Annotated in this window: 37 protein-coding genes; 30 read left to right on the top strand and 7 right to left on the bottom strand. The window is 68.7% G+C overall.

Annotation, left to right across the window (positions count from 1 at the left end; translation table 11 throughout):
• Nucleotides 1-425: DNA-formamidopyrimidine glycosylase family protein (locus RWO82_RS06190; protein ID WP_314424784.1), on the bottom strand; the 425-nt coding region annotated here is incomplete at its 3' end.
• A 61-nt stretch (nt 426-486) separates the two neighbouring features.
• On the opposite strand from RWO82_RS06190, the gene RWO82_RS06185 reads away from it, so the two are divergent.
• Complete coding sequence (locus RWO82_RS06185; protein WP_314424781.1) at nt 487-1,419, top strand: hypothetical protein; 933 nt, start codon at nt 487-489, stop codon at nt 1,417-1,419.
• A 483-nt stretch (nt 1,420-1,902) separates the two neighbouring features.
• Nucleotides 1,903-3,147 carry a condensation domain-containing protein gene (locus RWO82_RS06180; protein WP_314424778.1) on the top strand — a complete coding sequence of 415 codons (1,245 nt, stop codon included), beginning with the start codon at nt 1,903-1,905 and terminating at the stop codon, nt 3,145-3,147.
• On the opposite strand, the gene RWO82_RS06175 is transcribed toward RWO82_RS06180, so the two are convergent.
• Nucleotides 3,132-4,097, bottom strand: a complete 966-nt coding sequence (locus RWO82_RS06175) for a GDP-mannose 4,6-dehydratase (RefSeq protein ID WP_314424776.1) — start codon at nt 4,095-4,097, stop codon at nt 3,132-3,134. The two genes, RWO82_RS06180 and RWO82_RS06175, sit on opposite strands and share 16 nt — an antisense overlap.
• 292 nt (nt 4,098-4,389) lie before the next feature.
• Between RWO82_RS06175 and RWO82_RS06170 the strand changes: the two genes are divergently transcribed.
• From RWO82_RS06170 to mfd, 16 genes are all read left to right on the top strand, one after another.
• Nucleotides 4,390-5,874 (top strand): hypothetical protein, encoded by a 1,485-nt coding sequence (locus RWO82_RS06170; protein ID WP_314424773.1) that lies wholly within the window; start codon nt 4,390-4,392, stop codon nt 5,872-5,874.
• Nucleotides 5,871-6,608, top strand: coding sequence for a hypothetical protein (locus tag RWO82_RS06165; RefSeq protein WP_314424770.1), 738 nt, complete (start codon nt 5,871-5,873; stop codon nt 6,606-6,608). Before RWO82_RS06170 ends, RWO82_RS06165 begins: the two co-directional genes overlap by 4 nt.
• The gene (locus tag RWO82_RS06160; protein ID WP_314424767.1) at nt 6,601-7,692 is read left to right on the top strand and encodes a glycosyltransferase family A protein; all 1,092 of its coding nucleotides are present in this window, start codon (nt 6,601-6,603) and stop codon (nt 7,690-7,692) included. Before RWO82_RS06165 ends, RWO82_RS06160 begins: the two co-directional genes overlap by 8 nt.
• Nucleotides 7,689-8,411 (top strand): sugar phosphate nucleotidyltransferase, encoded by a 723-nt coding sequence (locus RWO82_RS06155; RefSeq protein ID WP_314424764.1) that lies wholly within the window; start codon nt 7,689-7,691, stop codon nt 8,409-8,411. The genes RWO82_RS06160 and RWO82_RS06155 overlap by 4 nt, the downstream gene beginning before the upstream one ends.
• A complete protein-coding gene (locus RWO82_RS06150; RefSeq protein ID WP_314424761.1) occupies nt 8,401-9,279 on the top strand; it encodes an NAD-dependent epimerase/dehydratase family protein in 879 nt (292 codons plus the stop codon). The genes RWO82_RS06155 and RWO82_RS06150 overlap by 11 nt, the downstream gene beginning before the upstream one ends.
• A 9-nt stretch (nt 9,280-9,288) precedes the next feature.
• On the top strand, nt 9,289-10,854 hold the full coding sequence (gene metG / locus RWO82_RS06145; protein ID WP_314424758.1) for a methionine--tRNA ligase: 1,566 nt from the start codon (nt 9,289-9,291) through the stop codon (nt 10,852-10,854).
• Nucleotides 10,851-11,096, top strand: coding sequence for an acyl carrier protein (locus tag RWO82_RS06140; protein WP_314424755.1), 246 nt, complete (start codon nt 10,851-10,853; stop codon nt 11,094-11,096). Before metG ends, RWO82_RS06140 begins: the two co-directional genes overlap by 4 nt.
• Nucleotides 11,097-11,106: 10 nt before the next feature.
• Entirely contained in the window at nt 11,107-12,369 is a 1,263-nt protein-coding gene (locus RWO82_RS06135; RefSeq protein WP_314424754.1) for an AMP-binding protein, read from the top strand.
• The gene (locus RWO82_RS06130) at nt 12,366-13,391 is read left to right on the top strand and encodes a serine hydrolase domain-containing protein (protein WP_314424751.1); all 1,026 of its coding nucleotides are present in this window, start codon (nt 12,366-12,368) and stop codon (nt 13,389-13,391) included. Before RWO82_RS06135 ends, RWO82_RS06130 begins: the two co-directional genes overlap by 4 nt.
• Complete coding sequence (locus tag RWO82_RS06125) at nt 13,388-14,851, top strand: AMP-binding protein (protein ID WP_314424749.1); 1,464 nt, start codon at nt 13,388-13,390, stop codon at nt 14,849-14,851. Before RWO82_RS06130 ends, RWO82_RS06125 begins: the two co-directional genes overlap by 4 nt.
• Nucleotides 14,838-15,749: a transglutaminase domain-containing protein gene (locus RWO82_RS06120; protein WP_314424746.1), complete on the top strand. Its 912-nt coding sequence runs from the start codon at nt 14,838-14,840 to the stop codon at nt 15,747-15,749. The genes RWO82_RS06125 and RWO82_RS06120 overlap by 14 nt, the downstream gene beginning before the upstream one ends.
• Nucleotides 15,746-16,300 carry a histidine phosphatase family protein gene (locus RWO82_RS06115; RefSeq protein ID WP_314424742.1) on the top strand — a complete coding sequence of 185 codons (555 nt, stop codon included), beginning with the start codon at nt 15,746-15,748 and terminating at the stop codon, nt 16,298-16,300. Before RWO82_RS06120 ends, RWO82_RS06115 begins: the two co-directional genes overlap by 4 nt.
• Nucleotides 16,297-17,571 carry a hypothetical protein gene (locus tag RWO82_RS06110; protein ID WP_314424740.1) on the top strand — a complete coding sequence of 425 codons (1,275 nt, stop codon included), beginning with the start codon at nt 16,297-16,299 and terminating at the stop codon, nt 17,569-17,571. Before RWO82_RS06115 ends, RWO82_RS06110 begins: the two co-directional genes overlap by 4 nt.
• A gap of 61 nt (nt 17,572-17,632) precedes the next feature.
• The gene (locus RWO82_RS06105) at nt 17,633-17,893 is read left to right on the top strand and encodes a phosphopantetheine-binding protein (protein WP_314424738.1); all 261 of its coding nucleotides are present in this window, start codon (nt 17,633-17,635) and stop codon (nt 17,891-17,893) included.
• A 31-nt stretch (nt 17,894-17,924) separates the two neighbouring features.
• Nucleotides 17,925-20,231: a peptidase domain-containing ABC transporter gene (locus tag RWO82_RS06100; protein ID WP_314424736.1), complete on the top strand. Its 2,307-nt coding sequence runs from the start codon at nt 17,925-17,927 to the stop codon at nt 20,229-20,231.
• A gap of 48 nt (nt 20,232-20,279) precedes the next feature.
• Entirely contained in the window at nt 20,280-23,843 is a 3,564-nt protein-coding gene (gene mfd / locus RWO82_RS06095; RefSeq protein ID WP_314424733.1) for a transcription-repair coupling factor, read from the top strand.
• 14 nt (nt 23,844-23,857) lie between these two features.
• On the opposite strand, the gene RWO82_RS06090 is transcribed toward mfd, so the two are convergent.
• Nucleotides 23,858-24,739, bottom strand: a complete 882-nt coding sequence (locus RWO82_RS06090; RefSeq protein WP_314424730.1) for an SDR family oxidoreductase — start codon at nt 24,737-24,739, stop codon at nt 23,858-23,860.
• A gap of 175 nt (nt 24,740-24,914) precedes the next feature.
• Between RWO82_RS06090 and RWO82_RS06085 the strand changes: the two genes are divergently transcribed.
• The 4 genes from RWO82_RS06085 to RWO82_RS06070 all read left to right on the top strand — a co-directional run bounded on the left by RWO82_RS06085 (nt 24,915) and on the right by RWO82_RS06070 (nt 30,259).
• Nucleotides 24,915-25,076: a hypothetical protein gene (locus RWO82_RS06085; RefSeq protein ID WP_314424727.1), complete on the top strand. Its 162-nt coding sequence runs from the start codon at nt 24,915-24,917 to the stop codon at nt 25,074-25,076.
• Between the two features lie 41 nt (nt 25,077-25,117).
• The gene (locus tag RWO82_RS06080) at nt 25,118-25,741 is read left to right on the top strand and encodes a gamma carbonic anhydrase family protein (RefSeq protein ID WP_314424724.1); all 624 of its coding nucleotides are present in this window, start codon (nt 25,118-25,120) and stop codon (nt 25,739-25,741) included.
• Complete coding sequence (locus RWO82_RS06075) at nt 25,738-28,677, top strand: aminotransferase (RefSeq protein WP_314424721.1); 2,940 nt, start codon at nt 25,738-25,740, stop codon at nt 28,675-28,677. The genes RWO82_RS06080 and RWO82_RS06075 overlap by 4 nt, the downstream gene beginning before the upstream one ends.
• A gap of 154 nt (nt 28,678-28,831) precedes the next feature.
• On the top strand, nt 28,832-30,259 hold the full coding sequence (locus RWO82_RS06070) for an APC family permease (RefSeq protein WP_314424719.1): 1,428 nt from the start codon (nt 28,832-28,834) through the stop codon (nt 30,257-30,259).
• An 89-nt stretch (nt 30,260-30,348) separates the two neighbouring features.
• On the opposite strand, the gene gdhA is transcribed toward RWO82_RS06070, so the two are convergent.
• Nucleotides 30,349-31,719 (bottom strand): NADP-specific glutamate dehydrogenase, encoded by a 1,371-nt coding sequence (gdhA, locus tag RWO82_RS06065; RefSeq protein WP_314424716.1) that lies wholly within the window; start codon nt 31,717-31,719, stop codon nt 30,349-30,351.
• Between the two features lie 145 nt (nt 31,720-31,864).
• Nucleotides 31,865-34,573 (bottom strand): phosphoenolpyruvate carboxylase, encoded by a 2,709-nt coding sequence (locus tag RWO82_RS06060; protein WP_314424713.1) that lies wholly within the window; start codon nt 34,571-34,573, stop codon nt 31,865-31,867.
• 86 nt (nt 34,574-34,659) lie between these two features.
• Between RWO82_RS06060 and nhaA the strand changes: the two genes are divergently transcribed.
• The 4 genes from nhaA (at nt 34,660) to RWO82_RS06040 (ending at nt 38,660) form a co-directional block, all read left to right on the top strand.
• Nucleotides 34,660-35,826, top strand: a complete 1,167-nt coding sequence (gene nhaA, locus RWO82_RS06055; protein WP_314424711.1) for a Na+/H+ antiporter NhaA — start codon at nt 34,660-34,662, stop codon at nt 35,824-35,826.
• A gap of 41 nt (nt 35,827-35,867) precedes the next feature.
• The gene (locus RWO82_RS06050) at nt 35,868-36,479 is read left to right on the top strand and encodes a MazG family protein (RefSeq protein ID WP_314424791.1); all 612 of its coding nucleotides are present in this window, start codon (nt 35,868-35,870) and stop codon (nt 36,477-36,479) included.
• A 65-nt stretch (nt 36,480-36,544) separates the two neighbouring features.
• Nucleotides 36,545-37,795, top strand: a complete 1,251-nt coding sequence (locus tag RWO82_RS06045) for an ATP phosphoribosyltransferase regulatory subunit (protein WP_314424788.1) — start codon at nt 36,545-36,547, stop codon at nt 37,793-37,795.
• Between the two features lie 61 nt (nt 37,796-37,856).
• The gene (locus tag RWO82_RS06040; protein WP_314424709.1) at nt 37,857-38,660 is read left to right on the top strand and encodes an SGNH/GDSL hydrolase family protein; all 804 of its coding nucleotides are present in this window, start codon (nt 37,857-37,859) and stop codon (nt 38,658-38,660) included.
• 16 nt (nt 38,661-38,676) lie between these two features.
• Here RWO82_RS06040 and RWO82_RS06035 read toward each other — a convergent pair whose 3' ends face one another.
• Both RWO82_RS06035 and RWO82_RS06030 read right to left on the bottom strand, forming a co-directional pair.
• Nucleotides 38,677-39,903 carry an APC family permease gene (locus tag RWO82_RS06035; RefSeq protein ID WP_314424706.1) on the bottom strand — a complete coding sequence of 409 codons (1,227 nt, stop codon included), beginning with the start codon at nt 39,901-39,903 and terminating at the stop codon, nt 38,677-38,679.
• 48 nt (nt 39,904-39,951) lie between these two features.
• Entirely contained in the window at nt 39,952-40,422 is a 471-nt protein-coding gene (locus RWO82_RS06030) for a DUF4442 domain-containing protein (RefSeq protein WP_314424703.1), read from the bottom strand.
• A 99-nt stretch (nt 40,423-40,521) separates the two neighbouring features.
• Between RWO82_RS06030 and RWO82_RS06025 the strand changes: the two genes are divergently transcribed.
• From RWO82_RS06025 to RWO82_RS06010, 4 genes are read left to right on the top strand one after another with little or no spacing between them, the layout of a single operon-like run.
• Nucleotides 40,522-40,872, top strand: coding sequence for a GntR family transcriptional regulator (locus RWO82_RS06025; protein ID WP_314424700.1), 351 nt, complete (start codon nt 40,522-40,524; stop codon nt 40,870-40,872).
• Entirely contained in the window at nt 40,869-41,885 is a 1,017-nt protein-coding gene (locus RWO82_RS06020; RefSeq protein WP_314424698.1) for a hypothetical protein, read from the top strand. The genes RWO82_RS06025 and RWO82_RS06020 overlap by 4 nt, the downstream gene beginning before the upstream one ends.
• 50 nt (nt 41,886-41,935) lie before the next feature.
• Nucleotides 41,936-42,886, top strand: a complete 951-nt coding sequence (locus RWO82_RS06015) for a CPBP family intramembrane glutamic endopeptidase (protein WP_314424695.1) — start codon at nt 41,936-41,938, stop codon at nt 42,884-42,886.
• Nucleotides 42,887-42,917: 31 nt separating this feature from the next.
• Nucleotides 42,918-43,577: an O-methyltransferase gene (locus tag RWO82_RS06010; RefSeq protein WP_314424692.1), complete on the top strand. Its 660-nt coding sequence runs from the start codon at nt 42,918-42,920 to the stop codon at nt 43,575-43,577.
• Nucleotides 43,578-43,758 lie beyond the last annotated feature (181 nt).

Below are 43,758 nucleotides of genomic sequence, written 5' to 3'. Positions count from 1 at the left end.
AGCGGATCGGGTCCCAGCCTCGCGATGCCGGGCACGTCGTCGGGATCCCGCACGACGTACACGGCGAGCGACTTCTTCGTGCCGGCCTCGGTGAGGTCGAATCCGCTCTCGTCGTCGAGCGCCACACGCAGCGCGATCGGCGACTTGCCCGGTTTGAGAGGAGTCGTCGGCAGAGCCTCGTACCAGCGCAGCCACCCGGCTTTCGCGAGGTGGAACACGAGGTGCAGCTCCTCACCGCAGGCGATGTCGATGAACTTGCCTCGTCGCGAGACGGCCGTGATCTCGGCCCCGTGCACCGCGGTGTTCGGCGGATCGTAGGTCTTCAGCGCAGCGATCGCGCCGACGCTCGTCCGCACGACGGTGCGTCCGACAGCTCTTTCGGCGAGGAAGGTCGCGAGTCCCTGCACCTCGGGCATCTCCGGCATGCGCTTCATCCTGCCATCGGCCGCGGACCATGGGAAAGGGGGCGAGTCTAGGCTGAGGCTCGTGGAAGCCAGCGCCGTAGACGTCACCGGGTGGGAGGAGCGGGCTCACGACCCTGCGCTCGAAGGGCGGCGCTCGAAGCGGTGGCTGCACAACCCTGAGGAGCCGCCGCGAACCCGGGCATGGCTGTTCAAGGAACTGCGGGTGATCGAGGACGGACACGCCCACGACGAATGGACCGAGCCGATCATCGCCGCACTCGGTCAGGCGTTGGGGGTGCCTTGCGCAGAAGTGCGGTGGGCGCAGTGGAACGGAGTCCGGGGATCGATCTCGAGGAGCGTCGTCTCACAACCCGGATGGGAGATGATCTCCGGCATCGCGTGGATGGACCGCCGTCTCGGACGATCCGTGCTCGACGCTGCCCCCGACCGACGCACGGCGTCTGATCTCTACACCATCGAGGCGATCCGACACACGCTCGCGGACGTCTGCCCGCCCGTGCCTGCAGGGGCGGGCGGCGCTGGCCTTGCGGCCTTCGACGTCTTCGTCGGCTATCTCATCCTCGATGCCCTGAGCTCGTGCCCGGATCGTCACGGAGAGAACTGGGCGGTTCTTGTCGATTCGCACGGTGAGCGCGCGCGGCTGGCTGCAGCCTTCGACTTCGAGGGCCGTCTGGGCACCGAATTGAGTGGGGAGGACCGGGATCGCCTGCTCTCCGTCTCTGGCGCGTTGGACGAGTACCGGAGTTCGCACCGCCCCTGGTTCTTCTCATGGGGTGATGCGGAGGTGCCGACGCTCATCCAGAAGGCGAGGCGCGCCTGGGGCTTGTGCGGCTCGGCGTCGAGGATGCACTGGCAGTCCGCTCTTGCAGGCGTTCGCGACGAGCACGTGCGCGACCTCATCGACCCGGCGCCGGGGGTGGAGCGAGACGAGCGTCGACTGGTGACAGAGATCGTGCTGGCGAACCTCCGAGACCTGTGTGTCGCACTCCGGTGATGACGACCGGGGTGACCGGGACGCCGCCGCAGTAGGCGGCGATATGGCCGACGGGCCTTGAATCGCTACTGACGATGCTGCAACATGGGCGGAACAGACATGCCGGAGGGAGGGGAAACCGATGAGCGAATTCACAAAGGTCGACATCGTGGAGATCGCAGATGCCGAGCTCGACGACGTCGTGGGAGGCATCAGCAAGTGCCTGTGACACCGATGGGTGCGCGCGAAGCACCGCGGAAGCGGCGATATCGCGCGTCAGCCTTGAATCGATGCCGATGATGCGGCAACATAGCCCGAACAGACATGCCGGAAGGGAGAAACCTGATGAGTGAATTCACAAAGGTCAACGTCGTAGAGATCGCAGATGCGGAACTCGACGATGTCGTCGGAGGCGTCCACAGCTGCCTTCCCGCGTAAGGGATGGAAGTGAGCCTCTCCCCTCAGGGGGAGAGGCTCATTTTTCTGCAACGGCGAGGGAGTGACATGGGTAGCGAGGATTGGTTCTCCGTCACGCCCGGGCAAGCGGACGTTCTGCGAGTCCCTGCGGCGGGCGGGCAGACCACGTGGGTCGAGATCGACGGGCCACTGGAGGCAGCACGCGTCACCGAGGTCGTCCGCGGGGTGGTGCAGCGGTACGACTGTCTGCGGGCTGTCTTCCGTGAGTCTGGACTCGGTGGGTTCGAACAGCGCGTCGCGGATGCCTCGGAGACGACGCCCGACATCCGGCTCCTCGACGTCGGCGAGGTGGAGGACGACCTCTTCGACCGGTTCGCGACGAAGATGGCGCAGAGCACCGCGATCTCCTGGGATCTGCAGGAGTCCCCGCCTTTCCGGGTGCATCTCATCCGTCGCGACCCTCTCCATCACGTTCTGCTGGTCGCGTTCCACCCCGCGGTGGTCGATGCGCAGAGCGGCTCCACGATCCTTCGGACGCTGCTCTCGGGGGTCGGCGCCGACGGTGTGCTCGCCGAGGACACGCTCGCCCCCGGCCTCTATCGAGCGGAGGTGGAGGCCACCGCTCCCACCACGCGAGCCCGCGACGCCGACGCGCGGTACTGGGAATCGGTGATCCCGCACCTGATGGCTCGCGATGATGTGCCCACCGTGCAGACAGCGGACCTCGACGCCGCGCAGGGAGTGCTCCCGGGCATCGATGACCGCGAGCTCGCCCGGAGGTGGTCGCAGCAGGGGGTGAGTGCCGCATCGTGGTTCGCCGCTGAGTACCGGTCTTTCCTCACGGAGGAGATGGGAATGAGTGTGCCGGCGTTGATGTCGCATACCCAGTACCGCTCGGGGAGGAACCGCGAGGCGTGCGGGATGTTCGCCGCTGCCCGACCTGTCGTCCTGCATGCGGAAACGGAGCCTGCCGCGATTCATCGTGCGCTGCAGCGGACACAACTGCACCAGCGCATCGGAGGCGCGCATCTCGCCGGGCTTCTCGATGACCCGGCGCGCCTCGAGGTGCTTCCTCAGTTCAACTTCATCCCGCGTCGCGCCGCGACGGGTGCCGAGTCATGGAACGTGGACGGCAGCCCGGTGACTCTGCGGTTCCGCAGGCCCGCCCTGCGTGTGCGGCACGCGACGAATGCGCGCCTGCGCGTGTTGGAAGAGGATGAGGGGTGGGCCGTAGAGGTGCAGATCTCGCCGAGGTGGGGCGGTCGGGACACCGCGGTGTCCATACTCGACCGGCTGCGGCGAAAGCTGACTGCGGGTCAGATGCCCGGGTGAGGAAGTCGCTCCTCGCTCCGCCACCAGGCGAGGGTCCGCGACAGTCCGTCGACGAAGTCGATCTCGGGGGTCCATCCCGTCGACGCCCGGAGTCTGCGGGAATCCCCTTCCAGGACGTCCACGTCCGACGCGCGGAGCAGATCCTCTCGCACTGAGATCGAGACCGCCTCACCGATGATCTCCGACACGCATTGCACGATCTCGGCGACGGACACCGAGGAGCCAGTGGAGATGTTGAAGACATCGGCCCGGAACCCCGAGTCCGATTCCAGGAGAAGGGCAAGAGCGCGGGCGACGTCTGTGACGTAGTTCAGGTCGCGCCGAGACCCCAGCGCGCCGAGCGTCAGGGTGCGCGCTCCCGCCGCGATCTGCTGCAGGATGGTGCCCACGACGGCGCGCGTCGACTGGCGCGGGCCGAAGGTGTTGAACCCGCGGGCGATGACGATGTCGGTGTCGCGGCTGAGAGACAGGCTCTCGGCCACCTTCTCGGCACCGATCTTCGACGCCGCGTACGGCGACTGCGCGTGGAGGCGGTGCGACTCGTCCATCGGCCTCGTGACGGCGCTGCCGTACACCTCGCTCGTCGACATGACGAGCACTCGTCGCGCGCCGCCCGCACGGGCGGCATCGATGACATTGAGCGTGCCCGTCGTGTTCGTGTCGACGAAGGAGCGAGTGGCTTCGAACGAGTACGGCACAGAGATGAGGGCCGCGAGATGCGCGACCGCGTCGACGCCGGACATCGCCGGGAGGATCGTCGCCTGGTCACGGATGTCGCCGAGGACAGGTCGGATTCCCGCTCGGATGTCGGGGTCCAGATCGTCCAACCAGCCGAGTGATCCACTGGATGTGTACTGCACGAATCCCACGACGTCGTGTCCGCGACGGACGAGCGTATCGGCGAGGTGGGAGCCGATGAAACCTTCACTTCCGGTGACGAGGATGCGCACGGGGCCATGATATCTTCGTTCGCATTGTGCGCCCATTGCAGGAAGCGCACGTGTCGAGGGGGGCCGTATGGAGCACGTCGAACACCCGAAGTCGAACGCCGATGAGATTCCGCAATTCGCGAGAAGCTTCGGAGCAGACGCGCTCGACGAGCTTTTCCCGACCGACGGCCGAGCGCTTCGGCTCGCGCGGATGATCGAGGCCGGACAGTCCGCCTTTGAGCCTGTCGGCGCTCGTTTCGGAAGGCCGCAGGAGAGGGATCCGCAGGACGAGTTGCATCGGTGGGGGTCACTTATGCCGCACGCACCTGCGGGCGACGCGCACGACGTCGTCAGCGGGATCGCGAGCGCCTTCCTCAGCGGGGCGGTGAATTGGCGCGACTCATCCCTCCACTACAACCTCGGCGCGCCGCCCACCACGGTGTCTACGGCGCTGTACGCGCTGGGTCTCGATGCCAACGTGTACCTCATCAACGACGGATTGGCCGGGCGCGCGATCCTGGCGGAGGCGGCGGTCTCCCGCATCCTCAGCGAGCTGGCCGGCGTAGCCGCGAACGAGGCGCGCGGGCTGTTCGTCTTCGGCGGCACCGGGACCATCGCCTACAGCATCCGCTGCGGTCTCGCGAAGTCCACACCCGACCTCGCTCAGGACGGCATCGACAAGCGATCGTTCGTCGCGATCACCGAAGAGGCGCACTTCTCTCATGCGCGCAGCTCCCGCTGGCTCGGCCTGGGTGACTCGCAGATCCTGGTCCTTCCGGCGAACGAAGACCGAACGACCGACGTCGACGGTGCCATCGCCCTGATCGACGAGCGTGTGGCTCAGGGTGGCCGGCTCGCGACGCTGCTCGTCAATGGAGGTACGACCTACGACCACGGTGTCGATGACGTTCCACGTTTCCGCGGATACCTCGAGGAGCTGGCAGCGCGCGAGGGATGGGACTACCGCCCGCACCTGCACGTGGACAGCGTGATCGGTTGGGAGTGGCTGTTCTTCCGCGGCCACGACTTCGATTCGACGTCAGCCTTCGACTCGCGCACCCGAGTCCTGCTGCGCGAGCAGGCAGAGCTCGTCGAGTCGGCGCTCGGCAATGCGGATTCGTGGGGGGTGGACTTCCACAAGGGGGCGGGATGCTGCCCGATCGATTGCAGCATGGTGATGTTCAACGACGGTCGCGACCTCGGATACCTGAACGGCCACGGGCGACTCGATGAGATGCATCAGCTCGCGAGCGAGCTGAGCGTCGCATCGCCAGCCGATCACACGCTCGAGACGTCCCGCGCCGGGGCGAAGGCGCTCGCGGCGCTCGGCACGCTTCACAGTTTGGGACGAGACGGATATCAGGCCGTCCTGGGCGGTCTCGTCGAGGCCGCCCAGCGCTTCCGCGCGGTGGTTGCCGAGTATCCCGACATGCAGATCGAGAACACATACTCGCGCGGGTATCAGTCCATGGTGCGGATCTTCCCACCGGAGCTCTCGCAGTCCTCGTTCCGGGAGACGGAGCGGAAGGGGACGGGAGACGAGCAGCGCGCGTTCACGGAGGCGGTCAATGCGTATCACCGGGCGTTCGTCGAGTGGGACGAACGGGTCAGGATGTCCCGCCAGGGACCCGGACCCTATTACTCGTTCAGCGGCAGATTCCGCGTCGTGGAGTCGGGGGCGGGACTCACAGGGCTGAAGTTCTATCCGACCTCGCCCCGACTGTCGAACGCCGAGGCTGAGGACGCAGCGAGAGTGCTGGCCGATCTGAAGGCGGAGTTCGACGCGGTGGACCGATGATCAGCCCAGAGCGCTGGCAGTGGCTCGAACAGGTGGTGGAGCGGATCGGACTCACCGATGCGTTCCTCTTCGGAGGCGCAGCATTCGATTGGACCGCGGGCGACGCGGAGGCATCCGATGACGTCGATCTCCAGGGCGAGGGTGGCGCCGAAGCCGAGGCCGCATTCCTCGCTGCGGTCGAGCGCGACGGGGGAGCGACCTTGCTGTCGGGGCCTCGCGACTATCGGATCTTCCATGACGAGCCCGTGCGGTTGTTCGAGGTCTCCGTGGACGGTGTGATGTTGGACGTCAACCTCATGGACACCACGGTGCGCCCCGGCCACTTCTCGATCGAGACAGTGCGCTGGAGCATCCCGAGCCGCCACCTGGAGGACCCGCACAACGCATTGGTCGAGGGGCACCGCCCGCACCTGGTCACCGCGCCGGGGTCGGACAACCCAGTCCGGATGCTCTCCCGACTCATCCGTCTCGCGCGCAAGTACTCGGTCACGCTCACGTCGGCACCCCTGCGTGACACTGCGCTGGAGCTCCGCCGTCGCGCCGAGGAGTGGGCACCTGCGGACGACTTCCACGGAAAAGATGCCTGGGCGTCGTACGACCGGCTGATCGCGAGGGTCACGCAGGACGCCGACCGGAATTCCGGGCTCCTCGACGAGCTGCGCGCACTGGAGCTCGTCGACCTGGGGCGACGCTCGTCGGTGGTCGAAGCACGAGACACGGGGCATCATGGCTGACCGCGTCGTTGCGATCGTCCCGACCTACAACGAGGACGAGTACATCGCCGCCACCTTGCGGTCCCTCGCTTCGCAGCATCCGCGACCAGTCGTGGTGGTCGTCGACCGCCCGGGGACCGACGGCACGCGGGAGACGGTCCGGCGCGTGAGCGCGGAGGAGGCGATGGAGACCGTGGTCATCGAGGACACGGTGCACACGATGTCGGGCGCGCGGCGTCTGGCCGTCGAGTTCGCACGGCGAAATCTCTCTCCCGACTACTTCCTCAGCATGGACGCCGACACCGTCCTTCCTGCGGGATGGCTCGGCGAGGCGCTGAGCGCCGCGAAGGCGGGCCCGTATGGTCTCGTCGCGGGGGAGGGGTACTTCGAATCCGCGTTCTGGCGAAGCGTTCCGCACCTCGCGGCCCAGTACGCGCGTCACGTGGGACGCGTCTTCTTCCCACAAGACATCTACGACGAGCACCGCGCGGATCCGCCGATGTTCGAAAGTGTCTTCCGACGTTTCGGCAGGCCCCCGTCGGACTGTGCCATGCTCGTCAGCTCATCGGCTCTCGCTGTGACGGGCGATATTCCAGAGGACCGCGACGAGAACGGCGAGGTCGAGCAGGGAGTCGGATGGCCGCTCATGGTGCGGCTGCTCGACGCCGGGCAAGCGATCACGTCGATCGCGAGCCCGATGTACGAGACGAGCGCCCGTCGCCTGCTCGGCGATGCGGTTGCGCTCCTCGACAGTTCCACGTACGCCGGAGTGTCGACCGAGAGCTACCGGCACGACTCCGATGGACTCCGCCGAGCACTCGACGATCATGCTGATCGCCTCGACTTCGGGCAGCTGCAGGAGTACGTCGTTCGCAACTACGTCATCCTCGCCTGCCTGCTGCGTCCCCGTCTCGTGTCCGTCAACGCCGACCTCTTCGGTGAGGAACTCGCCGGGGAGCTGCGTGCGGCCGTGCTCGACGAAGGTGCGTCGGAAGATGCGGCGAGGAATCGGGCGCCCCTCGAGGTCTTCGCGACGGCGCGCCGTCTGACGCCCCTGTTCTTCGACCGGATCGTGGCAGCGTTCGAGAGGGAGAGGGCGTGGTGACGGGGCCGTCTGCGGTGATTCTGGCGGGAGGTCGAGGCACTCGCCTGAGGCCGCTGACCACACTCATCCCCAAACCACTCGTACCGATCGGATCGCGGCACTCGATCCTCGACATCGCGATCGCACAATTGGCGGCCGCCGGTTTCTCGCACATCTGGATCGCCGTCGGTCACCTCAGCCACCTCATCCGAGCGACGATCGGCGACGGCTGCCGGTGGGGTGTCGATATCACCTATATAGAGGAGAACGAGCCGCTCGGTACCGCGGGACCATTGACAGGGATCGACGATCTGCCCGAGCACTTCCTCGTGATGAACGGCGACGTGCTGTGCGACGTGGATCCGGCGGAACTGGTTCGCGAGCATGCAGCCTCCCGCGCCTCGCTCACGGTCACCGCGGTCGAGCGCGAGGTGCGGCACGACTACGGTGTGCTGTCTCTGGACGACGGTGCCGTGCGCGCTTTCGACGAGAAGCCGGTGGAGCACTTCTACGTGTCTGCGGGGATCTACGTCGTGGACCGCGCCCTCATCCGCAGGTACCCCAGGAATGAAGCAGTCGGCTTCGACTCGCTGATCCGCGACCGGATCGACGCGAGCGATCCTCCCGCCGTCCACGTCCACCGAGGCATCTGGTTCGACGTCGGACGCCCGGGCGACTACGACGAGGTGAACGCCGACGCCGAGGGACTCATCGCGAAGCTGCTGCGTCGTGTCCCCTGACGCTCCGATCCTCATCCTCGGCGCCGGCGGCTTCATCGGGCGTCACGTGGTCTGTGCCGCGCGCGGCGGCGGGTGGTCGGGCTCGGTCATGGAGGGCCCCCGGTGGCGGGATCACCCGACATCGACGGTCTTCGCGGACGCACTGGCGCGGCACCTCGATCGCGCGGAACCCACGGTTCTGGTCAACGCCGTCGGGGGCACGACCGGCGACCTGGAGGCGTTGAACGTCGCTCCTCTCGACGCGATTCTCGACGTCTGGACGCGGCGGGGGGGTGTCGACAGCCTCGTACAGCTCGGCTCTGCGGCGGAGTACGGCGTCAATGCGCGGCCGATGCGGGAGAGCGACGTCGCGGCGCCCGTCACTCCGTACGGACGCGTCAAGCTCCGCGCGACTGCGCATGCGCGTGAGCTGGGGGCTCGATCGGTCGTGCTCCGTCCGTTCAGCGTCGTGGGCGCGGGGATGTCGGCCGGCACGGTGATCGGTCGGGTCGGTTGTGAGCTCGCGCTGGGCGCACGTGAGGTCTGGACGGGCAGGTTGAGCGCGGTTCGAGACTTCGTGGCGGCGGAGGACGTCGCCGAAGCGATCTTGAGGGCCGCTCGATCCGTGGGCAGCGACGGCAGGGCCTGCGGTGAGATCATCAACGTCGGTACGGGTCGAGGGGCGACGGTACGTGAGATGGTCGATCTTGTCGTCGCGGGTGCGGTGCCCCCGGTCATCGTCCACGAGGCGACCGGCGCCGACCCCGTCACCCGGGCCGTCGCGGAGCCGGTCAAGGCCGAAGATATCCTAGGCTGGACTTCTCGGATCGGACCCGCCGCGATGGCCGCGTCCGTCGTCGAACACCGCATCGCCTCGGCCGAGGCATAGGAGACACTTGTGACATCGAATTACATCACCACGCCCATCTTCTATGTCAACGATGTCCCGCATATCGGACACGCCTATTCCGAGACTGCCGCGGATGTCCTGGCTCGCTGGAGCCGTCAGCGGGGCATTCCCACCCGACTCGTCGCGGGCACCGACGAGCATGGAGAGAAGATCCTCCGTTCCGCCGTCGCGAACGGCGTCACACCGAAGGAATGGGTCGACCGTCTCGTCGAGAACGACTGGAAGCCGCTGCTCCGTACGCTCGACATCAGCGCGGACGACTTTATCCGCACGACCGACGAGCGCCACAAGGAAGCAGTGCGCGCGTTCCTCGTGCAGCTGCACGACGACGGGCATATATACGAGAGCGAGTACAAGGGTCACTACTGCATCGGTTGCGAGGAGTACAAGCTGCCCGGGGAGTACGAGGTCGTCGACGGCGTCGCCCTCTGCCTGATCCACGGACGACCGCTCGAGTACCTGACTGAGACGAACTACTTCTTTCGCATGAGCGCGTTCGCAGATCAACTGCTCGAGCGATACACCTCCGATCCCCGCACACTGCAGCCCGATTCGGTGCGGCACGAGATACTGGCTTTCCTCTCGTCGGGCGTTCGCGATATTTCGATCACCCGATCCAGTTTCGACTGGGGAGTCGAGGTCCCGTGGGACCCCGCGCACGTCGTGTATGTCTGGTTCGACGCGCTGATCAATTACATCTCGAACATCGGGTGGAACGCGGATCCCGCGGAGTTCGAGCAGTGGTGGCCGGCGACGCACATCGTCGGGAAGGACATCGCCCGGCTGCACTCCGTGCTGTGGCCGTCGATGCTCCTCGCCGCGGGTCTGCCGCTGCCGAAGACGATCTTCGGCCACGGATGGCTCCTCGTCAACGGTGAGAAGATGTCCAAGACCAAGAAGACCGGCATCGTCGCTCAGGACATCATCGAGCTCTTCGGAACCGACGCCTTCCGCTACTACTTCATGCGAACGATCCGGTTCGGTCAGGACGGATCGTTCAGCTGGGAGGACATCGCAGCTCGATACAACTCGGACCTCGCCAACGGCATAGGCAATCTGGCCTCCCGGATCATCAGCATGATCGAGAAGTACCGGGGCGGCACCGTCCAGGTCGGCTCCACTGCGTCGGCCTCGGCGCAGTCGTGGATCGACAGGATCGAGAGCGCGCTCGACGCGGCCGATGCCGCCATCGACAAATTTCAGATCTCCGAGGCTGTGGCAGCCGCCTGGACTCTCGTCGACGGTTTGAACCAGTACATCTCCGAGGTGAAGCCGTGGACGATCGCCGCGGACCCCGAGCGCGGTGACGAACTGGATGCCGTCCTGCGTGAGCTCCTGTGGGTGCTCGCGACGATCGCACTTCTTCTGTACCCCGTCATGCCTTCCTCGATGGAGGCACTCTGGAGCAGGCTCGGCCTCGCGGAGAGATTCGGCGCGGTCGCGGGCGTCGTTCCTCGCGAGTTCGTCGGCTCAGCAGATCTGGGCGCGGTACGGGTCACGGCGGGGGTGCCCCTGTTCCCGCGCGTCGAGCTTCCCGAGAGGGACGATCGATGAGCGCTCAGCTGCCGACACGTCCCGTCATCCTCGGGTGGTTCGAGGAGGCGGTCGAGCGTCCACTCCGCGAGGACCAGGACTACTTCGATCAGGGCGGAGACTCCTTGAGCACTATCGAGATCATCGATCGTGTGGAGAAGGAGTGCGGCGTGGCCGTGCCTGCCTCCGTGTTCTTCGACAGCTCCCGTGTCAGTGATCTCCTAGACGAGTTCCTCCGAAGGCTCGCGCCGACCGGGGAGTGACGGGAAGCGGATGGGGGGCGGCGAGGCGCGGACGGACCGAGAGCGGTCCCTGCTGAGCATCCGTGATGTCGGCGGAGATCGCGATGTCAACGCTTCCGCCGCATCCCTCGATGCCGGTGAACGAGTGATTCCGGGGAGTTCCCGCGCCGAGACGCTGCGGTGGATCGTCGAGCACGGACGCGCGCGCGGGGGCATCGTCGTCGTTGACCCCGACCTGCCCAGACTCGCAGATCCCGAACCCGATTCCGACGCCCTGCCCCCCGCAGCGGCCCCGGACCTCGTCTGGCTGAGGAGCGGCGGGACGACAGGACGCCCTCGATGGTCCCCGGTCGACGTCGGCGCCCGCGCAGCGCACATCTTCGCGTGGAATCTCCGGGAGACGGGGTGGGCTGCGGGGATGACGCAGCTGTCCGTGCTCCCGCTGCACCATGCGGCCGGCCTGACGACCGCAGTCGCCGGACTCGAGGCGGGCAACGATCTGCTGTTCCTGCCGCGCTTCTCACCGGCGTCGTTTGTGCACACGGTGACGCGCGAAAAGGTGCAGTGGGCGTGTGTGACACCGGCCCACATGGCGCTCGTTCGTCGCGACGGGCTGCTCGATGAGCTCTCCGCGAGCCCGCTCAGCATCCTGCACACCGGCGGGCCGTGCCCGCACGACCTCAAGCGCGCCTGGATCGAGGCGCTCGGCGGCGACCGCGTCTCGGAGATGTACTCGTCGACCGAGCAATCGGGGATGACCGTCGCCACGGGCGCGGAGTGGATCGAGAGGCCGGGCACCGTCGGGCGAGGACGAATGACCCGAGTCCGGATCCTCCGCCCATCCGGAGAGGAGGCGGAGGTCGGTGAGGTCGGTGACGTGGTGCTATCTCCGATGTCACGCCGAGAGCCGTCGGATGCACGGGGATGGGGGGACCGCGGGTATGTGGATGCCGACGGGTTCCTGTATCTGACCGGCCGAAGCTCTGAGTCCGTGAACATCGGAGGCGAGCTCGTCGACCTGCAGGAGGTCCTCGCGGTCGTGCGGAGCGTGCCAGGCGTCGATGAGGCGGCCGTGCGGCCGATGGCCGATGATGTGCTCGGGTGGGTCCTCGGAGTCGTGGCGCTCGCCGAGGGCTCGGTGGACAGGACAGCCGTGAAGCGGGCCATCCGCGAATCTCTCCCCGCGGCCGCGAAGCCGCGACGCGTCGTCTTCGTCGAGGAGTGGCCGGCGGACTCGCGCGGCAAGACGCCTGCCTCGCTGCTGGACGCGATACTGAAGGGAGAACCGAGATGACGCTAATCGGCCTGGAGCACACGCAGAGCCTGCTCGAAGACATGCGAGCGCGCGGGCAGCTCGTGTGCGCCACGGTGGGCGCGCGGCATGCGGGCGGAGATGCGTTCACCGTGACCGTCGGCGCGGGGGATCCGCATCCACGGTGGCGCCTGTACTGCGCATCGAAGCCGATGCTCGCCCACACCGCACTCACCCTTCTGGCTGAGGGGGGAATATCGGTCGGGAGTGATGTCGGCGAGCTCATCGGCGTCAGCGCGTTGGCAGGCCTCTCCATCGACGGTGTGCTCTCGCACACCGGCGGACTGCGCAGCACTGCGGGAGAGGACTTTCATCCGACTGACTACCGTTCGCTGGTCGAGCTGCCCCGTGAACGGGTGATGGACGATACGCTCACGGGCACCCTGTTCTACAGTCACACGCTGGCCTGGAGCGTGCTTGCGCTCGTGGTCGAGAAGCTCAGCGGGGCCGACTTCGCAGAGGCCGTCGCCGGAACGACCCTGGACCCGTTCGCACTGACCGACACGTCGTACCACCTGGACCCGGAGCGCACGAACTCATATTCGGCGGTCGTCGACGGTGCGGCGGTGTCCCTGAGAGACAAACGGCATCCAAGCTACGGATCACCGAACCCGTCGTGGGGCGGCGCGAGCACCATCGAAGACATGCTGCAGTTCTACACCGTGCTACGAGAGCGCCAGGTGCGCGGGGACCCGGTGGTGAACCGGATGGCAGAGGAGCGCTGGTTCCCGGGCTCGGAGGGTCGTCCGCCGCGCTCATTCGGACGGGGACTCTTCGTGGACATGCAGCGTGAGGGCGCGAGCTCGCGCTGCTCGGAGCGGAACTTCGGCCACGGCGCCAGCGCGCTCTTCGGGCGCCGCGACCATCTCGTCAATCTGTTCTGGTACGACGTCGACGCCGAGACGGCGTTCGGGATGATCCTCGACGGCGCTGTCGCGAGGGGAGACGCGCGCTTCCCGTCGATCGCGAAAGCCCTGTACGCCGACCTCGAGGGGGCGCGATGACGACGGACGTCGCTATGGGGCGGCACGCGACGGCCGGCTGGCTCGACGACCGCGCGCGTGATTGCGCCGACCGGCCGGCGGTCGAGATTCTCGGCGCGCCCTCGCTCAGCTGGGCGGAACTGCGCGAGGCGGTGATCCGCCTCGCCGACGTCCTCCGCGGTCGCGGGCTCCGTCCGGGGGATCGCGTGTCGATGCGGATGCGCAGGTCGACGGACTCGGTGATCGGGCTCCTGGCGATATGGAGGCGAGGCGGCGTTCCGCTGCTCCTCGACGACGGCTCCCCGCCGGACTGGATCGCCCGTCGCGAGCGCGCTGCCGGGGTCCGCTGGGTGTTCTCGGCGGACTCGGGCGGGCTGCGCCGCGCAGACGCTCGTACGCTAGGGAATTCCGCCCACCATGGCGCGCCGCAGGACGACCGATCGTCCCTCAGCCACATCCTCTGCACGTCGGGAACTCAGGCCGAACCGCTCGCGATCGGGACCAGCTGTCAACAGCTTGACGAGCAGATGCTCGCCTACGTCGAGCGCTTCGCCCCTGATCCCGGTGATCGGATCGCGCTCTTCAGCGGGCTCGCCCACGACCCCGTCATCCGCGACCTCGGGGCGGCCCTGCTCTCCGGAGCGACGATCGTCGTTCCGCCCGAGGATGTCTTCTCCGTGCCCCGCCGCGCGGGCCGTTTCCTCGGCGAACGTCGTATCAGCCTTCTGCACTGCACCCCGGGGACCCTCAGCCTCGCCGATCCTCTACGCCTGGCCGACACGTGGCGCGACTTGCGTCTCGTTCTCTGCGGAGGCAGTGCGTTGCCCGCAGGGCTGGCTGCTGCTGTGCTCCCTGCGCCCGCGGTCGAGCTGGTGAACGTGTACGGGGTGAGCGAAGTGCCACAGATCGCCAGCGCGCACGTGGTGACCGAGGCCGACATCGCCGGACCGCCGGAGCGTTCCGTGTCGATCGGTCGGGGCTTCGGCACGCGCGCGCTCGAGCTCCTGAAGAACGTGGACACTCCGGACGGGCAGCTGGAGGTCGTCATCCTCACCCCCAGCGTCGGCCGCGAGCTCGGGGACCGTGCTGGCGAGGCGAGTACGAGTCTGAGCCCGAGTACGAGTACGGGCCCGGTCCGGTTCCGTACGGGCGACCTCGCTGTGCGTTCCGAAGACGGCTCTGTGCGGATCGTCGGGCGACGTGACGACGTCCTCGATGTCAACGGGGACCGGGTGTCGCGTGCCGAAGTACGAGACGCGGCGGTCGGGATCGACGGCGTGCACGAGGCCAAGCTCGTGGTCGGCGTCGACGGAGCGACAGAGCTCCTCGCCGTGCTGAGCCCTGACGCGAACGTCGCGGAGATCAGGCGGCACCTCGGTCGCCTCCTGCCCCCGGCGGCGGTGCCGCGACGGATCGTCGAGGTGGACCGGCGCACGATCGACCGCAATCGAAAGAAGGCGATCCCGCATGATCGGACCTGAGGAAGTGGCGGCGCTCACAGACGCGAGGGATCGGCTCCGCCTCGTTGCCGACCAGTTCCGAGTCTTCGACTGCGACGCGAGCGTCTGCAGCCGCGACCTCGGACTCGACAACGAGACGGTCGCGCTCATGGTGCAGCTCGGCATTCCGCACGTCAAGGCCCCCGCGGGACCGTTGTTCGACCGACGCGACATGATGTCGATAGCCTCGATCCTCGGGAGGGATCGTGTGCAGCGCCTCATGATGCGGCGGTGGGTGGAGCTCGCCGAGCGTGCGACGGCGAAGACGCTGCACGCCGAGGTCGCCGTCGTGGCCGCGGCCCCGGCCACCGGACCCGTCGATGTCCTGCTTCCAGACGGCGGAACCCGCAGAGTCGATGCCCGGCCCGAGCGCGAGACGTGGCGATGGGCGCGCCCGCCCCGACCCGCGGGGGCAGTGCCCGACGAACTGCTCGGAATGCTCCGCGCCGTCAGCGACGTCGAGATGTTCCACATCCCGTGGGAGGTCAGGGACGACCCGGTCCTCTTCGAGGGGGCACGTATCGCTGACTGCCGGTCGGCCACATTGCACATCGCGCGGCTGGCTGGAGAGAACGGGATCCGTTGCCGCACATCGTGGGGGTTCATCGTCTGCGGGCCGTTCTCGGCAACGCACGCATGGGTGGAATTCGACATCGACGGACGGTGGGTGCCCGTGGACGTGCACATGGCCTCCGCCCTCGTGCGATGGGGGATCGCCGACATGGACGTGATGTCTCTCGCTCTGCTCCTGCCGGAGATCTATTGGCGATGGAGCGAGCATCCTGCGTCTTTCGTGCATCGAGATGGTGACTACATCGCTCTCTCGTTCCCCACCACCGTCGTTGTGAGCGATGCCCGCGGAGAGGATCCGGAACCATGATCACCGTCCACCTGCTCCGACATGCCGAGCCGGATTACGCGATCCTGGTCTCCGACGACCGGCGTTTCGCCGGCAATCGCAGAGACTTCGCACCGCTCTCGCGCGACGGTCGCGAAACCGCTGCGTCCGTCGCAGCCGCCCTGGGTGCGACCACGGACGCGCAACTCGTCGTTTCGTCTCCGTACACGCGGGCGCTGGAGACAGCGGCTCACGTCGCCGCAGCGACCGGCGCTCCGCTTCGCGTGATCCCGCAGCTGCACGACTGGCTCGCGGTCATACATGGGGGCGCACCGATCGACGCGGAGCGAGTGGACCTGTCCATCGCCGAATATCTGGCGGGTGAGCATGCGGACGCGACGTTCGAGACACCCGATCAGGTCGGCCGCCGGGTCGAGGCGGTCGTCTCCGACCTCGCATCCGAGGGATGGCGCGAAGTCGTGCTCGTCGCCCATCAGGAGCCCCTTTGTCGCTTCGCCGGTATACAGGAGCTGGGCATGGGGGAGTATGTCACTCGCGTCTTCGACCCACAACGACGCGAGGAGGACGCATGATGCTCGGCGCAGAGGACCTTCAGGAGGCGTTGGATGCGTCCGGAGGACGAACGCCTGTCTACGTATACTCCCTCGACGAGGTGCGTTCCGCGCACGACGAGCTCAGGAGTCACCTCCCTCATGCGGCTCTGCTCTACTACTCGCTGAAGGCCAATCCTCATCCTGATATCGTCCGCGAGCTCGGCCGCCTCGGGTGTGGCGCGGAGGTGAGCTCGGTCGCCGAGATGGAGATCGCGGCCGCACTGCTCCCGCGAGAGCGGTGCATCGTGACCGGCCCGGGTAAGACCGAGGAGCTCATCCGCACAGCGCTCGACCTCGGCATCCGGCGCTTCTCGATCGAGTCGTCGACCGAGCTGGATCGCCTCCGCAAGGTGAGCGCTGCGTCCGGCGCTCCCGCCGAGTACCTGCTGCGCATCAATGCTCCGTCGCCCCGGGCAGGAGGTCTGACGATGACGGGTCGTCCGTCGCAGTTCGGCATCCCGCTCAGTGAGGCGCTCCGATCGCCGAGGCTGCTCGCCGATGAGGGAGCGGTCACGTGGCGCGGTTTGCACTTCTTCCCCGCGTCGAACATGGACCACCACGACCTGCTGACGAGCTTCGCGCAGTCGCTCCGCGCTGCGGTCGATCTGTCTCTCGCGCACGGCAGAGTGCCGATAGAGCTCGACTTGGGCGGCGGCTTCGCCGCGACGTTCGGCGAGGCCGGGAGGCCACCGCTCCCTGCGGGCTCCGCGACCGAGTTGACTTCGATGATCGAGCGGGCGTTCCCGCAAGGCGGAGGTCCCGAGGTGGTCTCGTTCGAGTCCGGCCGGCGACTCACGGCGTCGTGCGGAAGCCTCGTCGCGAGCGTGGTCGACGTGAAATCCGCCGGCGATCGGCTGTTCGCGATCGCGGATGCGGGCATCAATCACCTCGGTGGATTCGGCGCGCTGCGAAGAGTTCTGCCGAGCCGGGTGACAGCCTCGCTCCGTGACGCTCGCGGAGTCCTGCGTGCGTCGGCAGAGGGGCGCCCGGGCATCCGATCGGCGGTCGTGGTCGGCCCGACGGGCGCACCGCCTGACGTCCTGGTATCGGATCTCCACGCGATGCAGCCAGAGGTGGGAGACCGCATCGTGATCCCAGGGGTCGGCGCCTACGGGCTCACGGCGAGCCTGATCGCGTTCCTCGGGGTGGCGCCGCCCGTGGAGGTCACACTGGACGGGGGGCGCGTGCGTTCGGCGACATCGCTGCGCATCAGCCGCGTCCGATGGGACGAGCAGGCGCCTCGCACGTGAGTCGGCGTATCGGGGCGGTGTGCGATCATGGGGGGATCGCGACGATGAGACGGGGGAATGCATGACTGATCTGAATTCGTGGACGCCGGAGTTCGAGGCGATTCTGCGCGAACGCCTGTTCGCCCTCGGTGCGGACGAGCCATTGGCCCCCGGAGCATCGCTGCGCGACCTCGGGCTGGACTCGCTGGACTCGGTTGCGCTCATGGTCGATCTCGAGGAGCACTTCGACATGAGCTTCGACGATCGGCAGCTCACGCCGCAGACGTTCGAGACCGCGCGGGCCCTCTGGGAGGTCGTGGCGTCCCATGCCGAGCAGCGTTGAGGTGCGGCTCACGACGGTCGTCCGCTGAAGGATGAGCTCGCGTCAGCATGACGAGTCGGAAGCCGGGGGTGACGAGTTCGACCCCTCGGGTCGCTTCCGCTCGCGAGCTCTCGAGGCCGCCGGGCGCGGTGCGGAACTCGGCCCCTCCGCCGACGTCTCGGGGCGGATCCGAGATCGGGTCGGAGCGCGCGAGCGGATTCGCGCGCTCGTCGACCGGACCATTCCGTTCCACCCGCAGATGGGCAACGCCGACTGCGGACCGGCGGCGTTGTCGATGTCTCTGAGCCATCTCGGCCTCCCCGTCTCGCTGCCGGAACTCCGGGAGCAGCTGAAGACCGGAGGCACGGGGTCCTCGATGGGCGATCTTGTCCGGCTCGCTCGCAGGCACGGTGCTGACGCGCGCGGCGTGAGAACCACTCTCGACGGGCTGTCTCAGCTCGCACCCGGCTCCATCCTGTTCTGGAAATTCAATCATTTCGTCGTTCTCGAACGAGCGGGCAACAAGTCGGTCGTCATCGTGGATCCTGCCTCAGGACGTCGGACGGTGCCGATGCAGGAGATCGACGACGCGTTCACCGGTATCGCGATCGAGATGACCGCGCCCGCGCCTGCCGAGCCGAGTCGAACAGGTGACCGCGCACGCCGGGGCCATCCGTGGGGACAACTCAGGATGTTCGTCCCGAAGTCGCCGCTGTGGGTCCCCGCGTTCGTCGTCTCAGCCGGGCTGCTCCTGCTGACGCTGACGCTTCCCTTCGCGATCCAGACCGTGATCGACACACCGGCGAGAGCTGACGGGGCCCAGTCATGGTCCCTCGTGGCCGGGCTCGTCGCGATAGTCGTGCTGTACGCGGTCCTGCAACTCACCCGGGGAGTGTTCATCAACACCCTGCAGTCGATCCTCGACCGGGATTCGACGCGTCGGATCGTGAGCAGGCTGTTGCGACTGCCCTACGGGTACTTCGCCCACCGGCATCCTGGGGATCTCGCGCAGCGAGCACGGGCGGGTTCGCGTCTGCGGCATGTGATCTCCAGCACGACCGCGGGAGCGGCCTTCGATACGGTGCTCGTCGTGGCGTTCCTCGCGGTGATCGGCAGTTCCTTCGGTTCGATCGCGTTCGTGGCCATCGCATGCGTAGCGCTCTTCGCGGGGGTGGTCACCGTGTCGTGGAAGCGGCAGCAGGCGCTGTCCGCCGACGCTCTCGCGGCCAGTATCGCGGCCACCAGCACACTGCATGAAGTGCTCGACGGAATGCCGACGGTCAAGTCTCTGGGCGCAGAAGACGAGTCGTTCGCCCGCTGGGGAAACCTCTTCGCCGCGGAGGTCACCGCGACGAGCCGGAAGGGGCGTCATGCTGCCGTGATCAGCGGGATACTCTCGACGGTTCAGTTCACGGCACCCCTCGGCGTCCTCGTCATCGGGTTCTTCGCTGTGAGTGACGGACGGCTCGAGATCGGTCAGCTCGTCGCTCTGTCGGCGCTGACGACGCTGCTGTTCGGCTCGCTGATGAGCCTCTCCACAGGTGTCGCGCAGCTCTCCTCCATCGCTCCCGACCTCGCGAGGGTCGAGGACATCATGGCAGGCGAGTCCGAGCGGACGGGATCTGTGCGGGTGCCGGATGACGCTAATGCCCTGTCCGTCGAGGTGACCGGCCTCAGCCATGTCTACGAGGGCGCGGTCTCGCGAGCGGTCACGGACCTCGACGTCGAGATCCCCGCGGGAGCGTACGTCGGTGTCTTGGGCGCATCTGGTTCGGGGAAGTCCACCTTGGGAGCGCTCATCGCGGGGCTCTTCGAGGCTCGAGAGGGGACTATCCGCATCGGGGACGTCGACATCGCGGATCTCGATGTGCGGCACCTCAGACGGCGGATCGGGTATGTCGATCAGAACAGCCGTCTCGTCGCGGGCAGCATCGCGAGCAATCTTCGCCTCGGCGCCCCGGGAGCCGACCTGGACGAGCTGCAGGCCGCTGCACGGCTCGCGGCGATCCACGACGACATCGCGGCGCTGCCGATGGGATACGACACCGTCCTCACGGCCTCAGGAGGCGGGCTCTCGGGCGGTCAGCGGCAGCGGATCGCGCTGGCGCGCACGCTCGTGAAGCGCCCTCCGCTCCTCATCCTGGACGAAGCGACCAGCGCGGTCGATCCCCCGACCGAGCGCGTCATCCTGCAGAACCTGCGCGCGCTCGGGTGCACGGTCATCGTCATAGCGCATCGACTCAACCTGGTCTCGGATGCCCAGGAGGTGTTCATCATGGACGGCGGTCGAATCGTCGACCGCGGAGCTCCTGCGCAGATCCGCGCCGCGCGAGGTCAGGGCGACGAGATCATCGTGTGAGGCGCGGGAGCGCGCCGCCATGTCGGAGGCCGCGGCTAGGCTTGACCGGTGACTGTTCCGGGGATTCTGCGCGCCTTGGAAGAGGCGTCTCTTTTTCGTGACGCCCTCAGCTGGGCGCAGGCCGATGCCGATCTGGGCCTCGTCGACGGACTCGACGCCCCTGCGCTCGCCGGGCTGCTCGAGAAGCGCCGTGCCGCCGGGCATCCGCCCGCTCTCCTCACCGTCGTGCCCACCGGCAGGCGAGCCGAGAGCCTCGCTCAGGCGCTCGCCGCGTACATCCCCGACGCCGAGGTCGTCACCTTCCCGGCTTGGGAGACCCTGCCCCACGAGAGGCTGAGCCCGAGCCCCGACACGGTCGGTCAGCGTCTGCAGACGCTCCGACGGGTGGCCGAGTGGTCGGGCGACCACCCGCTCGTCGTGGTCGCCTCGGTGCGTGCCGCCCTGCAGCCGATCGCCGGCAACCTCGGCGAGATCGCTCCGCTCGAACTGCGTGCGGGGACCCGGGGCCACGAACTCGATCGCGTCGTCGAGCAGCTCGTGGAGCGTGCGTACTCACGGGTCGACATGGTGTCGCGACGCGGAGAGTTCGCGGTGCGCGGCGGCATCCTCGACGTCTTCCCCGCGATCTCCGAGCATCCGTTCCGCGTGGAGTTCTTCGGCGACGAGGTCGATCAGATCCGCGCCTTCTCGGTCGCCGACCAGCGATCGCTGCCGGGAGACGTCGACCGCGTCGACCTCCCGCCGAGCCGTGAGCTGCTGCTGACCCCCGACGTGCGCGACCGCGCCCGCGCGCTGATCGGCGGCTTCCCGGCCATCGCGGGCATGCTCGAGAAGATGGCCGAGGGTATCCCCGTCGAGGGCATGGAGTCCCTCCTCCCCGCGGTGTCCGGTCCGCTCAAGTCGCTGGCCGAGTATCTGCCCGAGGGCAGCGCCACGGCCGTCGTCGACCCCGAGCGCTCGAGCGCCCGTGCGATAACGCTGGGCGAGACCAACCGCGAGTTCCTCGACGCGGCCTGGAGCGCCGCGACCTCGGGAGCCTCTGCGCCGATCGACCTCGGCGCGGGAGACTTCCTGACCATCGCCCGACTGCGCGAGGTCGTCCGCGACCGCGGCGGCGTGTGGTGGCGGCTGAGTCCGTTCGCGATGGGCGGCGAGGACGCCGAGACCATCGACGCCCAGGTCATCCCGTCGTTCCACGGCAATGTCGACGGTGCGATCTCGTTCGTCGACGCCAAGGTCGCCGAGGGGTGGCGTGTGGTCGTGATCGCCGCGGGCGCGGGTCTCGTCGACCGTGCTCGTGACGTGCTCTCCGACCGCGGCATCGCGGCGCGCATCGTGCCCGAGCTGATCGAGGCGCCCGACACCGGGGTCGCGACGCTCGTCACAGGATCCGTCGAAGCGGGGTTCCAGAGCGCCGAGGCGAAGCTCGCGGTCCTCACCGACAACGAGTTCTACGGCCGCACGATCGGCGGCGACCAGCGCGTCGTCAAGAAGCTCGCATCCCGGCGCAAGAACGTCGTCGATCCGCTGCAGCTCAAGCCCGGTGACTTCGTCGTGCACAACACGCACGGGATCGGCCGCTTCGTCGAGATGACGCAGCGCGAGGTGTCGACCGGCGGTCGCAACGCGACCAAGTCGACCCGCGACTATCTCGTGCTCGAGTACGCGCCGTCCAAGCGCGGCTATCCCGGCGACAAGCTGTTCGTGCCCACCGACCAGCTCGACCTGCTCTCGAAGTACGTCGGCGGCGAGGGTCCGACTCTGTCGAAGATGGGCGGCAGCGACTGGTCGCAGGCCAAGGGCAAGGCACGCAAGGCCGTGCGCGACATCGCCGTCGAACTCGTCAAGCTCTACTCGGCGCGCATGAGCGCGAAGGGCCACGCTTTCGGCCCCGACACCCCGTGGCAGCGCGAGCTCGAAGAGGCGTTCCCGTTCGCCGAGACGCAGGACCAGCTCCAGACCATCGACGAGATCAAGGCCGACATGGAGCGGCCGATCCCGATGGACCGCCTGCTCTCGGGCGATGTCGGGTTCGGCAAGACCGAGGTGGCCGTGCGTGCGGCGTTCAAGGCGATCCAGGACGGCAAGCAGGTCGCGATGCTCGTGCCGACGACCCTGCTCGTCAAGCAGCATCTCGAGACGTTCACCGAGCGATTCGCAGGCTTCCCGGTGAAGGTGCGTCCGCTCTCGCGCTTCCAGACCGACAAGGAGGCTCGTCTGACGCTCGACGGTCTGCTCGACGGCACCGTCGACATGGTGATCGGCACGCACCGGATCCTCACCGATCAGGTCATGTTCAAGGATCTCGGGCTCATGATCATCGACGAGGAGCAGCGCTTCGGCGTCGAGCACAAGGACACGCTCAAGAAGATGAAGACCAACGTCGACATCCTCGCGATGAGTGCGACGCCGATCCCTCGGACGCTCGAGATGGCGGTCACCGGCATCCGCGAGATGTCGACGCTCGCCACGCCGCCCGAAGATCGCCATCCGATCCTCTCGTTCGTCGGTCCCCGCAGCGACAAGCAGATCGCGGCCGCGATCCGTCGCGAGATCCTGCGCGAGGGGCAGGTGTTCTTCGTGCACAACCGCGTGCAGTCGATCCAGCGCGTCGCGGCGCAGCTCGCCGAGCTCGTGCCGGAGGCTCGCATCGCCGTCGCGCACGGGCAGATGGGGGAGCACGCGCTCGAGCAGGTCGTCGACGACTTCTGGGAGCGCAAGTTCGACGTGCTCGTCTCGACGACCATCATCGAGACCGGCCTCGACATCTCGAACGCGAACACGATCATCATCGACCGCGCCGACAAGTACGGGCTCAGCCAGCTGCACCAGCTGCGCGGGCGCGTCGGCCGCGGGCGAGAGCGCGCCTACGCCTACTTCCTGTACGACGACATGAAGCCGCTGAGCGAGACGGCGGCCGACCGGCTGCAGACGATCGCGGTGAACAACGACCTCGGGTCCGGCATGCAGGTCGCGCTGAAGGACCTCGAGCTGCGCGGCGCGGGCAACCTGCTCGGAGGCGAGCAGGCGGGTCACATCGCCGGCGTCGGATTCGATCTCTACCTGCGCATGATCGGCGAGGCCGTCGCCACGTTCCGCGGAGAAGACGTCGACTCCGGTCAGGAGCTGCGCCTCGAACTGCCGTTGGAGGCGCGCATCCCCGAGCACTACATCGACAGCGAACGCCTTCGGCTCGAGGCGTACCAGAAGCTCTCGGCGGCGTCGACCGCGACGGCGAAGGACGACGCGATCGATCTGGTGATCGAGGAGCTGACCGACCGCTACGGCACGCCGCCGGAAGATGTCGAGGGCCTCATCGCGGTCGCACGTCTGCGCCGCCGCGCCGCGCGGGCAGGACTCTCCGATGTCGTCGTGATGGGGTCGAACCTCCGGATCGCGCCCGCGCGCCTGGAGGACTCGATCAAGGTGCGGCTGCAGCGGCTCTATCCCAAGGCGAAGCTCGTCGCGGGCGGCGAGGCGCTCGTGGTGCCCATGCCGACGGTGCCGGCGGCGATCGGGGTAGGGGTCGAACCCCTGCCCGACGCCGAGCTGCTGCGATGGGTCGAGCAGCTCTTCACCGCGATCTTCCCCGAACCCGCGAAGGTCGAGTGACCGGAGTCCTCGCGCTACAGCGAGAACCCGCCGTCGGAGGTCAGCACCTGCCCGACCACCCACGACCCGGCATCTGTGCAGAGCCAGCCGATCAGCCGAGCGGGGTCGCTCGGACGACCGACCCGGCCGAACGGGGTTCCCGCGATCCACTCGTCGACGCCCGAGAGATCGCGATCCGTGGTGTCGGCGTCGAGATAGCCGGTGTTCACCGGGCCGGGGTTGACCGTGTTCAGCACGATGCCGACGTCGAGCAGCTCGGCAGCAGTCGAGCGCGTGATGCCCGCGAGGGCGGCTTTGCTCGTGGCGTACGAGATCTCTCCCCGCATCGCGCTGTGCCCCTGTCCTGACGTCATCCAGATCACGTGCCCGGTGGGCTTCTCGAACGGTCCCAGCGACGGGATGCCGTCGCCCGGTCGAGCAGTCGACGTCACCGCACCACCGAGCTCTCGGCGGCGACGCCGCGCCAGTCCTGCCGTCAGCAGCAGGGATGCCCGCGCGTTCGCCTGCCAGTGCGCGTCGAGGCGCTCGGCGGTCATGTCGAAGATCGTGCCGTCTCCGCCGCTCATCGCCTGATTGCAGACGACGATGTCGAGGGTGCCCGACAGCGAAGATGCCGAATCCAGCAACGGCTCGATGCTCGCGGGGTCTCGGAGATCCGCGTGCGCATCTCCCATCACGGCACCCGGCGCGAGCGCGTCGCGGATGCCCGCCGCGACCGCGTCGATGTCGTCGCCACCCCAGGGGTGGTCGAGGTCGTGAGGACGGAAGTGATGGAAGAAGATGTTGGCGCCGAGGCCGGCGAGTGCCGTCGCGGTCGCGAATCCGATGCCGCGGCGGCGCGAGACGCCGGTCACCAGGGCGGTGCGGCCGAGCAGGGGAAGGTCGGTGGAGTGCAAGAGGTGCCTTTCGATCGAGGACGCCCCGGGCACGTCGATCTGTGGCCGGAGGCGGGGAGGGGGATCGGGTCACCTGCGCTTCATGACCGACAGCGTAGCACCGCCCTCGCTACCCACTCGGGCGCCGCACGTCAACGGGGTGTGTGCTCTCACGGTGCGCGCGCATGCTCGGAGGATGTGGATTCTCCTGATCCTCCTGCTCGTCGTCTGGGCCGCGCTGGCGGTCCTCGGCTTCCTCGTCGAGGGGCTGCTGTGGCTGGCGCTCCTCGGCATCGTGCTGTTCATCGCGACAGCCGTGATCGGCATGCTCAGGGGGCGAGCGGCGACGAAGGAGTAGCGATTCCGGTTTCGCGATTCGGACGGCGCTACGCTGGCGTCATGTTGTACGAGCACCTCGGGGCTCGACCCCGCATCCATGACACCGCCGTCGTCGCTCCCACCGCCGTCATCTCCGGCGACGTGGCGATCGGTCCGCACTGCCAGGTGCTGCACGGTGCTGTGATCACGGCCGAGGGAGGCCCCATCACGCTCGGCGAGCACGTCATCGTCATGGAGAACGCCCTGATCCGCGCGACGGCGGCGAATGCCGTGCATGTGGGTTCTCACACACTGGTGGGCACCCTCGCGAGCATCGCCGGTGCCACCGTGGGGGAGGAGGTCTTCCTCGCCTCCGGTGCGCGGGTCTTCAACGGCGCGCTCATCGGCGATCGCTGCGAGGTGCGGGTGAACGCCATCGTGCATCGGCGTGCCGTGCTCTCGGCAGGCACGGTGGTTCCGATCGGGTGGGTCGCGGTGGGCGATCCGGTGCAGCTCCTGTCTCCCGACCGCGACGCCGAGATCGCCGCCGCGCAGCCCGAGCTCGACTTCCCGGGGCACGTGTTCGGTGTCGACCGCGACACCCCCGATCTGATGGTGCAGCTCACCGAACGGTACGGCACCTCGCTCGCCAGGCATGTGGACGACCGGCGGGTCGACGGCGGCGGGTCGGCGGGTCACGAGTGAGCGTCGGCGCGGGACTCGTGCGTCCCGCGATCAGCGTGGCCGATGCGGCGCTGATCGCTCGCGAATGCTACGGGATCGACGCCGAGGCGACCGAGCTCGGGAGCAACCAGGATCGCAATTTCGTGTTGATCGAATCGGACGGAACGCGAAGCGTGCTCCGGATCGACAATCCGGTGTTCTCCGACGATGCGCGGGATGCCCAGCACCTCGCGCTCGATGCGTACCGGAGGGCGGGGGTCCCGGTCCCCGCGGTCCTGCCAGGGCTCGACGGCCTGCTCACGCAGCGGTGGCGCGGCTTCGCAGTGCGGCGCAGCGAGTTCGCCGACGGGGAGGCGCTGGTCGACGCGGGCTACCTCGCTCCGGTCGTGCTTGCCGAGTTCGGCACTCTCGCTGCCGCATCCGTGAACGCGCTGGCCTCTCTCGAGCATCCGGGACTCGATCGGGAGCAGATGTGGGACATGCGGGTCGCGTATGAGCAGGTCCGCGCGCTGGCGCCATCGATCGCCGAGCCGGTGCTGCGACGGCGCGTGCTCGCCGCCGCTGACGACGCGCACGCGGTCGTGTCGCGCCTGGGCGACGCACTCGCGGTGCAGCCGATCCACGGCGACCTCACGGACGACAACGTGATGGGCGCGCGCGGCGAGGACTCACGGCTGCACCCGCGCATCGTTCTCGATCTCGGCGATCTCGGTCTCGGCTGGCGCGTCGCGGAACTGGCGGTCTGCGCATCGTCGATGCTCCATCACGAGCCCGGTCGTCCGCTGCGCGTGCTCGACACCATCGCGGCCTTCCATGCCGACGCGCCCCTCGATCGGAGCGAGGCGCTCGCCGTCTGGCCGCTGATCGTGCTGCGCGCGGCGCTTCTCGTGGCGAGCGGGTGGCGACAACTGGAGGTCGACGGCGACAACGACTACGCACGCGAGCGCATCTCGGGAGAGCAGTCGATCTTCGAGGCGGCGACCTCGCTGCCGCTCGTCGAGGCCACCGAGCACGTGCTCGCGACCCTGGGTGTCGAGGCGCAGGGCTTCGTCGCCGAGCCGGTGGCCGGCGAGGTCATCGGATTCCTGCCCGATGTCAGCGGTCCACTGGCGGTCGTCGACGCCGGAGTCGAATCGGACGCCCTCGACGCCGGCCGCTGGGCCCAGTCCGACGCGGAGGAGCTGCTGAGGGCCCAGGCCTTCGCGGAAGGCGCTCGGGTGGCGGTGATGCCGTACGGCGTGTTCCGCCTCACCCGCACCTCTGTGGACACCGCCGAAGCCGCGGCGACCTGGCCGACCGAGACCGAGCTGCACATCGCCCCGGGCCCGTCATCCCGGCTGCTCGCCCCCGTGGCGGGTGAGATGTCGGTGCACGGCGACGGCGTGCGCATAGCCACGGACGACGGCTGGGTGGTCGAGGTCAGGGCTGTCGACCTCGAACCCGGGCGTCCGGCGACGGTCGCCGCAGGCGAGAACATCGGCAAGCTCGCGGCGTCCTTCGACAGGAGGACGGTCGTGCTGGGGGTGCGCCGCTCCGACGCGCCGGACGAGCTCCCTCCCGTCGACGGCGCACGTCTCGTGCACCCCGAGCGAGTGTCCGCGTGGGCGCGACTCACTGCGGATCCCGCTGCGCTGCTCGGCCTCCCCTCGCAGGCGCGGGGGGACGAGTCGGCCGACGAGCTCGCGCGTCGTGAGCGGGTGTTCGCAGAGGCACAGGAACGCTACTACCGGCATCCGCCTCAGATCGAGCGCGGCTGGCGCCATCATCTGATCGACACGACGGGCCGCAGCTACATCGACATGGTCAACAACGTCGCCGGTCTCGGACACGGCCACCCGGCCATCGCCGCCGCCGCCGATCGCCAGCTCCGCACGCTCGCGACCAACTCGCGGTTCCTCTTCCGAGACCTGGCCGAATACAGCGAGCGACTCATCGCTCTCATGCCCCCGGGAAGCGCACTCGATACGGTGCTGCTGGTGAACAGCGGCTCCGAGGCGGTCGACCTGGCCCTCCGGCTCGCACAGGCGGCGACGGGGCGGCGAAGCATCGTCGCGCTCCGCGAGGCGTACCACGGCTGGACCATGGCGAGCGATGCCGTTACGACGAGCGCGTACGACAACCCGCATGCGCTCGACTCGCGACCCGAGTGGGTCCATGTGGCCGACGTCCCCAACGCCTATCGCGGCACCTACCGCGGCCCCGGATCGGCCGATCGTTACCTCGCAGACCTGGACGCCGACCTCGACCGTCTCGCCGCGCAGGGCAGAGACGTCGCCGGCTTCATCTGCGAGTCGGTGCTGGGCAACGCGGGAGGAGTGCTCCTGCCCGAGGGATACCTGACCGGAGCGTACGAGCGCGTGCGTGCACACGGCGGCCTCTGCATCGCCGACGAGGTGCAGGTCGGCTTCGGACGCATGGGCTCGACGTTCTGGGGATTCGAGCAGTCCGGCGTCGTGCCCGACATCGTCACGATCGCGAAGCCGATGGGCAACGGGTTCCCCATCGGCGGCGTGATCACGTCGAAGCGGATCGCCGATGCGCTGAGCAGTCAGGGGCAGTTCTTCTCGTCGGCCGGCGGCAGCAGCCTCAGCTGCCGGGTCGGGCTCGCGGTGCTGGATGCGATGGTCGACGACGACGTGCAGCGCAACGCCCGCGAGATCGGGTCTCGGCTCGCCGACGGTCTGCGGGAGCTGGGGCGTCGGCATCCGCTCGTCGGCCCGGTGCACGGAGCAGGTCTCTATCTGGGGGTCGAGCTCGTGCGCGACCGCGAGACGCTCGCGCCGGCTGCGGCGGAGGCCGCCGCGATCTGCGAACGGCTGCGCGAACTCGGGGTCGTCGTGCTGACCACCTCGGAGCGGTCGAACGTGCTCAAGATCAAGCCGCCGCTGTGTCTCACCGCCTCGAGCGCAGACCATGTCGTCGCCGCGCTCGACCGGGTGCTCACCGAGGGGTGGTAGCGGCACCTACGAAAAGCGCGTGAAACCGCGATGTTAAATGCGTATTTCGAATCCGAATACCTCTTCCGCTGATGAATAGCGCGGGTCCATACTGTTGCTCACAGTGCCGGACGACCCGACGACCGGCCCCTGCGCTGTTCTCGAGGGAGTGCACATGGCCACGAAGACGAAGCCGCTCGCGCAAGGCGGAGGAACGCTCAGACGCAATCTGGGTCTCTGGGCGATCGTAGGACTCGGACTCGGCTACATGACGCCGACAGTGGTCTTCGACACGTTCGGCATGGTCGCCCGCGACACCGACAACGTGGTGCCCGCCGCCTACCTGGTCGCGCTCGTCGTGATGGTCTTCACCGCCATCAGCTATGGCAAGATCTCCAGCGCCATACCGAGCGCCGGATCGGCCTACACCTACGTGCGCGAGTCCATCCACCCGAACCTGGGCTTCATGGTCGGGTGGACCTCGCTCATCGACTACGTGCTCCTCCCGATGGTCAACTGCCTCATCATCCGCAGCTATCTCGAAGCGCTGTTCCCCGACATCCCCGGCTGGATCTGGGTCGTGCTCTACTGCATCCTCGTCACATCGATCATCTACATGACCATGCGCGGCACCTCGAACATGAACATGATCCTGCTCGTGTTCTCGATCGTCGTGATGGCGGTGTTCGTGATCCTGGTCGTCGCGCAGCTGCTGCGCGGCGAGGGCGCTGCGACGATCGCCTCCGCTGCTCCGTTCATCCACGACGGGGCGACCATGAGCGCGGTGCTCATGGGAGCGACGATCGTCTGCTTCTCGTTCATCGGCTTCGACGCGGTGACGATGTACGCCGAGGAGGCCAAGGACCCCAAGATCATGCCGAAGGCGATCCTCCTCACGGTGCTGCTCGGGGGAGCCATCTTCCTCACGGCGGCGTACGTCACGCAGCTGCGCTTCCCGGACTGGAACGAGTTCGCACCCGGCGGCGACATGCAGTACGTCGAGGACTCGACGCTGCCGATCATCGGCAACCTCGTCGGAGGCAATGTGCTCATGGCGGTGCTGACGGCTGCGGGATTCTGCGCGACCCTCGCGTCGGGCCTCGCGTCCCACGCCTCCGTCTCGCGCATGCTGCTCGTGATGGGACGCAACAACGTGCTGCCGCAGCGAGCCTTCGGCTACATCAACCCCCGCACGCACACGCCGACGTTCAACATCGTGCTGGTCGGTGCGATCTCGCTGTTGGCGATTCCCTTCACTCTCGAGCTGATCGCGGCGTGGATCAACTACGGGGCGCTCATCGCCTTCACGTTCGTGAACATCTCGGTGATCGCCTGGTTCGCCGTGCGCAAGGGACTGCGCAAGACGCCCGCCGACATCTTCCGGTACATCGTGATGCCGGGAATCGGCATGCTGCTCACGGGGCTCCTGTGGGCCAACCTGCATCCGGACGCGCTGGTCGGCGGCCTGACGTGGACCGCGCTCGGCCTGGTGTACCTCGCCGTGATCACGCGAGGCTTCCGCAAGAAGGTGGTCGCGTTCGACGAGAACCAGGCGGTCACGGGCTTCAACAAGGTCGTCAAGGTGCCGGTCGACGAGAGCTGACGACGGTCACCCACTTTTCGAATCGCGCACTTTGCAGGAATCGACTGTCGAAAACTGCGAAGTGCGCGATTCGAACGAGGTGGGAGCGGTCAGATCACGCCCTGTGCGAGCATCGCACCGGCGACGCGCTCGAACCCGGCGATGTTCGCCCCGGCCACGTAATCGCCCGCGACGTCGTAACGCTCTGCGGCGTCGAACGCGGCACTGTGGATGTCGGCCATGATCTCGCGCAGCTTGTTCTCGCTGGCCTCGAAACTCCACCGCTGTCGCGAGGCGTTCTGGCTCATCTCGAGAGCAGAGGTCGCGACACCGCCGGCGTTGGCGGCCTTGCCGGGTGCGAACAGCACTCCTGCACGTTGGAACGCCTCGACCGCGGCAGGCAGGCACGGCATGTTCGCGCCCTCCGAGACCGCGCGGACGCCGTTGGCGATGAGCGCCTCGGCGCCGTCGAGGTCGAGCTCGTTCTGCGTGGCAGAGGGCACGGCGATGTCGACAGGCACCTCCCACACGCTGCCGCCCTCGATGAAGCGCGCCCCGGCGCGGCGGTTCGCGTACTCGACGATGCGCGCCCGCTCGACCTCCTTGATCTGCCGCAGCAGGTCGACGTCGATGCCGGCGTCGTCGACGACGTAGCCCGAGGAGTCGGATGCCGTGACCGCGGTCGCGCCGAGCTGCGTCGCCTTCTGGATCGCGTAGATCGCGACGTTGCCCGACCCCGAGACGCTCACTCGCTTGCCGTCGAGCGATTGGTCGTGGACGCCGAGCATCTCCTGCGCGAAGAACACCGCCCCGTAGCCCGTGGCCTCCGTGCGCACCTCGGCGCCACCCCAGCCCGTGCCCTTGCCGGTGAACATGCCGGACTCGTGTCGGTTGGTGATCTTGCGGTACTGGCCGAACAGATACCCGATCTCACGTCCGCCGACTCCGATGTCGCCGGCGGGAACATCCGTGTGCTCGCCCAGGTGACGGTAGAGCTCGTTCATGAACGACTGGCAGAAGCGCATGACCTCGGCATCCGAGCGACCGTGCGGATCGAAGTCGGATCCTCCCTTGCCGCCGCCGATGCCCTGACCCGTGAGGGCGTTCTTGAAGATCTGCTCGAAGCCGAGGAACTTGACGATCGAGAGGTTCACCGAAGGGTGGAAGCGGAGTCCGCCCTTGTAGGGCCCCAGCACGGAGGAGAACTGGATGCGGTAGCCGCGGTTCACCTGCAGTCGCCCGGCGTCGTCGACCCAGGGGACGCGGAAGAGGATCTGTCGCTCGGGCTCGACCAGGCGCTCGAGGATGCCGCCGTCGACGAACTGCGGAGTGCGATCGAGCACGGGCGCGATCGAGTGGAGCACCTCGTGCACGGCCTGCTGGAACTCGGGTTCGTGCGGACTGCGGGCCAGCACGGTGTCGAAGACGGGCTGCACGGATTCCGCGAGCGGATGGAAGTCGAGGGACGGCGAAGAGATCACGCGAGAACTTTCTGACGGGGGGACGGGGTGAAGCGATCGTGTCGCGTGAAAGGCTCGCCGGATCGGGCGAAGTTCCCACTCTATCGGGGACCGGGATGCGAGCTGTCTCGCATGCCGGTACACAGCACACGTCGGCCGCGTCAGGTCACCCGGTGTTCTGCAGACCCGCCGCGACGCCGCTGACGGAGAGCAGCAGCAGTCGCCGCTGTTCGTCCTCCGAGCCGGATCCGTGCGCGTCGGAGGGATCCCGCAGGGCGCGGAGGGCGCGCAGCTGCAGCAACGAGAGCGCGTCGACGTAGGGGGTGCGCAACTGCACCGCGCGCTGCAGGATCGGCTTGTTCTCGAGCAGTCCCACTCCGCCCGTGAGACGGATCACCCACTCGCGCGTCAGCGTCATCTCGTCGAGCACGAGCTGGGCCAGGTCGTCGCGGTCGCCGAGCGCGAGATACTCGCGGGCGATCCGCTCGTCGGTCTTGGCGAGGCTCATCGCGACGTTGTCGATCATCGTGCGCAGGAGCGGCCACTCGCGGTACGCCTCGATGAGTCGGGCCTCGTCGCCGACAGCCGCGAGAGCGGTGCCGAGCCCGAACCAGCCGGCGAGGTTGATGCGGGCCTGGGTCCATGCGAACACCCACGGGATGGCGCGCAGGTCCTCGAGCGATTCGACCGACAGGCCTCGCCGTGCCGGACGCGAGCCGAGCGCGAGCAGGCCGATCTCCTCCATCGGTGTGACCGTGGCGAACCACGGGGCGAAGCCCTCGGCCTTCACGAGAGAGAAGAAGCGCTCGCGCGAGGAGCGGTCCATCACGGCCGCGATGTCGGCGAAGCGCGCGGCGGCGTCGCTCGTGCGCTGCTCGACGCTCGGCGAGGAGGCGAGCAGGGTCGCCGCAGCGACCTGGTCGATGTGACGCATCGCGATCGCCGGTTCGCCGTAGCGCGCGAAGATCACCTCACCCTGTTCGGTGAGCTTGAAGCGGCCGTCGACGGAGTGGGGCGGCTGAGCGAGGATCGCCGAGTTGGCGGGGCCGCCGCCGCGGCCGAGCGCGCCGCCGCGACCGTGGAACAGCGTGAGTTCGAGGCCCTGCTCCTTCGCCCACTGGGCGATCTTCTGCTGGGCTTCGTACAGGGCGAGGTTCGCCGCGACGGGACCGACGTCCTTCGACGAGTCGGAGTAGCCGAGCATGACCTCGAGCTTGTTCCCGGTCGCCTCGAGCCGCTGCCGGAACTCCGGGTAGGTCACGACCTCCGCGAGGATCTCGGGCGCGGCCTGGAGGTCCGCGAAGGTCTCGAACAGCGGGACGACGTCGAGCACGGGTGCGTCATCGCCCAGCGCGTGCGCCGCGAGCCGGTGCACGTTCGCGAGGTCCGAGGCCGCCTGGGTGAACGACACGACGTACCGGCCGGCGGCGCGAAGGCCCCGATCCCGCTGGATGTCGGCGATCGCGCGGAACACCTCGAGGACCTCCTCGGTCTGCGCGCTGATCGCCTCGCCGGCGTCGAGCTCGGCGAGGGCCTTCGCGTGCACCTGCGAGTGTTGGCGGACCTCGAGCTCGGTCAGGTGGAACCCGTAGGTCTCGACCTGCCAGATCAGGTGCTGCACGCTTCCGAACGCGTGGCGCTGGGCGCCGGCGTCACGCAGCGAGGCCTGAACCGTGCGCAGATCGCCGAGTAGCTCCTCCGGCTGCGAGTAGCGCTGCTCCTCGCCGCGACGGGTGGCACCGACGCGGTGCGCCAGCGCGAGCAGCACGCGACGGTGCGGCTCGCCGGGCGATCGCGCCGCGAGCTCCTCGGCGAGTCGCGGCTCGGCAGCGGCGAAGCGCTCCCACAATGCGGTGACATCGGCGCTCGGCGGTGTGTCTTCGGCGTCGAGGGTCAGTGTGCGTCCGATGCGATCGAGCGCGCGCTCGAGTCCGCGCAGCACGTGGTCCGCAGCGATCTGCGAGGCCTCGCGGGTCACCGACGCCGTGACGAAGGGGTTGCCGTCCCGGTCTCCGCCGACCCACGATCCGATGCGGACGAACGCCGGGACGACCGGTGCGGTGGCCCCCGAGTCCTCTCCGCGCAGAGCGTCGTCGATGCGGCGGTACACGTGCGGCACCGTGGTGAAGAGGGTCTCGTCGAAGACGCCCATGACCGTGCGCACCTCGTCGGTGGGCGACGGCTTCTGAGCGCGCAGGGGAGCGGTGCGCCAGAGGGTGTCGATCTCCTCGAGCATCCGCCGCCTGGCACGGTGATCCTCCGCACCGCCGTCGCTCGCCGCATCGTGCTGGGTGAGGAGTTCGGACAGTCGCCGGATGCTCGACGAGACGGCGCGGCGCCGCGCCTCGGTGGGGTGAGCCGTGAAGACCGGGTGGAACCGCAGCCCCTCGAGGCGGCGGCGCGCTTCGTCGTCGCCGACCTCGGAGCGCAGCTGAGCATAGGCGGTGGCGACGGTGTCGGCCACCTGCGGGCGGGCTCCCGGGGTCGCGGGGGCGACCGGCTGGCCTGCGCGCTCCCGAAGCACGCGCACGCGCTGGTGTTCTTCGGCGAGGTTGACCAGGTGGAAGTAGCAGGTGAAGGCGCGCGCGACCTCGTCGGCGCGGGCGATGCTGAAGGACTCGGCGATCGCTGCGGCACGCGCGAACGCGTCCGAGGTCTCTTCGTCGTAAGCCTGGATGGTCGCCAGGCGCAGACGCTCGACGTCCTCGAAGAGACCGGCGCTTCCCGACTCCTTCAGGACCTGGCCGAGGAGTGCGCCGAGCATGCGCACATCCGACCGCATCGCATCGGGGATGCCGCGGCCGGCCTCGAAGCGGCCGATGATGCGGATGGCTGAGGTGTCGGTGGGCTCGGGGAAGGCGTGTTCGGGGGTCACGATTCGAGAGTATCCCGGGTCGGGGTCGTGCTCGGAACTCATGACGACGCGAGACGCGCCGAGCACCCGCAACTAGCATGGGGGCGATGCGCATCTCCGCGAACCCCCTCCGAGGTCAGCAGTTCCCTGCTGTCCTCCTGCTCCTCGCAGCCGGACTCGGCCTCCTGCTCGCGAACCTGCCCTCGCACGACGCGCTGGCCGCTGTCCTCGACGTGCATCTCGCGGTGCCCGGCACGGTCCTCGACCTCTCGATCGAGCACTGGGTGTCCGACGGCCTGCTCGCGGTCTTCTTCCTGGTGGTGGCCATCGAGCTGCGGCACGAGCTCACCCATGGCGAACTGGACTCGCCGAGCAAGGCCGTGCAGCCCGCGATCGCCGCCGCGGGTGGTGTCCTGGTGCCGATCGCTGTCTACCTCCTGATCGCCGGCGACTCGGCCACCGCGACGGGCTGGCCCATCCCCACCGCGACCGACATCGCCTTCGCGCTCGGGGTGCTCGCGATGTTCGGACGCGGACTCCCCTCGAACGTGCGCGTCTTCCTGCTCGCCCTCGCGATCCTCGACGACATCATCGGCATCGTCTTCATCGCCGTGCTGTTCGCGCACGACGTGCAGTGGCTCTTCCTGGCGCTCGCCGCGGTCGCCGTCGTCGGCTTCTGGCTGCTCAGTCGGCTGCTCCACGCCAAGGGGCATCCGGGGGTCGCCGTCGCGATGGTCGTGGTGGGCATCCTGACCTGGGGTCTCGTGGCCTCCTCCGGAATCCATGCCACGATCGCCGGAGTGCTGCTCGGGCTCGTGATGGCGCCGGTTCCCGCCGCGCGCACTCGGCACGCGCTCGAGCCGACGGTGAACGGGGCGATCCTCCCGCTGTTCGCGTTCGTCGCGGCCTTCGTGGTGATCCCCGCCGTCGCGCCGTCCGAGCTGTCTCCCGCCTTCTGGGGGATCGCCGTGGCCCTGCCCGTCGGCAAGATCATCGGCATCTCGCTGTTCGGCTGGCTCGCGATGCGCATCCGTCCGCGGGGCGCGGCACCGGCGCTGCCCTTCGCCGACATCTTCGCGGCCGGCGCGCTCGGCGGCATCGGCTTCACGGTCTCGCTGCTGCTCGCGAACCTCGCCTTCGCCGCTGATGCGGGCATCCGCGATCAGGCGATCCTCGGCGTGCTGGTCGGCTCGCTCCTGGCCCTCGTGCTCTCGGGGATCATCGTCTCGCTCCGCGCCCGCTCGTACCGACGACTGAGTGCGGTGACCCCGTGAACGAGTCCGGACGCGATCCGCTGCGCGACGCGGCGGAGACCATGCGCGCGGTACGCGAGAAGTGCGTCTGGTCGCAGCAGATCACCCATCGAGACCTCGTGCCCTATCTGATCGAGGAGTCGCACGAGGTCATCGACGCCGTCGAGAGCGGCACGAGAGCAGATCTGCGCGAAGAGCTCGGGGATCTGCTCTGGCAGGTGCTGTTCCATGCGGCGATCGCTGCTCAGGATCCCGATGAGCCCTTCGACATCGACGACGTCGCCGAGACCCTCACCGAGAAGATGGTGCGGCGTCATCCGCATGTGTTCGCCGGCGAGACCGCGACGACTCCCGAGCAGGTGCTGGTGCACTGGAACGCCGCGAAGGCTGCGGAGAAGCGCGCCAGGAGCAGCGTGCTCGACGGGATCCCGCGGGGGATGCCGGCGCTCGCGCTCGCCCAGAAGATCGTCGGACGGGCCGCGGGGGCCGGAGTCGTCATCGCCGCGGAGGGCGAGGCGGCCGGCGTGACCCCCTCATCGGAGGCCGAGCTCGGCGAGGCGCTGCTCCGGCTCGTGTCGACCGCGCGCGCCGAGGGATGGGATGCGGAACGGGCGCTGAGAGAACGGCTCCGTGCGGTGGAGGCGGAGGTCCGCGAGGCGGAATCGGAGAGCTGACGCCACGGTCCGCCTCGGCGACCTGGAAGGATGGGAGCGTGGCTACTGTGAACCCGCCGCGCGGAATGCGCGACATCCTCCCCGCCGACAAGGCCCGCCGCGAGCGCGTGCTCTCCGTGATCCGCGGCCGCTACCGTGCGCACGGCTTCGACGAGATCGAGACTCCCGCGCTCGAGGAGTACTCGCGACTGCACGCCGGAATCGGCGGCGACAACGAGAAGCTCGCCTACAACGTTCTGCGCCGCGGACTCGACGCCGAGGCGATCCGCGAGGCGGCAGGCGACCAGGGCGCGCTCGCCGATCTGGGGCTGCGATACGACCTCACCGTTCCCCTCGCACGCTTCTACGCGAGCAATCGCGGTCAGCTGCCCGGCGTCTTCCGCGCGATCCAGATCGGACCGGTCTGGCGCGCCGAACGTCCGCAGAAGGGGCGTTACCGCCAGTTCGTGCAGTGCGACATCGACATCATCGGCGACGACTCCTCGCGCGCCGAGGCCGAACTCATGGTCGCGTCCCTCGACGCCGTCGACGCGCTGGGTCTCGATGGCGCGACGGTGCGCATCAACGACCGCCGGGCGCTGGAGTGGATGCTCGACAGCTTCGGTTTCACCGCCGACGAGCGCCCCGGTGTGCTCATCACGATCGACAAGCTCGACAAGATCGGCACCGACGGCGTCGTCGCCGAACTGCGCGAGCGCGGATCCGCGGCGGCAGCGGTCGACGCGTTCGGAGCCTTCCTCGTGCGCCCGCAGACCATGGAGTACAACCCCTTCGGCGAGCGCCAGATACGCAAGGCGCTGCCCGACGGCGCCCCGGACGAGATCGTCGGTCACCTCGTCGCGATCGGCGAGGCCGTCGCGGCGGGTCGAGGCGCGGACGACATCCCGTTGGTCTTCGATCCGTTCCTCGTGCGCGGCATGGGGTACTACACGGGCACGATCTTCGAGCTCGCGCACCCGTCGGTACCGTACTCGCTCGGTGGTGGAGGTCGCTACGACGGCATGATCGGGCGGTTCCTCGGCCAGCAGGTCCCGGCGGTCGGGTTCTCGCTCGGATTCGAGAGGCTCGTGGATCTCGTCACGACGGGGGCGGATGCCGTCGAGCGCGCCGTCGTGCTCATCCACGACGCCGACGTGCCGGTCGACGAACTCGTCCGCCACAAGGCCGGGCTCGTGAAGTCGGGTGCACGCGTGCGAGTGGAGCGCCGCACCAAGAACATGAAGGCCCTGCTCGAGCGGTCGTCGGCGGACGGGTACACCGAGTTCGCGACCGTCTCGGCGGGCGCTGTGGACCTGGAGCTCAAGCCGCTGTCGTGACACCCGCGTGACTGCGGCTGCCGTTCACGCGGCGTTCACGACGGTCGGGTCGAATCGGGGCATGAGTCGACAGCATCTCATCGCCGTCGCCGCAGTCGGTGCCGCGTCGGTCGCGGTCGGCATCCGGTTCGTACTGACGCGTCAGGCGGCCATCGCACGCCGGCGCATCGGCAAGCCCCTCGGTGAGCAGTCGATCGATGCCGACCGTGTCTGGCGTCGAGCGCTCGACGGCGAGCCCGTGCAGCTCCTCGTCCTGGGCGACTCGGTCGCGGCGGGTCTGGGCGCCGAGCGCCGCAAGGAGACGCTGGGCGGACGACTCGCGAAGGGCATGGCGCGGCGCATGGGAAGGCCCGTGCGGCTGCGCACCGCCGCGGTCGTCGGAGCGGAGTCGCCCGATCTCGCCGCCCAGCTGGCGGGCCTGCCCGACGGATACGCGCCGCACGTGGCCGTGATCGTGGTCGGCGGCAACGACGTGACCCACCGGCTCCCGGTCGCCGTGTCCGCACAGCATCTGCGTGACACGATCGTGCGGCTGCGCCGTCAGGGCACCGAGGTCGTCGTCGGCACGTGCCCCGACCTCGGCGCGCTGCGGCCGGTTCCACAGCCGCTGCGTCGGCTGATCTCGAGCGTGTCCCGCAGGCTGGCCGACGTGCAGGCCGAGACGGCTCGATCGGCCGGAGCGAGCGCTGTCGACCTCCGTCGGGCCGTGGGCCCCCTGTTCTTCGACGATCCGGACGCGATGTTCAGCCTCGATCGCTTCCATCCGAGCCCGTTGGGCTACCGACGCACGGCCGAGGCGCTGCTCCCCGCCGCGTGCGTCGCGGCGGAGATATCGAGCCGCGTCGTCCGAGCGAGCGCCGGTTGAGAGCGCGCGGGTCCGATCACCGCACCAGTCGGAGGCGGGTCATCCGGTAGAGCACTCCGACGAGCACGACCACGGTCCCGACCACCGACGCCACGAGGGGCAGCGTGTTCACGAGCACGAGACATCCCAGCGCCCCGGTGACCTGGAGCGCGCGCGGGTAGCGACGGGCCGCCGCGGACTGGCGGAAGGCCGCCGCATTCGCGATGAGGTAGTAGAGCAGCACGCCGAAGGACGAGAACCCGATCGCATCGCGCAGATCGGCGAGGAGCACGATGCTGACGACGATGAGCGCGATCGCGATCTCTGCGCGACGCGGCACCTGCCGGCGCTCGTCGACCTTCGCGAGGAACCGGGGCAGGTCCTTCTCCCTGGACATCGCGAGCGTCGTGCGACCGCTGCCCGTGAGCAGCGCGAGCAGGGCGCCCAGCGATGCGGCCGCCGCGGCGACGCGGATGACCGGCGTGAGAGCCTGCGACCCGGTGGCTGCGGCGACATCGGCCAGCGGCGTCGCGCTTGTCGCTGCGTCGCCGCCGAGCACGACGATCACCGTGATGGCGACGAGCGTGTAGACGACGACCGTGCCGCCGAGCGCCAGGGCGATCGCGCGGGGGATCGTCCGGGCCGGGTCGACGACCTCCTCGCCCATCGTCGCGATGCGCGCGTACCCCGCGAAGGCGAAAAAGAGGAGGCCTGCGCCCTGCAGCACGCCGTAGGCGGTGACGTCGGGAAGGGGAGCGGGGACGGTCGCGGATGCGCCCGCCAGCCCCGTCGAGACCACGACGGCCAGCCCGATCAGGGAGATCACGACGAGGATCCGGGTGACGAGCGCGGTCCGCGTGACGCCGAAGCAGTTTACGGTGGCGAGCGCGACGACCGCCGCCACGGCCACCGGCACCTCCCAGTCGTCGGGGGCGGCGTACGCCGCGAACGTCATGGCCATGGCCGCACAGCTCGCGATCTTGCCGATCACGAAGCTCCAGCCGGCGACGAAGCCCCACCACGGACCGATCTCGGCCCTGGCGTACGCATAGGTGCCGCCGGCCACGGGGTGCGCTGCGGCGAGCTGCGCCGACGCGGTGGCGTTGCAGTAGGCGACGATCGCCGCGATCCCCAGGGCGATCAGGGTGCCGCTGCCGGCGACGCCGATGGCGGGAGCCCACACCGAGAAGACGCCCGCACCGATCATCGAGCCGAGTCCGATCGCGACGGCGTCTCCGAGTCTCAGGCGGCGGGCGAGGGGCATCCCCTCATCGTGGCACGACCGGGTGAACGCACGGTATCGCCGGGGCGGTCAGCCGCGAGTGACGGTGACGCGCTTCTTCTCGCGGATGTAGACCTCTCGACGGACCTTCGCCACCACGTCTCCGTCGCGATCGGTGATCACGGTCTCGAACCACTCCCGCACCTTCGCCCCGCCATGGGCTCGCTCTCGGATCGCCTCGGCACGCTCCCTGCTGACGTCGAACTCCGCGGTCAGCACGCCGCGGCCCGGCTTGACGAACTCGATCTCGCCCCGGGTGTCCCACACGATGTAGTCCCGGCCGAGCTGGTGCATCACGAGCATGAAGAAGTACGGGTCGGTCATCGCCGACATCGAGCCGCCGAATGCGGTCTTGACGTAGTTGCGCGTGAAGACGTTCACATGCAGCTCGACAGTGGCGTGCGTCCAGTCCTCGCTGAAGCGACGGATCCTGATCCCGCTGAACAGGTTGGGGATCCACAGGCTCATACCCAGGGCGAGACGGCGGGGAGTGATGCGCATGAGGTCAGTGTGGACGATGACCGCCCTCCGACGAAGCGCGCTGGAGGTTTCGAACAGTTGTTATAGTTTATGTAGAACTACTAGAAGATTGGAGGGCAGATGCTGATCCGCATCGACGCCGACAGTGCTCGACCTCTCTTCGACCAGGTGGCGGCATCCGTACGGGCCGACGTGCTCGCAGGCCGCCTCGTCCCCGGCGACCGACTCCCCGCTGCGCGGGAACTCGCGGAGGCGCTCGAGATCAACCTGCACACCGTGCTGCGCGCCTACCAGCAGCTGCGCGACGAAGGTCTGATCGACCTGCGTCGCGGCCGGGGAGCGGTCGTGTCCGCCGCCGCCTCTCCTCTCGCCGAGCTGTCTCAGGACATCTCCGCCCTCGTCGCCCGCGCCGCATCGCTCGGGCTGTCGCCCCTGACTCTGGCCGCACTCATCCAGGAGACAGACGCATGACCCCCGAGATCCGCAGAGCCCGCACCGCCTTCTGGTGGGTGGGGGTGATCGTCCCGCTCGCGATGATCGCTCTCGCGTCCATCGCTGTCATCGCCTGGCTGCCGGAGATCCCGGAACCCGCGGCGATCCACTGGGGAGCGGAGGGCCCTGACGGCTTCGGACCCGGATGGACGCATCTCGTCGTGCTGGCGGGAGTCGGAGGCGGCCTGGTCGTGCTGTTCGCCGTGATCGCGCTGGGGGCGCACCGTCTGTACCCGCGAGACGAGGGTGCAGGAGCCCCGCACCCGCGGTGGTCGCCGACCGCGCGGCTGCTCGGCGCCGCGAGCCTCGGTGTCGCGGGTCTCCTGTCGGCGCTCGCGGTGATGTCCGTCGGCTCCCAGCGCGGACTCGCCGACGCCGTCGACGCCCCGAACATCACGCCATGGGTCTTCGGCCTCCTTGCGATCGCCGTCGCCCTGAGTCTGGCCGGCTGGTTCCTGCAGCCCCCGGTCCCCCTCACCTCGGGCCCCTCGGGGGAGGCGGCGACGCCCCTGCCGCTGTCGGATCACGAACGCGCCGTGTGGGTCAAGTCGGTCAGCATCGCCAAGAGCGGACAGATCGTGCTCGGGATCGGCGTCTTCCTCACGATCGGGATGGGTGTTCTCCTCCTCGCCCTCGACGTCACGGCGGGCTGGATCGTCACCGTTCTCGCCGTGCTGCTCCTGGTGCTGGTCCTCACGGGGCTGACCTTCCGGGTGCGCGCGAGCGCGGCGGGTCTTCGCGTGCGGTCCGCCGCCGGGTGGCCGCGACTCGAGATCCCCGCCGCCGAGATCGCCCGCGTCCGTGCCGTGATGGTCGACCCGTTCGCCGAGTTCGGCGGGTGGGGGTACCGCATCGGCACCGATGGGCGTCGCGGCTTCGTGCTCCGCGCGGGCGACGCTCTCGAGGTCACCCGCACCGACGGTCGCGTCTTCGTCGTCACCGTCGACGACGCCGCGACCGCGGCATCCGTCCTCGCCGCCGCCGCACGGTGACCTCGCACCACCGCTCCCGCAGCGGAGCGATCGACCAGGGAGAACCTCTCATGAGCCGCGTCCGAATCATCCCCGTCCTCGCCTTCACCGTGCTCGCGTGCGGACTCGCGTGGTTCGTCGCACTGCCGCTGTGGCTGGGCGAGGGCCTCGCTGAGCCGGCTGCGGCGGTGCTCCTGCCCGCGATGATGCTGACCCCCGCGCTCGCCGCGCTGGTGGTCGCATTCACGCTGAAGGCTCCCCCCGCCGGGGAGCGACTGCGCTTCCTCGGACTGTGGCCGCTGCGCCCGACGAAGCGCGTGGTCTGGCTGATGATCGTCGGCTGGCTCGCGCCCCCGCTGCTGGTCGGCCTCAGCATCCTCGTCGCTGCCGCGCTGGGGGCGATCCGACTCGACCCGACCTTCGCGGGATTCGCGGGCGAGCTCGCCGTGGCGCTTCCGCCGGGAGTGCCGATGCCGCCGATCGAGGTCGTGGTGCTCTCCCAGATCGCGGCGATCCCCGTCGGCGCCCTCGTCAACAGCGTCTTCGCCCTCGGCGAGGAGCTGGGCTGGCGGGGGTGGCTCCTGCCCGCCCTGCGCCCCCTGGGCACCTGGCCCGCGCTGCTCATCAGCGGCGCGATCTGGGGCATCTGGCACAGCCCGGTCATCCTGCTGGGGTACAACTTCGGTCGCACCGATCTCAGCGGCGTCCTCTTCATGATCGGCGGGTGCATCGCGTGGGGGATCCTGCTCGGATGGCTGCGTCTGCGTTCTGCGTCGATCTGGCCCGCCGTGCTCGCCCACGGGTCTCTCAACGCGGCGGGCGGACTCGTCGTGCTCTTCGCCGCCACGCAGCCCGACCTCGCGCTCGCCGGTCCGCTCGGAGTCGCCGGGTGGATCGTCGCCGCCGTGGTGACCCTGATCCTCGTCGTCTCGGGACAGTTCCGGCATCAGCCCGAACTCGCCGGGGCCGGCGGCCGGCTGCTGTCCGCGCCGCGCGAAGGACGCCGACCGCCGACCCCTTGACGCCCGCGATGCGGCGGGGTTTGCTGAGCGCATGGAATCCACTCCCGCTGCCTGGGCGCACGCCGACGCCTATCTCGCCGACCTGCTCGTCGGTCACGATCCCGAGTTGGAGGCCGCGCTCGCGGCTCAGCACGACGCCGGACTGCCGGCGATCGAGGTCGCACCGGTCTCGGGCAAGCTGCTCCATCTGCTCGCTCGGATCAGCGGCGCCCGGCGGGTTCTCGAGATCGGGACCCTCGGCGGCTACTCGACGATCTGGCTCGCGAGGGCGGTCGGACCGGAGGGGCGCGTGGTCACGGTCGAGGCGGAGCCCGGCAACGCGGCCGTCGCGAGGGCGAGCATCGATGCGGCGGGCGTCGGCGACCGCGTCGACATCCGGATCGGTCGCGGCGCCGAGGTGCTGCCGACGCTCGTGGGCGGCTTCGATCTGGTCTTCATCGACGCCGACAAGGAGTCGAACACGCTGTACCTCGATTGGGCCGCGAAGCTCGGTCATCCCGGGACCGTCGTCATCCTCGACAACATCGGGCGCGACGGCGAGATCGTCCGCGAGGATTCGGCCGACTCCAAGGTCCTCGGCACCCGGGAGGGGCTTCGGATGCTGGGGGAGGACCCGCGCTTCGACGCCACGGCTCTGCAGACCGTGGGCGTGAAGGGGTGGGACGGCATCGCCGTCGCGCTCGTGGTGTGACGCTCGGACGCGAGCCGGGGGCCGGCACGCGGGCGGGCTAGACTGGGCACGGATCGACGACGCTCCACACACCTTTTCTCTGAGCAAGGAGCACATCAGTGGCACTGATCGAGGCTGTAGGCGCACGCGAGATTCTCGACTCGCGCGGAAACCCGACCGTCGAGGTGGAGGTGCTCCTCGA

This window comes from uncultured Microbacterium sp. (assembly GCF_963521645.1).
Lineage (GTDB): Bacteria > Actinomycetota > Actinomycetes > Actinomycetales > Microbacteriaceae > Microbacterium.
Note: the sequence above shows the minus strand (reverse complement) of the source record. Positions and strands in the feature narration are given on the sequence as shown.

Bases quoted from the DNA above. Each gene is read 5' to 3' on its own strand.
- RWO82_RS06180 (WP_314424778.1), top strand. From the start codon at position 1,903: ATGGGTAGCGAGGATTGGTTCTCCGTCACGCCCGGGCAAGCGGACGTT.
- RWO82_RS06170 (WP_314424773.1), top strand. From the start codon at position 4,390: ATGCCGCACGCACCTGCGGGCGACGCGCACGACGTCGTCAGCGGGATC.
- RWO82_RS06165 (WP_314424770.1), top strand. From the start codon at position 5,871: ATGATCAGCCCAGAGCGCTGGCAGTGGCTCGAACAGGTGGTGGAGCGG.
- RWO82_RS06160 (WP_314424767.1), top strand. From the start codon at position 6,601: ATGGCTGACCGCGTCGTTGCGATCGTCCCGACCTACAACGAGGACGAG.
- RWO82_RS06140 (WP_314424755.1), top strand. From the start codon at position 10,851: ATGAGCGCTCAGCTGCCGACACGTCCCGTCATCCTCGGGTGGTTCGAG.
- RWO82_RS06135 (WP_314424754.1), top strand. From the start codon at position 11,107: ATGGGGGGCGGCGAGGCGCGGACGGACCGAGAGCGGTCCCTGCTGAGC.
- RWO82_RS06130 (WP_314424751.1), top strand. From the start codon at position 12,366: ATGACGCTAATCGGCCTGGAGCACACGCAGAGCCTGCTCGAAGACATG.
- RWO82_RS06125 (WP_314424749.1), top strand. From the start codon at position 13,388: ATGACGACGGACGTCGCTATGGGGCGGCACGCGACGGCCGGCTGGCTC.
- RWO82_RS06120 (WP_314424746.1), top strand. From the start codon at position 14,838: ATGATCGGACCTGAGGAAGTGGCGGCGCTCACAGACGCGAGGGATCGG.
- RWO82_RS06115 (WP_314424742.1), top strand. From the start codon at position 15,746: ATGATCACCGTCCACCTGCTCCGACATGCCGAGCCGGATTACGCGATC.
- RWO82_RS06110 (WP_314424740.1), top strand. From the start codon at position 16,297: ATGATGCTCGGCGCAGAGGACCTTCAGGAGGCGTTGGATGCGTCCGGA.
- RWO82_RS06105 (WP_314424738.1), top strand. From the start codon at position 17,633: ATGACTGATCTGAATTCGTGGACGCCGGAGTTCGAGGCGATTCTGCGC.
- RWO82_RS06100 (WP_314424736.1), top strand. From the start codon at position 17,925: ATGAGCTCGCGTCAGCATGACGAGTCGGAAGCCGGGGGTGACGAGTTC.
- RWO82_RS06085 (WP_314424727.1), top strand. From the start codon at position 24,915: ATGTGGATTCTCCTGATCCTCCTGCTCGTCGTCTGGGCCGCGCTGGCG.
- RWO82_RS06080 (WP_314424724.1), top strand. From the start codon at position 25,118: ATGTTGTACGAGCACCTCGGGGCTCGACCCCGCATCCATGACACCGCC.
- RWO82_RS06070 (WP_314424719.1), top strand. From the start codon at position 28,832: ATGGCCACGAAGACGAAGCCGCTCGCGCAAGGCGGAGGAACGCTCAGA.
- nhaA (WP_314424711.1), top strand. From the start codon at position 34,660: ATGCGCATCTCCGCGAACCCCCTCCGAGGTCAGCAGTTCCCTGCTGTC.
- RWO82_RS06050 (WP_314424791.1), top strand. From the start codon at position 35,868: ATGCGCGCGGTACGCGAGAAGTGCGTCTGGTCGCAGCAGATCACCCAT.
- RWO82_RS06045 (WP_314424788.1), top strand. From the start codon at position 36,545: ATGCGCGACATCCTCCCCGCCGACAAGGCCCGCCGCGAGCGCGTGCTC.
- RWO82_RS06040 (WP_314424709.1), top strand. From the start codon at position 37,857: ATGAGTCGACAGCATCTCATCGCCGTCGCCGCAGTCGGTGCCGCGTCG.
- RWO82_RS06035 (WP_314424706.1), bottom strand. From the start codon at position 39,903: ATGCCCCTCGCCCGCCGCCTGAGACTCGGAGACGCCGTCGCGATCGGA.
- RWO82_RS06030 (WP_314424703.1), bottom strand. From the start codon at position 40,422: ATGCGCATCACTCCCCGCCGTCTCGCCCTGGGTATGAGCCTGTGGATC.
- RWO82_RS06025 (WP_314424700.1), top strand. From the start codon at position 40,522: ATGCTGATCCGCATCGACGCCGACAGTGCTCGACCTCTCTTCGACCAG.
- RWO82_RS06020 (WP_314424698.1), top strand. From the start codon at position 40,869: ATGACCCCCGAGATCCGCAGAGCCCGCACCGCCTTCTGGTGGGTGGGG.
- RWO82_RS06015 (WP_314424695.1), top strand. From the start codon at position 41,936: ATGAGCCGCGTCCGAATCATCCCCGTCCTCGCCTTCACCGTGCTCGCG.
- RWO82_RS06010 (WP_314424692.1), top strand. From the start codon at position 42,918: ATGGAATCCACTCCCGCTGCCTGGGCGCACGCCGACGCCTATCTCGCC.